The following is a 57,671-nucleotide window of genomic DNA, read 5'->3' as shown; positions in this document are numbered from 1 at the left end:
CGAGCTACAGAAATTGCGGAGGCAGAGAAAGAGAACCAACTAAAAGTGGCGGAGTATCGTCGTGAGCAGGATATTGCAAAAGCACGTGCGGACCAAGCTTATGAGCTAGAAACTGCTAGGTCTAAACAAGAAGTAACTGAACAAGAAATGCAAATTCGAATTATTGAGCGTCAAAAGCAAATTGAACTAGAAGAAAAAGAAATCTTACGTCGAGAAAAGCAATATGATTCCGAAGTAAAGAAAAAAGCGGATGCTGATCGATACGCTATTGAACAAAATGCGGCAGCTGCGAAGTCTCGTGAGATAGCAGAAGCAGATGCTGAAAAATATCGAATCGAAGCAAAAGCAAAAGCAGATGCAGAGAAAGTTCGTTTAGACGGGCTTGCAAAAGCGGATTCTCAAAGAGCGCAAGGGGAATCTGAGGCGGATGTTATTCGTTTAAAAGGTCTTGCAGAAGCAGAAGCAAAACGTAAAATAGCAGAGGCATTTGAAATGTATGGCCAAGCTGCAGTATTAGATATGATTGTTCATATGCTACCGGAATATGCGAAGCAAATCGCAAGTCCACTTTCAAACATCGACAAAATCACCGTTGTTGATACAGGAAGCGGAGATGGTGGAGGGGCAAACAAAGTGACCTCGTATGCAACAAATTTAATGTCTACTTTACAAGAATCATTAAAAGCATCTTCCGGAATAGATGTGAAGGAAATGCTTGAAAACTACTCTGGAAAAGGAAATATCCGTCCTAGTATTGAGCAATTAACGGAAGAAGTAAGGAAAGTAAACGAATAAGAATAGGATTTTCTTACTTCTGCGTGAAACTTTTGAAGGTGGCCTTTATAGTGATATAAAGGTCATCTTTTTTAATTTGCTAAATTTTCAGTACTCTTTAATTGTAGAAAAATGTATAATATAAGAATAAAATGTGTAATGCTGTCAAATGCATGGAGGATAAATGATACTTACAATAGAACAGATGAAGGACATAAAAATGAAAAAACATTTGTCTAGAGTAATTACGGATCAATCTGTAACTACTTATATTGGACATGCAAATAATATTTCATACTCCTTATACACCTTGCTTCCTGAAAGTACCTCATGGATTTATTATAATCCGAATGATTGTTCTGATTTTACAGAACGCTACACTATTCTTAGTGGTGAGTTAGAGGTTGAAAGAAATGGTGAAAACATCGTTTTGTATCCAGGCGATGTGATTGATACGACAAAAAACGATGCTATCTTTACCTGCTATACAAAAGAAGGAGTAGAAATATTATTAGAAATGACATCCTCCTATTTTGAAATGAGCTTTACGGAAAGAGAGATTATTCAGCTCGATGCAAAAAGAATTCAAGAAGTAGATGGTTATACGTATCACCATTGTGCCAGAATAAGAGATTACTCTATTGAACTTTGGAAAAGATTAAAGCCAAAATCAGAAGGTTTGTCTATTTTAAGTTTAGGCTCCTATTTTCACGATATAGGAAAATTAGCCGTCCCCATTGAAATATTAAATAAACTTGGAAATCTTACAGATGACGAATGGAAAATTATTAAAATGCACACTACAATAGGCGCAGAGATGATGCGAAATCATGAAATAGAAAGACTACGGCAAGCCGCTTTTATTGTAGAAGAACACCATGAGCGGTATGATGGAAAAGGATATCCTTTCGGGTTAAAGGGAGACGAAATTTCACTGGAGGCTTCGATCGTATCTGTCGTAGACGCCTTTGATGCTATGACTACCAATCGTGTGTATAGAGGTGCTATTACGATTGAAGAAGCAATTCAAGAAATGAAAAATGGCAGAGGAACTCAATTTAATCCAATTGTAATTGATGAATTTATAAAAATGCTAGAAGAAAAAAATAATGAATGGCAAAAAGATGTAATGCGTGTGAATACTAGTCACCTAATAAAAAGGAGTGGAGAAAATGTCTTATCGAATAGAGCATGATTCTATGGGAGAGATAAAAGTTCCGCAAGATAGTCTTTGGGGAGCTCAAACGCAAAGATCTAAAGAAAACTTTAAAATCGGTAATGAGAAAATGCCGATTGGTGTTGTTCATGGCCTTGCCCTTTTAAAAAAATCTGCAGCAATTGTGAGTCACTCTCTTGGCAATTTGTCAGAAGCTAAAAAGGATGCCATTTCCGCTGCATCTGACGAAATTCTAGCTGGTAAACTAGATGAGCACTTCCCACTGGTTGTATGGCAAACAGGTAGTGGTACACAATCCAACATGAACGTAAATGAAGTTATCGCGTTTAGAGGAAATCAAATTCTTGAAGAAAAAGGTGTCGAGGAGCGACTTCATCCAAACGACGATGTAAATAAATCGCAAAGTTCGAACGATACTTTTCCTACAGCTCTACATATTGCAGGCGTCATTGCAGTAGAACAACAACTTTTACCTGCAATCAATGTATTAAAAGAAACGCTCGGGAAAAAATCTGAGCAATTCATGGATATTGTGAAAATCGGACGAACGCATTTACAAGATGCAACACCATTATCGCTTGGTCAAGAGTTTAGTGGATGGCATCGCATGCTTGAAAAATCTGCGAAAATGATTACTCAAAGTGTCCAAGATATGAAAGAGCTTGCAATCGGTGGTACGGCAGTTGGAACGGGACTGAATGCACCAAAAGGTTTCGGTGATTTAGTTGCCGCGGAAATTTCAAAAGCTTTAGGCATTGAATTTACTTCTGCTAAAAACAAGTTCCATTCTTTAACAAGCTATGATGATGTTGTATATGTGCATGGTGCAGTAAAGGCACTTGCAGCAGATTTAATGAAAATCGCAAATGATGTACGTTTACTTGCAAGTGGCCCTCGTTCAGGTATTGGGGAAATTTCGATTCCAGAAAATGAGCCAGGAAGCTCAATTATGCCTGGTAAAGTAAATCCCACACAAAGTGAAGCTATGACTATGGTTGTGGCACAAGTTATGGGTAATGATACAACGATTAGTTTCGCAGCTAGCCAAGGGAATTATCAATTGAATGTTTTTAAACCAGTAATCATTCATAATTTCCTGCAATCGGTTGGATTACTAAGTGATGCAATTATGAGCTTTAATAACAATTGTGCAGTTGGAATTGAGCCGAATGTAGAAACTATCCAGCATCATGTGAACAATTCGCTTATGCTAGTAACAGCATTAAATCCATATATCGGCTATGAAAATGCAGCAAAAATTGCAAAGCATGCGCATAAAAATGGAACTACATTGAAGGAAGCAGCGGTAGCACTAGATTTACTAACTGCAGAAAAATTCGATGAGCTCGTTAGACCGGAAAAAATGATTTAAAATGAAAAGGATTCTGATAACATGAAAAAAATTCTATTTATACTGTTGATTTCTTTATTAGTGCTTTCTGCATGTGGTCAGAAAAATACACAAGAAAGTAAAGAAGAACACGAAGATCATATCGCACATTTAGAAAATGGCGATCTACAAGAGACAACTGCATCTACTGACGTATTACCTTCATTTTTAGATAATCAATCAGAAGATATGCAATTGGTTTATCAAGCAGCGGCAAAAGCACATGATGTATTAAAATGGATGCCTTGTTACTGTGGCTGTGGAGACAGTGCTGGACATTTAAATAACTTTAACTGTTTTGTTCATGAGATTAAAGAAAATGGAGAAGTTGTTTGGGATGATCATGGGACACGCTGTGCTGCATGTGTAGAAACTGCAATAGCTTCCATCAAAATGGTGCAAGAAGGCAAGTCTCTTACTGAAATTCGTAACGTAATCGACGAAGCTTATAAAGAAGGCTATGCAGCACCGACTAAAACACCAATGCCATCTTAAATAAAATCCCTAGCTTATTTTTTTTAAGCTAGGATTCAAATTGAAGGCAAAAGGTTTCGAGAATGTTGGATATTCTCGAAACCTTTTTATTTATCCATTTTTCCTACTAATCCCGTAGTTTTCTCCATGGGGTTGCTTATTAATCCAATACATAAGAAAATCGTTGAAACGTCTCCCTTTCCGTGGGCGTAGCCTCAGTCTCCTCGCTTCGCTGCGGGGTCTTCGACTAACGCTATTCCCGCAGGAGTGTCGCCTTTTTCAACGATTTTCTAGAAATGCAAAAGTATATACCTTAAAAAATATACAGTTCTTCAGTACCTTCGCTACGCTCCTGCATCCAGATGAGGTTGTCTAATATTCAAATAAAAAAGAAAATCGTTGAAACGTCTCCCTTTCCGCGGGCGTAGCCTCAGTCTCCTCGCTTCGCTGCGGGGTCTTCGACTAACGCTATTCCCGCAGGAGTGTCGCCTTTTTCAACGATTTTCTAGAAATGCAAAAGTATATACCTTAATAAATAGACGGTTTTTCAGTATGTTCTCCTTTATTTGATACGTAGAGGAAAAAGCTGCTCGACTCCTGCGGAAAAACGAAGCGTCCAAGACCCCACACGAGCGTGCGGGGCCACTGAAAAACTCAAAATTATTATTTTTATAGGAACTATTTGCTGTATATCATTTAAAGAATTTAGCGCGACGCATGAGACTCCTGCGGGAAAGCGAGACAGACGAGACCCCGCACGAAGCAGAGCGAAGGAGGAGGCTCGTCGCTCGCCCGCGGAAAGCGAATGCCAAAGCGCTAAATTCTCTTAGGACTATTTGATAGATAATTTATTTGAATGACACTTTTTCAGTGCCACAGCGTAGCGAGGAGGAGGCTTAGCGATTCGTCCGCAGAAAGCGAGTAGCTTTTTCCGTACTCAACTAGTCTTCATTCTATTGAAAAAAACTTAAAACAAACTCGATATTTATCGAGTTGATAAAAAGCCCTTTGACTAACCAAAGTCAAAGGGCAATTTTCTATTTAATATAGTAGTTACTTATCAAGTGTTCTGCTATCACTTCGGTTGGAATCTCAAATGTAACGACGCCCATATAACCAGGAGCGACCTCGTATTTATCAAAAGAAATTGTCAGCTTGTGATCTGCAGTTATGGAGAAAGTTTGATCCGGGCGAATAGCTTCGAATTCGAAACCTATTTCTTCCTTATCATCGATCCAATATGTTTTATCGGAATCATTTGCCATTTGTTTTGCCATTTCATCTTTTAAATAAGTAGAGATAGCCTCGATATACGCGTCATCTTTAAATAAGCTTGGTAATGTAATTAGTATCTGGTTTTTCTTATCAATCGTATCTGTACGCATTGTTGTAGAAGATGATCCAACTGTATTCACTTCATAACGACTAATAGAAAGAATATCCTCTGTATCCGTCACGACTTCATACGTAGATGCTACTCCAAGGTGGCCTCCACCTGCTTCCTTCAATGCTTCCATATCTTTTTGGAAATCTTCATAAAGTGCTTTGTTTTCAGCTGTATATTTTTCATTTAGCCTATTTTCTAATTCTTTGTTATCTAATCCTGTTACACTTGGTATTTTTAGATCTGCGTTATAACTGTCTTCTGCAATTTTAATCTCTTGTATTGTCACGACTTGAACAATTGAACCAAGTACCGGCACAGAAGAAAGTGATTGTGCTAGTGCAGGACTTACATTCACACTTGCGATGAATAGGGATGCTGCAGCTGCCACACCGATTCCCCATTTTTTAAATGGTGCATTTTTTATATGTTTTCTTCTTGCCTCTTGAATAGACTTTTCTACTACACTTTGTAACTCACTTGGAATTTCAATATCATCATACTGTTTTTTTGCGTTTTTTAACCTCTTCATGCCTCCACCTTCTCTTCCATTTTTATTCGCAATTTTCGAAGCGCTGCGTATAATCTCGTTTTGATTGTATTGGTGTTTTCGTTTTGAATTTCAGCAATTTCATCGATTTTTAAATCCTCGAAATAACGTAGGACGATTATGGTTTTATAAGGCTCTTTCAAATGATCGATTGCCTCATATAAGTCATAGTTTTTTTCAACATCTCTTTGTTCTGGCATGAACGAATGAAGTACATCATCGTCCATTGCTTGCATGCGTCCATGCTTTTTGATGAAATCTAATGAAGTATTAATGACTATTCGATAAAGCCAAGTTTTCAAATAACCGATTTCATTCAATTGATCAATGGACTTCAATGCTTTAAAAATACTCTCTTGTACAATATCGAGTGCGTTTTCTTTATTTTTCACATAGCTGTATGCAAGTCGATATAATGTATTTTGATTTTCAATTATATAGTTTTCAACAAGTTGATATTTTTCCTTTTTAGTCATGACATGGGTATGCTCCTTTTTTCTTTACCGTATCGCGATTACGTAACACTTATTTGACGGACAGTCTTCGTGGAAAGTTTGCATAAATAAAAATATTATTTTGCTATGTTAGTTTCTTAAGAAATTCTTCATTTTTATCCTTCCAAAATGTTAAGAAACAATGGTTACACTATGAAAGTAGCAAAACGGAAGGAGAAAATAAATGATACAAGTTCAGAACGTTAATCATACATTTCTAATAGGAAAAAAAGGGAAAGAAAAGAAGGTGCCTGTTTTAAAAGGATTATCCTTTGAAGTTGAAAAAGGTGAAATCGTTGCAATTGTAGGGAAAAGTGGATCAGGTAAGTCTACTTTACTTCATACAATAGCAGGCTTTATGAGTCCGGAACAAGGCTCTATTACAGTGAATGGCCAAGAAACTGCTTTTTTAAACGAAACCGAAAGAGCGAAGTTTAGACTAAATAATTTTGGGTTCATATTTCAAAATTTTCAACTCATGCCAGGTCTAACGGCATTTGAAAATGTAGAACTGCCATTGAAATTAAAGGGAGTATCTTCGAAGAAAAGAAAAACAAGTGTGAAACAATTATTGAAAAAAGTAGGACTAGAGGAAGTAGCGGACCATTATCCAAATGAATTATCAGGAGGACAACAGCAGCGTGTTAGTATTGCTCGAGCATTGATTACAAACCCTCCTATTTTATTTGCAGATGAGCCAACAGGTAGTTTAGATTCAGAAACGGAACAAGATATTTTGTTGTTAATACAAGATCTCAATCAAACGCTAGGCGTAACGTTCGTTATTATTACGCATGATGAAGAAGTCGCAAGCATTGCAGATCGTAAATTCAGAATGCGTGACGGGGAATTAGTGAAAGGAGATACGGGCTATGTTATTTAAAGATCAGGTCGATTTTGTGAGCCAGCATATAAAGAAGAACAAATTACGCGTATTTATGACCATACTTGCCGCCACGATGGGTTGTGCATTTTTAATCGTCCTTGCTTCGATTGGATTTGGCATACAGGACACGATGCGTAAAGAAATATTAGAAGATCAAGCTATTACGGAAGTGGAAGTGTATCCAAATGATGGAGAAGAACTCGATATTTCCAAAATTGGAGCAGTCGAGCATGTAAACGCAATTGTGCAAAGAACACGTATGGAAGCAATGGCAGTTTCTCAAATAGAGAATCGTTCGCTTGAAGGGAATATGCTACTTACTAACTTTGCACAAGAAGAAAAATCAAATCTTAAACTATCCGAAGGGCGTATGCCTACAAAGGATAATGAAATCGTTGTAGGCTACCAGTTTGCGGAAAACTTATTAACGGATGCGGAACGTAAAGAAATGGAGCAGAGTACGGAAGAAGATGCTGAACCTATTGGAGGTTACAAAGAGTCACTAATCGGGAAAACAGTTTCAATGTCTCTTCAATCTTACGAATCAGAAGAAGCTTTCTCAGAAACATGGGACTTTACAATTGTAGGGGTAACGGAGAAACCTGCAAAGGATTGGATTGTTGATACGAATATATTATTAGATGAATCATGGAAGGACAAGTTACAAGAAGTGTACGAGGTTAATATGGAAGAGGGGAATACTGACTTATTCTTCTCAAGCACGAAAATCTATACTTCTAGCTTAGAACATGTTAAATCGGTAACGGAAGAGTTAAAAGAAATGGGGTATAGCGTGTATTCCGTTTCAGAACAATTAGAGCAGCTAGATGTCTTTTTCATGGCATTCAAAATTGGACTTATCTTTGTTGGTACCATCGCAGTATTAATATCATCGATCGGTATTTTCAATACAATGACAATGGCTGTAACAGAACGAACTCGTGAAATAGGTGTCATGAAAGCGATTGGGGCTAGTCCAAAACTGATTCAGCGTTTGTTTTTAATGGAAAGTGCCTGGATTGGTATTATAGGTACAATATTGGCTGTTATCATTTCGTACGCAGTAAGTTTTTTGGCCAACTGGATATTGCCAATGGTAGTAGGATCAGCATTAGGGGAAGAGGAGTTCCAAGATTTATCGATGACGTTCTCCTTAATTCCTTGGCAGCTAGTTGTTATAGCATCTATCATCAGCATTGGGGTTGCGATGATTTCAGGGTGGAGACCGGCGAGAAAAGCAACAAAAATTGATGTAATTCAAGCATTAAGACAAGAATTATAAAAGGAAGGGGCTGTCCCGAAAATCATTGAAAAATGACTTTTGAGGATAACCCCTTCCTATGTTAGCAATCCTGTTGTTTCCGAAGCGATGATAAATACCTTTTCATTTCTAGAAAATCGTTGAAAAAGGCGACACTCCTGCGGGATAGCGTTAGCTGAAGACCCCGCAGCGCTAAGGAAACGCCCGCGGAAAGGGAGACGTTTCAACAATTTTCTTACTTATTGGACAGCCCCTTTATTGTGCTATAGAAAAATAAGCTATAAAAAGAACAAATACAACTAGTGCATTTAATAAATTGTATTTCGTTCTAGAAATTTTTTGATTGAATTTTTCGTTTCTGTTCACAAACATAATTCCTAAGTAAGTAATAAAAATGGCTAAAAGTAAAGTGAAAATAGGATGCATTGAGTAAACATGTACATCGATAAAATGAACAAGGATAATAGCAATGGCCATCGAAACACCATAAGCTACTTTTTTTAATGTTGGTTCTTTCATTAATTCAACTCCAGTAAAATATTGATTTTTACCAATGTCAGAAACAGTTCGAATACAATTCTGAATTGTTCTTATCATAGGGACATATTACATATACTCTTTTAGTTCATTTTCCAAAAACGGGTTTGCGTTTAGCATCTGTTTAAACTGTTGATAGCTTTTTAGTTGTTCAGCTGTTTGCTTTTTCCCAGTTTTATATGCGCGTATCAATATGTTTTTCGGCGTGTTTTCCATATCGATAAATTCGACTAGCTGTGCTTCATAGCCAACAATGGTTAAGATTTCTGCTCGGATAGAGTCCGTTGCAAGCGCTGCAAAACGTTCCTTTATTAGACCATGCTTTAACATAATATCAAGAGCTGGTGCTTGAAGCTGTCTATTCAACTCGTGCTGACAACAAGGAACACTTAATATTACACTTGCTCCCCATTTTACTGCACGTGCAAGGGCCATATCTGTTGCGACGTCACAAGCATGCAGAGTGACAACCATGTCTACAGCAGTTTCATCGTTGTAATCATTAATATCTCCAACTAAAAATTCAAGCTGATCATAGCCTAAATCTTCTGCAATTATTGCACATTCCTCAATGACTTCTTTTTTTAAATCAAGACCAGTTACTTTTATATCGAGACCTCTCTCAATTTTTAAGTAGTGATAAAGGGCAAACGTTAAATACGATTTTCCTGATCCAAAATCGAGAATGCGAACAGGTCGATCCTTTGGTAAGTGAACAAGCGCATCGTCGATAAACTCTACAAAACGATTAATTTGCTTGAATTTATCATACTTTTGCTTTTTTACTTTACCATCCGTAGATTGTACGCCTAAGCGGATAAGGAAAGGGTAAGGAGTATTTTCATCTAAAAGATAATTCTTTTTCCGATTATGTGATAGGTTCACTGTTTTTGCAGAGTCTGTTTTCTCCGATTTCCACATAACTTTGTTCTTTTTGGAAAGTTGAATTTGTACTTTTTCAGATGTAAAATCTGCATGAATTTGACGAAATTGCTCTAACAGCTCATCCAGTGAATTTGAAAGTTCATCTAATGTAATATTTTCATGCTTTAAAATTCGTTCGTATTGATACTCTAGTTGAATATGATATATCTTTTTTATTTCAATTGGTTTGAGTTTTACACGTTTTACTTCGTTAGATTTAGCACGTGGTTGACTAATCGTTGCTGCGATTAATTGTTTATTTAAAAGTTGATCTATCAAATATTCTTTCATTTCTTGAAATTCCATAAAATCCGCCTTCTTTTTCGTAAGATACTTGGAATTAGTGTATCACATCAACGACATTTAAGAGTAGAAGAAGGAGTTAAAGTATGATGTATGGAATGTTTGAATAAGTAGTAATTTCGTATGAAGGAGGGATATAGTGATTCAAAGAGTTAAACAACTATTGTATCTTTTCATATGCTTGTCGTTTCTCTTTATGGTATTTCCTAACACAGCAAAAGCATGCTCATGTGTGGAATCCCCCAGTCCAGAGAAAGCTTTGCTCCAAACAGAAGTTGTGTTTCGTGGTAAAGTGATGGAAATTCAAGAAAGTCAAGAAGATAACGGTTATGTAACCAAGGGCGTGTTATTTGAGGTTCTCGAAAGCTGGAAAGGAATCGATCAATCACAAGTGATTATTAGAACTGGCTCAGGAGGTGGAGATTGTGGATATCCTTTTGTAGAAAATGCAGAATACATTGTGTATGCGAATAATTCGGAGATGTATGGTGAAAGAACATTAACGGTTATTACTTGTAGCAGAACTACGGAGGTATCTACCGGTAATGCGGAAGAGGATCTAGCTTCATTAGGTGAAGGAGTATTGCCTACTGTACAAGTCAATTTAAAGATGGAACAACCGGCAGTCCAAGAAAACTTATTGGAAGAAAGTCGAAATGTTTTGGATATGAAATGGGTTTCAATTATTACAGTCATTATTGTAATAATAGTTGCTGTATTAATTAGAAGAAATCGAACTCCATAATGTACTTTTTTGATTGTCCTAAAACCCCAACGGAATAGAAAGTATAAAAGCCTCACTACTTAAACAAATAAGTAATGGGGCTTTAATTGTACAAATCATTATTTTTCTTCGATGTAAGTTAATGTTTTACCAGTCAGGCCAAATAGAATTGTAAGGATTGGACTAAGTAAGCAGAAGAACGCAAATGGTAAATAATCGATCGTTGATACGGTCAATACATTTGTTATAAAAATTCCGCATACACTCCAAGGAACAAGCGGGTTAACGACTGTACCTGCATCTTCCATTACTCGAGCTAAGTTCTTATTTGCTAAACCGACTTTTTGAAATTGAGCCTGAAATGATTCACCAGTAAGTAAAATGGATAAATACTGCTCTCCTATTAGCGTATTCACACCTATACCTGTAAATGCTGCGGCCATAATAACAGAACCAACACTCTTTAATACACTTTCTATTTTCATAAGTAAACTTTGCACTATGCCAAGTGTAAATAAAAGTCCACCCATGCTTAAAGCGAGTATAACTAGTCCTATTGTAAACATCATGCTATTAATACCGCCTCTAGTAAGCAGCGAGTCGATTGTCTCAATTCCTGTATTAGATGTATAGCCGTTAAATAATATATTCAGTACTTCTCCAAAAGAAATATATTGAAAGAAATAGGAAATACAAATTGCTGCTATCGAAGTCAAAGCTAGAGCAATAATAGCAGGAACTTTTTTTATAGAAAGTATAACAAGTAGAACAATTGGGAGTAATGTATACCAATGAATCATACCTGTTTGAAGTAGTCCTTCTTGGAAAACTTTTATTTGATCAAGCTCTTGTATTTCTTTATTGGGAGAAATGATTGCGTATCCAACGAGCGATATAAAAAATGCTGGAATCGTTGTCCATCCCATATTTCGAATATGTTCGAATAAATCAACTTGTAGGATACCGGATGCAAGATTGGTAGTATCAGATAACGGTGACATTTTATCTCCAAAAAAAGCACCTGAAACGACTGCACCAGCTGTAATAGCTAAAGAAATATCCATAGCACTTGCCATTCCAATAAAAGCAACACCAACCGTTGCGACTGTTGTTAAAGAGCTTCCGATGGAGAGACCAACGATACAAGTGATAAAAAACACAATCGCAAAGAAAAAATGTGGAGAAATAAATTGGAAACCTAAGAATATAAGTGTTGGAATCGTTCCACCCATCATCCAACTACTAATTAAGATACCAATAAAGAAAAAGATGAAGATAGCTCCTAGACCAGCTTTTGAACCTTCAATGAGCCCTTCCTCTAGTTGTTTGAAAGGGACTTTCTTAATCAGTCCGTAAGTCATGAGTAAAAGAATTGCCAATAAAATAGGCATATGTGGCACGGCATCAAATTTGATAATACAAACTGCCATGGAAATAACGATTATTGAAGTAATTAGAGCTGCCTCCAAAAATGAAGGCGATATTTTCGAGCGAATGCGAAACATTGTAAATCCTCCTAATTGTTTAGTTTTTAGGAATGAAAAAAATCCTTTCAATCCCTATAGCTAGGGACGAAGGAAAACTCCGCGGTACCACCCTATTTGTTGAACAATTCTTTTGTTCAACCACTTCATTAAACGAGCTTACTAGATTGCTGTAATTCATCCGTCATGCTACCTGAACTTCCACCAACCGTTCAGTCTCTTGGTTCTGTATGCGTGTAGATTACTAGGACAATCACTCGTATGTATTACTTTCGTAATTCAACGCTTTGAAGCGATGAAGTAATTAGAATTTTATCATGTTTTAGCGTTCTGTCAATCAGATAAGTAAAAGTCTATTTTATCTGAATTTTATGATAGTATAATAAAATAGGAAATAACATTCAAAGGGGAGATTTGTTTGTTAAATGAAAAAACAGTAGGAGCAATCGTCAAAGATGCCGCAAGAAAGTTTCCGGAAACAGAGGCTTATATATATCCAGAACATGGTATTCGTAAAACATATCAGGAGTTTGACAAAGAGACTGACGAACTAGCAAAAGCATTTATCGGCATGGGAATTCAAAAAGGAGAGCATGTTGCTATTTGGTCGGACAATAAAAGGGAATGGTTACTTAGCCAGTTTGCAACTGGGAAAATGGGTGCTGTTCTCATTACAGTAAACACGAACTATCAAGAAAAGGAATTAGAATACTTATTACAGCAATCTGACGCGACAACACTTATTTTATGTGAGTCATATAAAGGAACATCGTATATAGATATTCTAAAAGCTGTATGCAAAGAAATTGAAATCGCGGAAAAAGGTAAAATACAATCCGATAAACTTCCGCATTTTAAACGTGTCATTGTAATGAGTGAAAACGACTATCGAGGAATTTATACATGGTCAGAGTTAATAGCTCACGCAGAGGGTGTTTCCGATGAAGTTCTAAACAATGCTTTGGAATCATTATCGAATGATGAAGTAATAAATATTCAATATACATCTGGAACTACTGGCTTTCCAAAAGGGGTAATGCTGACGCATAAGAATGTTGTCAATAACGGTCAACTTGTAGGAGATTATATACATCTTTCAGACCGCGATCGACTATGCATACCTGTCCCATTCTTTCATTGCTTCGGTTGTGTAATGGGAACGATTGCTTCTGTAACTCATGGCACAACTATGGTCATTGTCGAGCAATTTGATGCAGGAAAAGTGTTGCAAATGGTGCAAGATGAAAAATGCACAGCATTACATGGTGTACCAACGATGTTTATCGCAGAGTTGAATCATCCTGATTTTATTAAGTTTGATTTGTCTTCTCTGCGAACTGGAATTATGGCTGGGTCAATTTGTCCAATCGAAGTGATGAAAAAGGTAATGGAAGATATGGGAGCATCCGAAATTACGATTGCCTATGGCCAAACAGAATCTTCTCCAGTTATTACGCAATCGAAAACAGATGACTCGATTGAGAAGCGAGTATCCACTGTTGGACAAGCACATCCTGGAGTTGAAGTGAAAATTATTGATCCAGTAACAGGGGAAGATACACCAGCCGGAGTACCAGGGGAATTATGTACAAGAGGTTACCTCGTTATGAAGGGCTATTACAAAAATGAGGAAGCTACAAATTCTACGATAGACTCCAATGGTTGGTTACACACTGGAGATATTGCTGTAATGGATGAAGATGGTTATATCGATATTACTGGACGTATTAAAGATATGGTCATTCGCGGAGGGGAAAATATATATCCAAAAGAAGTTGAAGAGTTTTTATATCAACATCCATCCATTCAGGATGTGCAAGTAGTTGGAGTGCCTGATCCAAAATTCGGAGAAGAACTAATGGCATGGGTTATTTTGAAGACTGGTGAACATCTAACTTCAGAACAATTAAAGGAGTATTGTAAAGGGAAAATATCATTTCATAAAATACCGAAATACGTTGAATTTACGGATACATATCCAATGACTGCTTCTGGTAAAATTCAAAAATTCCTACTTAGAGAAATGTCGAAGGAAAGGGTAGAGGTTTAAAAAGTATCTCGACATATTTCCCAGGAAATAGACAGATATAGACTGTTAAACATTTTAAAGGTAAAAAATCAATGCTTGGTCGACCAACTTGAGAATATAAATCTCAAACAGTAGTTGACTATTATGGACTTTTTCATTTCTAGAAAATCGTTGAAAAAGGCGACACTCCAGCGGGAATAGCGTTAGTCGAAGACCCCGCAGTACAGCGAGGAGGCTAAGGCAACGCCCGCGGAAAGGGAGGCCACTGAAAAAGTCACTTTTTTTCAAAAAATAAAAACGAAATCCCATAATTCCTTCACTTTTTAGGGTGTTTATGGGGACGTCATGCCAATTTTGATACAAATATACTTCTCAAGTGGTGACTTTATTTTCTGAATTTTTGTTTTTCAGTGGCCTCCGGAAAGGGAGCCGTTTCAACGACTTTCTTATTAATTGGCTATTGGACAATCTCATATAGCACAGTCGAATTAAAAGGACTTCTTCAATTCTAGAAAATCGTTGGAAAAGGCGACACTCCAGCGGGAATAGCGTTAGTCGAAGACCCCGCAGCGCAGCGAGGAGGCTAAGGCAACGCCCGCGGAAAGGGAGCCGTTTCAACGACTTTCTTATTAATTGGCTATTGAACAACCTCATATAGCATAGTCGAATTAAAAGGACTTCTTCAATTCTAAAAAATCGTTGAAAAAGGCGACACTCCAGCGGGAATAGCGTTAGTCGAAGACCCCGCAGCGCAGCGAGGAGGCTAAGGCAACGCCCACGGAAAGGGAGCCGTTTCAACGACTTTCTTATAATTGGCTATTGGACAACCCCATTTGGCAACGTCGAATTATTGGAACTGGAGGAAAACTGAAATTTCTTGAGTTCGTCCACGGTCCAAGCATTGATAATAAATCGATGCTTTTTTTCATTTGATGTATACTGATTAAAAGGAAAACTATAGAAATAAAATGGACTAGAGGTGCAATGATGTATTTAGATCATATTGTTCATCACGTTACAAAAAAACCAGAAGAAGTGGCAGAGGACTGGAACGCAAAAGGATTTCATGCAGTTGTTGGAGGACAACATACTCATTGGGGCACGTATAATGCACTTCTTTATACAAAAACTAGCTATATAGAATGGCTTGCAATTGAGCATGAGGAAATTGCAAAGAACGCTAATCATCCATTAGTAAATTTACTATTACATGATATCAAAAACAGTCCGGGATTCGGAACGATATGCATTCGTACTACGGAAATAAATGAATTATGTCAACAGCTTGAATTAAAATGTATAGAAACATCTGGAGTTTTACATGCTGAAAGAAAAACAGCGAGTGGTTTAGTACGTAAATGGAAAATGCTATTTGTAAAAGAAGAAGTAAGTGATGACTTGCCAACTCCATTTTTCATTGAATGGGAAGAGAGTGATCTTGAACGTTATCAACTACTTCAGGAAGATGGAACAATCAATGCAAGTAATGTGGAATTATCTATTTCTGCTTGTGAGTTTCATGTAAAGAGTCCAAGGGAAGTAATGAAAAAGTGGAAAAGATATTTTGATATAACTGAACAAGATGAACAAACATTGTTACTGTCAAATACAAAATTAGTATTTAAAAAGCTTGATAGTGGAGCAAAAGAAAGACTTGCAATGGTTCATATTGATGGATGTATTGAGCAAGATACATTTATTTACGAGCATGCACCTTATCTTTTCCGTTAAGAGGGGGAATCAGTTTGGAAGAATTAATAGAAAAAGCAATTGTTGTAGCAGTTAATTTACAACATGATGAACATTTTGAATATGGATTAGAAGAATTGCATAATTTAGCTGAAGCTTTGAATGTAGAAGTAGTCGGTGAAGTGACACAAAATCTAGAAAGGGTTACTTCTTCTCATTATGTTGGAACAGGTAAAGTGGAAGAGATTAAAAACTTTTATGATGAAGCTGGAGCAAACCTTGTAATATTTAATGATGAGCTGACTCCATCCCAAATTCGAAATTTAGAGAGAGATTTGGAATGCAAAGTAATCGACCGAACAATGCTTATTTTAGATATTTTTGCTCGTCGTGCAAAGTCGAACGAAGCGCAAATGCAAGTGGAGCTTGCACAACTGCAATATATGCTTCCACGATTAGTTGGACTTCGAGCTTCACTTGGTAGACAAGGTGGAGGAACTGGCGGTGGATTTAAAAACCGTGGTGCAGGGGAAACCAAACTAGAGCTTGATAGACGAAAAATAGAAGACCAAATCGCTAAACTAAAGCGTGAATTGGAACATGTTAAAGACCAACGAGAAACTCAAAGAAAGCAGCGTAAGAAAAATGCCATTCCAGTAGTCTCATTAGTTGGATACACAAATGCTGGAAAATCAACGATTATGAATCAATTTCTTCATAAAATTGGTCAAGTAGACTCAAAGCAGGTGTTTGAAAAGGATATGTTATTTGCGACGTTAGAGACTTCTGTACGTCAAATTAAGCTTCCTGATCAAAAAGAATTCTTATTAACAGACACGGTAGGTTTCGTTAGTAAGCTACCCCATCATCTTGTAAAGGCGTTTCGCTCTACTTTAGAGGAAGCTCGCGATGCGAATTTGTTGTTACATGTAGTCGATGTTTCCAATGACGAACACCGATATATGATGGATATTACGAACGAAACATTACTTGCTGTTGGTGTAAAAGATGTACCAACTATTTATGTATACAATAAATCGGATCTTGCAGAAATGAAGTATCCACATATTGCGGGAGATAATATATGGATTTCTGCGAAAGAAGGAGCAGGGCTTGATGAACTGCTAGACATTATTAAAAAACATATTTTCTCTGATTACGTTCAATGTACAATGCTGTTGCCGTTCGAAAGAGGGGATATCGTGTCCTATTTAAACGAGTTTGCATCCGTAAAAGATACCTCCTATGAAGAAGAAGGTACGGTTGTCAAAGTAGAATTGAAAAAGTCTGATTATAATCGGTTTCAAGAATTTATTTTCATACAGTAATATTTGGGAAATAGGATAGTGAAAACGTATAAAGTTAAGATTTGTTCATACAAAAAGGTTGTCTCCACCGTAGTTTAACACTACAAAGGAGCAACCTTTTCTTGTTTTGTGCGTTCGCATCCAAAGTTAGTAGGCTTATACTTCTTGGAATTGGATATTATGCAATCTTGCAAAAATTCCATCCTGCTCCACTAATTCACTGTAAGAACCATCTTCTGCTATACCATTTTCGGTTACAACAATAACTCGATCTGCATCACGTATGGTTGCCAAACGATGTGCAATAATAAGAGTTGTCCGATTTTCTGCAAGCTCCATTAAGGACTTTTGGATAATCTTTTCTGTTTCTGTATCAAGTGCAGAAGTCGCCTCATCCAGTATAAGGATAGGAGGATTTTTCAAAAACATACGTGCAATTGCAAGACGTTGCTTTTGTCCTCCAGATAATTTAAGTCCTCGCTCACCAATCTGCGTATCATATCCTTCTGGAAGAGATGAAATGAAATCCTCCAAATGAGCTTTATTTGCTGCATCTTGAATTTCCTGCTCTGTTGCATCCTTCTTACCATAAGCAATATTTTCTCGAATCGTACCTGTAAATAAAAATACATCTTGTTGGACTATTCCAATTTGAGAGCGCAATGAATTCATCGTTATATCTTGAATGTTTAACCCATCAATCGATATAGCACCTTCATTGACATCGTAAAATCGGGGAATCAATGAGCAGATGGTTGTTTTCCCTGCACCGGACGGACCAACAAATGCAACGGTTTCTCCCGCTTTTATCGATAAGTTTATATCTTCTAACACAGATTTATGCTCATCATAACGGAAGCTGACATTCTCGAATGTAATATCTCCATTCAAATGAGAGACACTAATTGCATCTGGACGATCTTTAATTTCAGGCTCTTGTTCAATTAGCTCAAGGAATCGTTTAAATCCTGCCATTCCCTTTGGATACAATTCTAAAAGTGCCGTAATTTTATCAACAGGTTTGATCAGTACATTGACAAACAGTATGAAACTTACAAACTCTCCATAAGAAAGTTTATCGTTAAAAGAAAACCATGCACCTACAACTAGTACAACTAATGTTACTAGTCTTGTCATCATGTAAATGCTCGAATGTGTTCCGGCCATTACTTTATAAGCAGCAAGTTTTGCTAAACGGAATTGTCCATTATCCTCTTGAAAGCGAGCAATTTCAAATTTTTCGTTTGTAAATGACTGTACGACACGAACTCCGGATACACTATCTTCGACTCGAGCATTGACATCTGCAATTTTTCCGTACATGTTTTTCCATGCTCTGTTCATCATAATATTTCCGTATGTTGCAACGATGGACAAGAACGGAACCATGATGATAGCAATTATCGCAAGTTCAGGGTTAATGTTGAACATAATCGTAAACGCGCCGATGATCGTCATAATCGCAATAAATAAATCTTCTGGCCCATGGTGAGCGAGTTCTCCGATATCGAATAAATCATTCGTAATACGACTCATAATATGCCCTGTTTTAGTATTGTCAAAAAAACGGAAGGACTGCCGTTGAACATGGTTAAATAATTGCTGTCTCATATCTGTCTCGATATTAATCCCCAGTTTATGTCCTAAATAACTGACAACATAATTGAGAAACGTACTTAACATATATACGAGTAAAAGCAGAATGCTTATTTTAACAATCATATTCCAATCGCCTGTAGGTAGCAATCCGTCGATAAACCATTGAACTGCTACTGGAAAAGCAAGCTCTAAAATTGCAACGATTACAGCACTTGAAAAGTCGATGACAAATAATCGTTTATGTGGTTTGTAAAATGAAAAAAACTTTTTTAGCACAAAATCTACTCCTTCCCTTGTCATAAAATATATTATAACGAAAAATTTCAGAAGTCGAAATATTTGGATGTTTTTTGACAAAAAAAAGAGGGTAAGAGTATAATATGTTTTCATTGAGAAAAGAGGTTGAAGCATGATATCAAAACAAGATGTTGTCCAATCCGTACCACAAAAAGGATTTTTTGGGCATCCAAAAGGTTTATTGTCACTATTTTTCACGGAGTTTTGGGAGCGCTTTTCTTATTATGGAATGCGTGCAATCCTAATTTATTATATGTATTACGAAGTAACACAAGGTGGATTAGGCATGGATCGAACGATGGCCAACTCCATTATGGCTGTTTACGGTTCTCTTGTGTATATGTCCGGAATTATTGGTGGTTGGATAGCCGATCGCTTACTTGGAACTACTAAAACCGTATTTTACGGTGGAGTGCTTATTATGTTCGGTCATATTGTGCTGGCATTCCCAAGCGGTATAACGACATTATTTATTTCGATGGCTTTAATCATTATTGGGACAGGTTTATTAAAACCTAATATTTCAAGCATTGTCGGAGATTTATACTCGGAGACGGATGTTCGTCGTGATTCCGGTTTCAGTATTTTCTATATGGGTATTAATATGGGAGCGTTTATATCTCCTTTAATCGTTGGTACTGTGGGTCTTGAGTATAATTTCCATTTAGGATTTGGTATAGCAGCGGTTGGGATGGCTTTAGGTTTAATTGTATTTTTAATAACTAAGAAAAAATATCTTGGTTTAGCAGGCTCGTATGTGCCAAACCCAATGACAAAAGAAGAACGTAAAAAAGTTTTTACACGAATTGGTATTATGTTAGTTGCAGTGCTTGTAGTTGGATTTATATTAGTCCAACAAGGTATTTTGACAATTGAACTATTTACGATGACAGTCTCTATTTTAGGTATTGTTATACCGACAATTTATTTTATAGTTATGTACCGTAGTTCTAAATCTACAGCAGATGAGAAGTCAAGATTGCTTGCTTATATTCCGTTATTTGTTGCTGCCATGATGTTCTGGGCGATTCAAGAACAAGGATCGAATATTTTAGCGCAATATGCAGATGAACGAGTAGACTTAATGATTGGATCATTTGAAATTTCACCTGCTTGGTTTCAATCGTTGAATCCTCTTTTCATCATTACATTGGCTCCTGTATTTGCTTGGATATGGGTAAAACTTGGAGATAGACAGCCTTCCACACCTAGAAAATTTGCGTATGGATTATTTTTTGCTGGACTATCCTTTATTGTCATGATTATTCCTGCTTACATGAACGGAACAGATACGCTAGTTAGTCCGTTTTGGCTTGTATTAAGTTTCTTTTTAGTTGTTATAGGTGAGTTATTGCTATCGCCAGTCGGATTATCTGCAACAACAAAACTGGCCCCTGCTGCTTTTGCTGCCCAAACAATGAGTTTATGGTTTTTAACGAATGCATCTGCACAAGCAATCAATGCACAAGTAGTAAAACTGTATAAGCCAGAAACTGAAATAGTGTATTTTGGTGTTATTGGTGTAATTGCACTAGGAATAGGATTATTACTTTATGTATTAAACCCACTGATTCAAAAACAAATGCGTGGAATCCATTAATAAAATAATTGAAACTTTTCCATTTCTTGTTTCGTATAGTTATTATATGAAAAAGAAGGGAAGATGACTGATATGAAGAAATGGACAACACTTTTAGCTGTAGCCACGTTATCATTAGGTTTAGCTGCATGTAATGAGACAGCTACCCCAACAAAAGAAACAGATGTAACACAAACAAGTAAGCTAACACTAAAGGAAGTATATGATAAGTCTATAAAAGTATCGGAAGAGCTAAAAAGTGTTAAAGCTGTCGTAGATATGAAACAAACTATGCATTTACCTGATCAAGATTTGAATTTAGACTTTAGCTCAATAATGGACATGGAATACATTATCGAGCCAATGCAAATTTATCAAAAGGGAACTACTACAATGCTTGGCGCTGATGAAATGGAAGATCAAGTCATGGATATAGAAAGTTACATAACAAAAGATGCTTTCTATATGTACGAGGGAACAACGAAACAATGGATGAAGTTTCCTCAAGAAATGATGGAGCAACTGATGAGTGCTACAGATCAATCCAATCCAGTTGCTCAATTGAAAACAATTGAAAGCTATCTCGAAGACTTTACATTTGAACAAGATAAAAAGAATTACATTCTAACGCTTGAAGCCTCTGGAGAAAAATTCACGAAGCTAGTACAAGCGCAAGTGAATGAAACACTCCAAAACATGGTTGGAGATCAAGAGGAAATGAATATGGACATGACGATTAATTCCTTAAATTACTTAATCCACATCGACAAAGATTCTTTCCAAACGAACAAAGTAGATTTAGTACTTGATATGGATATGATGATAGATGGAGAAAAAGTGAATATGAAACAAAACGTCAAATCTGATTTCTCCAATTTCAATAAAATAGATGAAATTGTCATTCCACAAGAAGTGATTGATAGCGCAGTAGAAATCTAAAAAGTGAAGACTGCTCCAATTGTTGCGAAAAAGCGACAATTGGAGCAGTCTTTTATATTTTACGATTATTTATAGTAAGTTGAATGATCGAATTAAAATAAGATAAAGTGGCATAAAAACTTTATGTGTTAAACCCACTTATTCAAAAATAAATGCGCGGGATCCATTAACAAAATAATTGAATCTCTTCCATTTATCATTATGCATAGTTATAATATGGTAAATAAGGGGAGATAACTGATATGAAGAAATGGACAACATTTTTAGCTATACCTGCGTTATCTTTAGGTTTAGTTGCTTGTAATGAGACAACTACCCCAACAAAAGAAACAAATGTAACAGAAACAAGTAAGTTAACACTAAAGGAAGTATATGATAAGTCTATAAAAGTATCGGAAGAGCTAGAAAGCGTAAAAGTGGTAGTAGATATGAAACAAACAATGCAAATGCCTAAGCAAAATGCGAATTTAGACTATAGCTCTTTAATGGACATGAAATATATTATAGAGCCAATGCAAATTTATCAAACTACCACAGTGCATGGCAAAAACCAAGTTGTGGATATAGAAAGTTACATAACAAAAGATGCTTCCTATATGTATGAGGGGACATCGAAACAATGGATGAAGCTTCCTCAAGAAATGATGGAGCAACTAACGGGTGCTGTAGATCAATACACTCCAGTTTCTCAATTGACAACAATTGAAAGTTATCTCGAAGACTTTACATTTGAACAAGATAAAAAGAAATACATTCTAACGCTTGAAGAATCTGGAGAAAAATTTAAGAAGCTAGTACAAGAACAAGTGAATGAAGCGATTCTCCAAAACATGGTTGGAGATCAAAAGGTACTGACTATGGATATGACAATTAATTCTTTTTCTTTAAATTACTTAATTCACATCGACAAAGATTCTTTCCAAATGAACAAACTAGATTTTATTCTTGATGTGGATATGATGATAGTTGGGGAAAAAGCGAATATGAAACAAAATGTCAAATTTGACTTCTCTAATTTCAATAAGATTGATGAAATTGTCATTCCACAAGAAGTGATTGATAGCGCAGTAGAAATCTAAAAAGTGAAGACTGCTCCAATTGTTGCGAAAAAGCGACAATTGGAGCAGTTTTTTATATTTTACGATTATTTATAGTAAGATGAATGATGGAATTAAAATAAGCTAAAGTGGCATGTAGGTGTATTATCAATTGAAAATCATTTTCATTTAACCGTTGACTTGTATTAGTATAATGCTATAATTAAATTTGCGAGTAAATGATAATGATTTTCACTATCACCACCTTACAAAAAAGATTGTTGAGGATAGTTATGAAAAAAAGATATCTTGTAATTGTGCTAGTCGTACTTTCTCTTTTATCTCTCTTTGTAGGTGTAACGAGAATTTCACCACGTGATTTGTTCGATTTCACTTCAGAAGAGACACAAATATTTCTTATTAGTCGAGTACCAAGACTAATTGCCATAATACTTGCTGGTGCAGGGATGAGCATTGCAGGTTTAATTATGCAAAGTCTTAGTAGAAACAAATTCGTATCGCCTACTACAGCAGGTACGCTTGATGCGACTCGTCTGGGGATTTTAATTTCGATGTTAGTATTTACAAATGCTACATATATGCAGAAGTTATCCTTTGCATTTATCTTTGCATTAGCAGGCACACTATTATTTATGCAAATACTAAATCGTATTAAATTTAAAGATGCGATATTTATTCCACTAGTTGGACTAATGTTTGGGAATATTTTATCTTCTATTACGACGTTTTTTGCTTACAAATCGAATATTATTCAAAACATAACTGCTTGGCTACAAGGGGATTTCTCCTTAATTTTAAAAGGCAGATATGAACTGCTTTACATAAGTATACCGGTCCTTATCATTGCTTACTTCTATGCAAATCGATTCACTGTTGCAGGAATGGGTGAAGATTTTGCAAAAAACCTTGGTCTATCTTACAAGAAAGTGATGAATTTAGGTTTGGTGCTAGTTGCATTAATTTCTACTACTGTTGTATTAACAGTAGGTATGATCCCGTTTTTAGGATTAATCATCCCGAATATTGTATCCATTTTTAAAGGGGACCATTTAGAAAAAACGCTTCCACATACAGCACTGCTTGGAGTCATCTTCTTGTTAGCATGTGACATTTTAGGTAGAGTTCTAATTTTTCCATACGAAATCCCGATTAGCATGACGGTTGGTGTTATCGGAAGTGCAATCTTCCTATTCTTGTTGTTTAGGGGGAAAGCATATGCGTAACAGAACAAAAATGCTCATTCTATTAGTTATAGCAATCATCTTTACCGCATTGTATTTATTTCAGGGGTTGAATGGAAGCTATGATTACGCGTTGCCACGTCGAGCGATTAAAGTATTGGCGATGGCATTAACAGGAGTCGCAATTGCATATTCAACAGTAATTTTCCAAACAATTACACATAACCGAATTTTAACGCCAAGCGTAATGGGTCTCGACTCGTTATACATGTTAGTTCAAACAGTTATTTATTACTTTTTCGGTTCAATGTCGATCTTAGTTATTAACAAAAATTATAATTTCTTTATTTCTGTTATAGCGATGATTGTATTTGCACTTTTACTTTATCGTTTCTTGTTTAATGCAGGAAAACGTCCAATTTATTTCTTACTTCTTGTTGGTATTATAATTGGAACATTTTTAGGAAGTATAACGACTTTTATGCAAGTGCTTATTGATCCGAATGAATTTACTAGTTTACAAAATAAGATGTTCGCAAGTTTTAATAATGTGAATGGAGATTTGGTATGGCTAGCGATGGTCATTATTGTCTTAACGATTATATATGGCTGGCGAGTAATTCGAGAATTAGATGTGCTGTCACTAGGTCGTGATAATGCGATTAACCTAGGTGTGAACTACGATAAAATTGTGAAAAGTATGCTTGTACTATCAGCAATTCTAATAGCTACTTCAACAGCACTTGTAGGACCTATTACATTCTTTGGGTTGATAGTTGCGAATTTATCTTACCAATACTTTAATACGTATAAGCATTCTGTGCTCATTGTTGGTGCTAGTCTAATGAGTTTAGTAGCTTTAATCGGCGGACAGTGGATTGTTGAACGTATTTTTACATTCGATACAACGCTTAGCGTAATTATTAACTTTATCGGTGGGATTTACTTCATTTATTTATTACTAAAGGAGAGTCGAGCTTCAGTATGATCCAAGTAAAAGAGATAACTAAGTACTTTGGTAAAAAGCCAGTTGTAGACAATGTAAGTGTAAACATTCAGCCGGGTAAAATTACTTCGTTTATTGGACCAAATGGTGCAGGAAAATCAACACTTTTGTCAATGGTGAGTCGATTATTGGATGCAGACACAGGCGAGGTTTTATTAGATAAATCAGATGTTCGTAAATGGAAATCCGATGAGTTCTCAAAACGCATTTCAATATTAAAACAATCGAATTATATGAATGTACGTTTAACAATTCGAGAATTAGTGTCATTTGGTCGTTTTCCTTATTCCAAGGGACGATTGAATGCGGAAGATATAAAAATGGTGGACCAAGCAATTGAGTATATGAATTTAAAAGACTTAGAAAATAACTATTTAGATGAGCTTTCTGGTGGGCAACGCCAACGTGCTTTTATCGCAATGGTTATTGCACAAGACACAGAATATATACTGTTAGATGAACCTTTAAATAATTTAGATATGAAGCATTCTGTTCAAATTATGAAGATTTTACGTAAGCTTGTAACAGAGCTTGGTAAAACAGTTGTGATTGTGCTGCACGACATCAACTTTGCATCTGTATACTCTGATTATATTGTTGCATTGAAAAATGGACGTGTAGTAAAGGACGGTCCAACACATGAAATCATTAATTCGAATGCGTTAAAAGAGATTTATGACATGGATATTCCGATCCAAGAAATGAATAGCTGCCGCATTTGTGTATATTTTAATTCATAAGAAAAGGGAGTAGTTTATAAATGAAGAACTGGAAATTTTTATCTGTAATTTTTGCTGTGCTTGTATTAATGCTAGCTGCATGTGGTACTAAGGATGAAAAAACGACAGAAGATAAATCAACTGGAAGCAAAGATTCTAAGGAAGAAGTAAAAGAAGAGGCATCTGTTTACCCATTAACAATTGCACAACCAGAGGGATACGCTGAAGTAACACTTGATGCTCAGCCGGAAACAGTTGTCGTATTTGACTATGGTTTCCTAGATACATTAGATGCACTTGGTGTGGATGTAGCTGCGGTTTCTCAAAAAAGTTTGCCAAAATATTTAAGCAAATATGCGGATGAAGCTTCTTATAAAAATGCTGGTGCATTAAAAGAACCTGATTTCGAAGCAATTCATGCGATGAAACCAGATGTAATTTTCATCTCTGGACGTCAAGCAGATGCTTATGAAGAATTAAGTAAAATTGCTCCGACTGTTTATGTTGGATTAGACACAAATGACTATGTAAATTCTTTCAAATCTAACACAGAATTAGCTGGTAAAATTTTCGGTAAAGAAGATAAGGCTGCTGCAGCTTTAGAAGAAATTGATACAAAAATTGAAGAAATCAAAACGAAAACTGCAGACATAGATGAAAAAGCGTTAGTTGTGCTTGCATCTGAAGGCGAATTAAGTGCTTACGGTCCAGGTTCACGTTTCGGTGTAATCCATGATGTATATGGTATTAAACCAGTTGATGAGAACTTAGAAGTATCTACACATGGACAAAACGTTTCATTTGAATACGTACTTGAGAAAAACCCTGATATGCTGTTCGTTGTAGATCGCGATGCAGTAGCGTCTGAAGGAGAATCTGGTACAAAAGCGGCAATTGAAAACGAAATCGTTAGTAAAACAAATGCTGTAAAAAATGGTAAAGTATTTTATTTAGATCCAGAAGCTTGGTACTTATCAGGTGGAGGTATTGAATCTGAGAAGGCAAAACTGGATGCAGTATTAGAGGCAGTGAAATAATATGTTCTATCAAATTAAACGTATGGTCGTAAAAGAAGGATTTTCCTCAACTGTTGTGGAACGTTTTCAAGGAGAAGGACTAATTGAAAAGCAACCTGGCTTTGAACAATTAGAAGTTCTAGTGAAAAAAGTTCGCCGCGGTGAAGAAGAGGTTCTTGTCGTAGTGCGTTGGACTTCTGAAGAAGACTGGAAAAACTGGGAGAAGAGCCCCGAGCATATTGCTGGTCACAAAGCGAATGCTGGCAAGCCAAAACCAGATCATATCATTGAATCCAGTCAAAATGTATATGAAGTAAAAGTGAGTAAATAATTTAGATCCACGAGGAATATCCTCGTGGATTTTTTTAATTGGGCACAATCGATCAATTACATATGAAAATCGATCAATCTGGTTAAATAATCGATCAATCTTCACACAAAATCGATCAATCACTCACAGTAATCGATCAATCTCCATTCAGAATCGCGCAATCGGATAAAGGATTCCATTTTGATTGTATTTAATTCATAAACTAGCTTATACTTTTTGTAATAGATAGAAATAGAAGGGGAGGGATACGATGAAGAAATGGTTTTATCCACTTGGACTCGTTTCGCTGCTAGGATTCGCAGCATTGTTCGTATCGTTTACTCAAGATGAAATAGTACAACTCGATCGTAAAATGGCAGAACTATTAGGTGGTAATTCTTTCGTTACAGCTTTTCATCATTTAGGTGAAACAGCATTTATTATGGTTGTCGTCCTCCTATTATTAGCAATTATGTGGATTCGTACGAAAAATTACCGGGGGATGCTTTTTGTACTGTTCACAGTAGGAGTAGGGAATGTTATTAATAAATTATTAAAAAACTGGGTACAAAGAGAGCGACCTAATATTCCAAATCAATTAGAAAGTTTTAGTTTTCCATCTGGGCATGCTATGGTTGGGCTGTTATATGTATTTACAATTGCTTATTTTCTAACAGAGCATCAGTCGAACAAAATGGTGCGAATATCCATTTGGATAGGGGCTGTGCTCCTAGCGATGATGATTGGTTTATCTCGTATTGCGGGTTCACGTCATTATGCTTCGGATGTTTTGGCAGGATGGATGGCAGGGTATACATGGTTTGTCCTAATTGCATTATTGTATGAATATCGAGCAAAAAGGCTTATAAAGAAGAAATATTAAAATCCTTTCCTTTAATGGATAGGATTTTTTAAAAGATAAGAAAGTATATAAAATTGAAGTACTTTGAACCCCGTGTTTATAGTAATTTTACTAGGATTAGTAAAGACTTGTAATGGCGCTGAAAGAGTGTCATTACAATAATTATTTATCAAATAGCGCTACGAGAATTTAGCGGTTTGGCATTCGCTTTCCGCGGGCGAGCGACGAGCCTCCTCCTTCGCTTCGCTCAAGGGAACTGAAAAACTTTTTTATTTCTAGAAAATTGTTGAAAAAGGCGACACTCCTGCGGGAATAGCGTTAGTCGAAGACCCCGGAGCGAAGCGAGGAGGCTGAGGCAGCGCCCGCGGAAAGGGAGCCATTTCAACGATTTTCTTATTAATTGGAATATTGGACAACCCCATCTGGCAAAGTCGAATTATAGGGACTTTTTCAGTGCCTTCGCTTCGCTCAGTGTGGTCTCGTCTGTCTCGCTTTCCCGTAGGAGTCTCATAATCTTCGGGCGCCGCTCTCCAGGTTGATAGTATTCTTTCATTAACCTAAAGCAAAAGTCATCTGACTCCAACCGTTTCAAGCGGGCGATGGATAAACGACAGCCATAGGATTACCTAAAAAGAGGGACGGGAAGTTGGCTTGCCACTTCCCGTCCCTCTTAAACTTATCCGGTAATAAGATGACCGACATGCTGTCCTAAGCATGCTAGAAACGATGAAGACAAGATGTAAAAGGGCGCTCTGCGCTTTTCTTAACCTTTATCCTCTAAAAATATTTTCTGTAACTAGATTTTCTAAAATCAAATGTGAATGTAAATACGCCATAAAGGAGTAAAAGCTATGTTCGAACTACCTGAAGATTTAGTAGTACTTGGAATGAAGAGAATAGAAGGGCATCCAGTAGAAGGCTTCGTTAAAGGGAAAGGCAAGAAAAATCCAATCATCATGCTTATTGGAGAGGCGCCTGGAGAAAAAGAAAGTGTGCAAGGTGTACCCTTCATTGGTCGAGCGGGGGACGAATTAGCAAAATCACTTGCAAGTATTGGGCTTTCTAGAGATGACGTTTATATGACGAGCGCGGTTAGAAGTCGACCATATGTGTGGAAAGAGAAAAAAACAAGAAATGGTGAAACGACTAAAAGAAAATATAACCGAGCTCCTACGACGCATGAAATAAATGCGCATGCTCCATTACTTGATTACGAACTAAAAAATATCTCTCCAATGGTCATCGTTACATTAGGAAACGTAGGACTACAGCGTTTACTCGGTAAAGATGCAAAAGTTTCTAATTTGCATGGGCAAGTGCTCAATACAAGGGTAAGGCATTTAGCGTCACTCAAAGAGAATGAGTATATATGGTCTGACGAAAAATATATTATTATTCCAACGTTTCACCCAGCTGCTGTCTTCTATCGTCCTTCCAATCGGGATTTTCTAAATGAGGATTGGTCCAAGATTGGAAACTATTTAAACGTATTTAAACTTTAATTTTCATTGATTAAAAAAAGTTGTACAAAAGCAACGTATTGCGTAAAATAAATTATTATTGATGATTAGAAAGAAGTTGGTCCAATGGATGGAAATGTTGTTTTTGCATTATTACTTACGTTATTTGCAGGTCTAGCAACAGGTATAGGAAGTTTACTATCTTTGTTGACTTCAAGAACTAATACTAAGTTTCTATCTGTCGCATTGGGATTTTCGGCAGGGGTAATGATATATGTATCTTTGGTTGAAATATTTGTGAAAGCAAAGGTTTCATTAGTAGCAGAGCTAGGAGAGAGAAATGGCTATTGGATGACAATTGTTGGGTTTTTCGGTGGGATGATTTTTATAGCACTAGTGGATCGTTTATTGCCTTCCCTTGGAAATCCACATGAAGTGAAGAGTGTTGAGGATATGGATAACTCCCCTAGTAATGAAGAATATACAAAATTGATGAAGATGGGCGTTTTCACTGCACTTGCAATCGGAATTCATAACTTTCCAGAAGGTATTGCTACATTTGCATCAGCATTACAGGATCCCAATTTAGGAATAGCGATTGCAATCGCAGTTGCCATTCATAATATTCCAGAAGGAATTGCTGTTGCAGTCCCGATTTATTACGCTACTGGGAATCGTAAAAAGGCATTTAAGTTGTCGTTTCTTTCTGGACTTGCAGAACCGGTCGGTGCCTTTGTTGCTTATTTAATATTAATGCCATTTTTAAATGGAGTTGTATTTGGAGTTGTCTTTGCAGCGGTTGCAGGGATTATGGTCTTTATTTCATTAGATGAACTTTTACCGGCAGCTAAAAAGTATGATGAGACACATTCATCTATTTACGGCGTTGTAGCAGGAATGCTAGTTATGGCTTTAAGTTTAGTATTATTATCTTAAAGAAAGGCAGTACAGATCTCAATTAGTGAGAACTGCACTGCCTTTTTTATTTGAAAAAAGTATAAATTGTTTTACGCAGTATCGATCCAGCTCCAGCGCCTGGCCCCTTGAGGTCAAATAACCTTCCCAAATGAAGTCAAAGAACGACTTCTTTGTGGAAGAACATTTGCTCGTCGGGGCTAATCAAGTCGCTTGCGTTTTTCTTTTTTGAAACGACAATTCCTGTTCGATTCATTTTTACTGGAACTAGTTCGAAATTTGGGAAGAGTTCATTTAAATTAGAAATAAACACTTCTTCAGTTCCTTTTTGTATAAGAGATAGTAACGTAGGGCCAGCTCCGCTTATGCAAGTACCAAATGCTCCGGCTTTTTTTGCAGCTATTTTTATATCTCTACTTTCAGGAATCAAGTCTAAACGATAAGGTTCATGGAATAGATCTTGCTCCATGTACGTTCCAGCTTGCTCGAATGATTGAGATAAAAATGCAGCTATTAATAAATTGGAAGTAGCGCTTGCTTGTGCAGCCACTTTACGTGTATAACTTTCGGGCAAAACGTTTCGAGCTTTTTCTGTTTTCAATTCAAAGTTTGGAATGAATAAAACAAAAGAAGCGTCAATCTGGTACGTATGAAAAATATGAATTTCCCCATCTTCTCCACCTGAAGAAATAGTGAAACCACCGAATATAGAGGCAGCTGCGTTATCGGGATGTCCCTCCATAATGGTTGCTACTTTTAACTTATCATGTGAAGTAAGTTGAAGATTAAGCACTTGGTTCGCTAACTCTACACCAGCAACAATTGCAGATGCACTACTACCCATTCCTCGAGCAAGTGGAATTTCACTTTTTACTTCCAGATGGCAAGGGGGTAAGGACATCCCGTACATTTGTGCAGTTTTTTGTGCTGCTTGAACAATTAAATGATCTTGTGGATTTGGTACATCGGGTAGATTATTGGATAAGTTATCGATTTGCCACTCAGTAGCAATCTCCACGTCCACTTCTAAGTACTTATCTAAAGCAATTCCGATCGAATCAAATCCAGGACCTAAATTAGCTGTACTTGCAGGTATCGAAATGGCCCATACCATTATGCAAGCACCTCCTCAATAAATGCATTTAGTGCAGATGCATTACTTTCAATATTATGTGGTGGAACAACTTTAACGTCCATTGCTGTCTGTGGATCTTTTAAACCGTTGCCAGTTAAAACAGCAACGACTTTACTTCCAGACTTAATTTTTCCTTCTTTCACAGAACGAATTACTCCCGCGATAGATGCACAAGATGCTGGCTCAGCAAAAATACCTTCTTTTCTAGCAATTAGCTGATAGGTATGAATCATTTCATCGTCTGAAACAGCTTCAATGACACCGTTTGACTCGTCTCTTGCAGCAACTGCACTATCCCAGCTTGCTGGATTCCCTATTCGGATAGCTGTAGCTATTGTTTCTGGGTTATCAATTGGTTTCCCTTGTACGATCGCTGCTGCACCTTCTGCTTCGAATCCAAAAATTTGAGGAAGGCCAGTTTGTTTCTTATCATTATATTCTTTAAAGCCCTTCCAGTAAGCAGTAATATTTCCTGCGTTACCTACTGGAATTGCTAAAATATCTGGTGCTTCCCCTAGTACGTCACAAATTTCAAAAGAAGCCGTTTTTTGTCCTTCAATACGATATGGATTTACAGAGTTTACTAGAGTAACAGGTGAAGTTTCACTAATGGAACGTACCATTTCAAGTGCATTGTCAAAGTTTCCTTCGATTTGAATTACTTCTGCCCCATACATATATGCTTGTGCTAGTTTTCCAGCAGCGACTTTTCCTTCTGGAATAACGATGATGGCTTTCATCCCAGCACGCGCTGCATAAGCCGCAGCAGCTGCAGAAGTATTTCCTGTAGAAGCACAAATAACTGCTTTGCTTCCTTCTTCTTTTGCTTTTGCCACAGCAAAAACCATTCCTCTATCTTTAAATGAACCAGTTGGATTTGCACCTTCTACTTTTACGAATAATTCAATTCCTAATTCTTCGGACAAGTTTTCTAGTTTAATAAGAGGCGTATTTCCCTCGAGTAGTGATAATTTAGGTGTTTTATCTGTTACAGGTAAAAATTCTTTGTATTGTTCAATTAAACCTTGCCATGCCATGGTGTAATCCGCCCCTCTGTTCTTCTTATGTAAACATATGTGTTTCTATAAAGGACATTCTACTCTACTAAAGCTTAAAAAACAAGAATAATTTTCTATTGTAAGTTTACTATTCAATGCGTATACTAATCATGTAAAGAAAAAACATTACACGTGTAAAGACAGGGGTAAAACATGAGTAAATATAAAAATCAAAAACCTTTATCTAAAAACAAATTGCTAGGTATTGCGGGCCTTGCATGGATGTTCGATGCAATGGATGTAGGGATTTTATCATTCGTTATTGCTGCTCTTGCAGCTGAGTGGAGTCTATCACCAACCGAAATGGGTTGGATTGGAAGCGTGAACTCTATTGGTATGGCAGTAGGAGCATTAGTTTTCGGTGTTTTTGCAGATAAAGTAGGACGTAAAAAAATCTTTATGATCACATTATTATTGTTCTCCATTGCAAGTGGATTATCAGCGTTTACTTCCACTTTAGCAGTTTTCATGCTTTTACGATTTTTTGTAGGTATGGGACTTGGGGGAGAGCTACCAGTTGCTTCTACACTAGTATCTGAAAGTGTTGAGGCGAAAGAACGTGGACGAGTTGTCGTATTACTAGAAAGCTTCTGGGCGGCAGGTTGGCTAATTTCAGCGCTTATTGCTTACTTTATCATTCCAGATTACGGCTGGAGAATTGCACTTCTTATTACGGCATTACCAGCATTTTACGCAATTTATTTACGTATAAAACTACCGGATTCTCCACGATTTACGGAGAAGAAAGAAGAGCAAAGATCCATTATCCAAAATATGAAGGAAGTATGGTCAAAAAAATACGCCAAAAGAACACTGATGCTTTGGATAGTTTGGTTTACAGTCGTATTTTCATACTATGGAATGTTTTTATGGTTGCCAAGTGTTATGGTGATGAAAGGGTTTAGTTTGATTAAGAGTTTTGAGTATGTACTAATCATGACTCTTGCGCAATTGCCAGGGTACTTCTCAGCAGCATGGCTAATTGAGAAAGTTGGAAGAAAATTTGTGTTAGTAACCTATTTACTTGGTACTGCTGGTAGCGCATTTGTTTTCGGTACTGCAGAAACAACTTCTGTATTAATCATTTCTGGTATGTTACTTTCATTCTTTAACTTGGGAGCTTGGGGAGCTTTATATGCTTATTCACCAGAACAATATCCAACAGTTATTCGAGCAACAGGGTCTGGTATGTCTGCATCAGTAGGTCGTATTGGAGGTATTTTAGGACCGTTATTAGTTGGTTCTCTTGTTACAGCAGGGTATGAAATCGGATGGATATTCGGTATATTCTGTATTGCTATCGTCATTGGAGTGTTAGCAGTTTTATTCCTTGGCACCGAGACAAAGCAAGTCGAATTAGAATAGAGCAAAGCCTGTTTCCTATAATAAAGGGAACAGGTTTTTGTTTTGTTTGGTGGACAAAACATAGTAGAATGAAGTGATAGTGCAGGGGGTGTAGTTGTTTGGAGAAACTTCGACATAAACGAGTATTGATCATCGGGTCTAGTGGTGCAGGAAAGTCTACTTTTTCAACAAAACTTGCGGAAAAGTGGAAATTGCCACTTATACATTTAGATGCCCTTTTTTGGAATGAAGGTTGGGTTCCCACTCCAAAGCCAGCATTTCGGGAAAAAGTACAGCAAAAATTAATAGAAGATGAGTGGATTATGGACGGTAATTTTAACTCAACATTAGCATTAAGAGCTAAGTATGCAGATTTAATTATTTTCTTAGATTTTCCAAGATTGCTTTGTACGTATCGGATTTTAAAAAGAGCTTGGGTGCATAGAGGAACAACTCGTCCAGATATGGCCCAGGGTTGTAATGAAAAAATAGACATGGAATTTGCACAATGGGTATGGCGTTTTCCAAAGGATATAAGACCAGGTATACTGGATATTTTAAGAGAAACGGATAATGTGGATATTTGTATATTGAGAAATCCGAAAGAAGTGAAAGTTTTTCTCGAAACAGTTCCAATTGTATAATTACGGACTAAACAAGCGTAAAGTAGGAGTAGATATTAATGACAACTAAGAAACTAACAGATAGGCAAATCATTGATTTAATCGAGAAGAATGCGGATATTATTCTTCCTTTAACAAATGGAGAACCACATAAATTACTCGATATTTTAGAAGAAAATGCTGATGAGTTAACGAACGTAAAAATTCATCAGTTACTTTCACTACAACAACGTAAATACATGGAAGGTGCTTTTCCTGGAAAGCTTTCGCATGTCTCATACTTTTTAAGTGGAGTCACAAGAAATTTGTTCCATCAAGGAATGTTAGATCTAGTACCAAATCACTTCCATGAAATGCCGAGAATCTTAAAACAATGCACTAACCTTTCCATGGTTATGGCAGTTGCATCACCTATGGATGAATATGGATATTTCTCTTTAGGAACACAAGCAGATATCGTAAGTGAATTTATAGGTACAATACCGTTTATACTAGAGGTAAATAAAAATATGCCTCGTACATTCGGAGAAAATCAAATTCATATTAGTCAAATTGTAGGGTATATAGAAAATGATCGTCCCTTGTTTGAAGCTATTTCCCCTCCTGTTGGAGAAAAAGATATGAAGATTGCATCTTATGTGGCGGAAAGTATTCAAAATGGAGACACTTTGCAGATTGGGATAGGCTCTATTCCAAATGCAGTCGTTAGTTTACTAAAGGATCATCGTCATTTAGGCATTCATACTGAAATGTTTGTGGATGGTATCGTAGATCTAGTGGAAGCAGGTGCAATTGACGGAACACAAAAGTTTACGAATAGAGGAAAAATCATCGCAACATTTGCGCATGGATCTAACAAACTTTATCACTTCTTGCATAATAATCCTTCAGTTGAATTCTTGCCCGTAAGTATTGTCAATGACCCTAGAGAGATTGCAAAAGAGGAGCGTATTGTATCTATCAATGCTACAACAGAAGTGGACTTATTTGGACAATGTGCTTCTGAAACAGTTGCAGGAAAGTATTATTCCTCTACTGGTGGACAATCAGACTTTGCAAGAGGAGTAAGGTTTGCCAAAGAAGGAAAAGGTTTCGTGTGTATGACATCGACAGCTAAAAATGATGAACTTTCCAGAATAAAGTTAAGCCTAACACCTGGTTCTGTCGTAACAACCTCTAAAAATGATATAGATATAATTGTAACGGAATATGGTGTGGCAAAAATGTTCGGAAAACCAATTTCAGAAAGAGCTAAGCAGCTAATATCGATTGCTCATCCAAAATTCAGAGATGAACTGACATTTGAAGCAAAAAAAATGGGGTTTTTATAAGTGAAACCAATTGATCCAATGTTTTTTCATCAACCAACATTAGAACTTGCAGGCAATTTACTAGGAAAATATATAGTACATGAGCATAATAGAGGTCTTATTGTTGGTAAAATTGTGGAAACGGAAGCGTATATGGGTGCTGATGATAGAGCAGCACATAGCTTTGGAAATAGAAGAACAAAACGAACAGAGGTTATGTTTGGGAAACCAGGACTTATTTACACATATCAAATGCATACGCATACACTGATAAATGTCGTAGCTGGCGCTCTCGACACACCAAATGCCATCCTAATACGTGCTGTAGAACCAATGGAAGGCTTGGACCTAATGAGAAAGCAGTGGACAAATGGACCTGGTAAACTCACAAAAGCATTGGCAATAACGATGGAGTATTATGGAAAGAATTGGTCAGACAAGCCATTGTATATAGCAGAAGGTGAGCAAGTGATATCCGTTTCAACTGGGCCAAGAATAGGTATTGAAAACAGCGGAGAAGCTGTACATTACCCGTATAGATATTGGGAAACAAACAATCCCTTTGTTTCGAAAGCGAGATAGCAGGAAGAGCTCAAACATTTACTTATACTTTTTGCTTAACGAAATCCTTAGCGAAAATTCACCAAAAAAGATCGACCAAATTAATTTTGGTCGATCTTTTTTTAAATGAGTTTCCCCATAAAGAACTCATCTACAAACTCTTCATTAATAATAAGTGCATTTTTCCTTGTACCTTCGTTTTCAAAGCCAAGCTTTTCATAAAGCTTTTGAGCATTTAAATTCTCTTTAATTACGGTCAGTTCAAGTTTTGATATTCCTACTTCTTTTGCCCACTTTTCTCCATGCAGCATTAGGGAAGAGGCGATACCTTTTTTAGAAAACATTTGTTTAACACCGATTACTACGGTTGCTCTATGTAATGCACGAGGAGCTGGGCCACCTGTGAATAAAACGTAGCCAGCAAACTGACCATTCATGATGGCTAACAGTAAAATCGAGTTGGTCGAGTTTTTCCAGAAATTCATTTCCTTTCGAACAGCTTGAACAGTCATTTGTATATCTGATTTCCCATATAACATAAAGTCTGTCTCTGAAAAAATACTTTCCTGTAAGCTAATAAACGAACGAGCATCTTCAAGCTCTGCTTCTCGAATAATAAGAATATCCTGTTTATTGTTTTCATCTAGAAGTCGTTCATCTTTTTCATGTACAACATTATGGAAAAGAACGGATTTCCCCAAATTAACTGATTTTACAGAATACCCATGATCTGTCCAGGCAAAAAAATGTAGTGCAGGGGGCTTTGTTTTCTTCCACCAACTACTGCTTAAATAGGCGGCGTTCGGTAGAACTTGGCCTATGATAGCTTCAATTTCGTCATAAGTTAAAGAAAGTTCTCTTTGAGTCGACTGTTTAAAAAAAGTTGCAAGCGGAATATATTTGCTCTCAGAAAGTTTGGGCATTATTTCTATCATTCCTTTATTAATAGGTTCATAGGATAATTATAACACTAACGACAGTATATGCATAATACTAAAAGCATATTTATGCGTTAATTAATTCCTAGAATCATATATATGAACGTACTTTTATTGTCTGTCACAGCGTTTAGATATAAATTCGTATGTAAAAATACCTATCACTATTTTGGGGTAAACAATAAAGAGTGTTACTTCTAATTCGAAGTAACACTCTTCTTATTCAACTTAGGAAAGTTATGCTTGTACCAACTCAAGTTGAAGAGCAGGGCCAAAGAATTCGTAATGAATTTGTTCATTTGTGTATCCGAGTTCTAGTAGATGATTAATCATTGCTTCCATAAATCCAACTGGTCCACAAATGTATACATCACCACTTTGAATGGCATGTGTAGCTAAAAGCTCTTTTGTAATAAATCCATCTCCTTCATCTGAGTAAAGGGAAACATACTCTGCATCTTCCATCGTTTCCATTAATGAACGAATATCTTTATCAAATGGATGTAGATTTTCGTTACGCGCACTATAGATGAAAGAAACTTTTCGAGATGGTTGATTTTTAGCAATTGTTTCGAACATACTCATCATAGGAGTGATTCCAACTCCACCACTTATGAGTGTTACAGGTGTTGTTTTCTCTACATCTAAAGAGAATTCTCCAGCAGGTGCACTAAGTTCTAACGTATCCCCGACGTTCACATTATTGTGTAAATGAACGGAAACTTTACCCGCAGGATCATGTTCATCTTCTTTTTTTACTGAAATGCGGAATGTTTCCACATCTGAAGCTTTAGATAAGCTATATTGTCTATTTAGTAAATATTTTTCCCCAGGAACGCTTACTCGAATTGTAATGAATTGACCAGGTTCATAAGTAGGTAGCATGTTTCCATCTGCAGGTTTTAAGTAGAAAGAAGTAATATTCTCACTTTCTTTTTCTTTATGGACAACAATGAAATCTTTAAAGAATCTCCAGCCTCCTTGTTTAGACTCAGATGCTACATACATTTCTTCTTCAATACCGATAAAGGCATCTGCTATTACCCCATAGGCTTCTGCCCATGCATTGATAATATCGTCTGTTGCTGCATCCCCAAGTACTTCTTTAATAGCTCCAAGTAAGTGTTCACCAACGATAGGATAGTGTTCAGGTTTAATACCAAGGCTTACGTGTTTTTGGCCGATTTGTTTTACAGCTGGAATAATTGCTGCTAAGTTGTCGATGTGCACTGCAGCTGAATATACAGCATTTGCAAGAGCAGTTTGTTGACGGCCTTTTGATTGGTTTGCATGGTTAAATATATTAAGTAGTTCTGGATGTGCTTCAAATAGATTTTTATAAAAAACGGTCGTAATTGCGACTCCGTGTACTTCTAAAACTGGAGCTGTAGATTTTACGATATCAATTGTTTGTTGAGATAACATATTATTACACGTCCTTTTTTCGTATTGTTGTTTACACTTTGTACGATACTCCTCTAAATTCTTTAAAGCAATATTTTAAATACATCTTTAAACAAGCTTTAATAAATCAGACACATTTCTTTCACGAGTTTGTCAAAATTCGCTATAATGAGGTAGAGGATTGGTGGTGGCAATATGAGATTAACTATGTATACAGATTTCTCACTTAGAGTGTTAATATACCTGGGAACAAAAGAAAAAAGTGACCTTTCAACGATCCAAGCTATTTCGGATGCATACGACATTTCCAAAAATCATTTGATGAAAGTAACGCATGAGTTAGGTAAACTAGGTTATATTGAAACGATCCGTGGACGAGGTGGAGGAATTCGTTTAGCGATGGAACCTGAAGACATTAATATAGGACAAGTAGTTAGGCATACAGAAGATGATTTCCATTTAGTTGAATGCTTTGATTGTCAAACAAATTCATGTGTTATTACGCCAGTTTGCGGATTGAAAGGTGCGCTGAATCGCGCTTTATTTGCATATCTCAAAGTGTTGGATGAATACACGCTTGCAGACTTTTTACATCAAAAGCATAAATTAGCGAATTTACTTTTCAATGATAAGCAGGATATATGATAAAATAAGTTCGGAAATTGTTTAACTTTTTTCAGCGGAAGTCTTCCACTTCTACAAGTGTCAAGATGGATGCCAAAATGTTGATTATTTCAAACCCAGGCTAAAAAAAGTTAAAGCCTCCGGCGGATGTCACAGATTTTGAAAGGAGTATTAGAATGATGTTAGCCTAAAATCGTCGCATCCATGCGACAAAGGCTAACTGACACCTGCATCACGCAGGCCTAAGCTTAATTCAAAATCTGGACGCAATTACGCCGAGGCATAATTGATTAGGAGGATTATTCATGGAAAAAGTATTAGTTTTTGGACATAAAAACCCGGATACAGACACAATTACATCAGCGATTGTATATGCACACTTAAAAAATGCTATCGGAGTAGAAGCTGAAGCGGTTCGTTTAGGCGAAGTAAATAATGAAACAAAATTCGCATTAGAAAAATTCGGTTTCGAAGCACCAAGATTAATTGAAAACGTTGCAAATGAAGCGAAAAAAGTAATCTTGGTCGACCACAATGAAAAACAACAAAGTGCTGATGGCATTGAAGAAGTACAAGTAACGGAAGTAATTGACCATCACCGTATTGCAAACTTCGAAACGGCAGAGCCTTTATACTATCGTGCAGAACCAGTAGGTTGTACGGCAACTATTTTAAATAAAATCTATAAAGAAAAAGGAATTGAAATTCCAGCAAATATTGCAGGATTAATGCTTTCTGCAATTGTTTCAGATTCTTTATTATTTAAATCACCAACATGTACTGAAGAGGACGTAGCTGCTGCTCGTGAACTTGAAAAAATTGCTGGTGTCAATGCAGAAGAGTACGGACTAGCTATGTTAAAAGCAGGAGCAGATTTAAGCGATAAAAGCTTAGAAGACCTTCTTTCACTAGACGCAAAAGAATTCGGCATGGGCGAATACAAAGTAGTTATCGCACAAGTTAATGCAGTAGACGTAAACGACGTAATGGGTCGTCAAGCAGAACTTGAAGAACTAATTAATCGTGAAATCCAAGAAAAAGAGCTGGACCTATTCTTTTTTGTCGTAACAGATATTTTAAATAACGACTCGGTAGCACTTGCACTAGGAAAAGTAGCACTAAAAGCGGAAGCAGCATTTAGTGTGAAATTCGAAAACAATACTGCTCTCCTAAAAGGTGTTGTATCTCGTAAAAAACAAGTAGTGCCAGCTCTAACTGAAGCATTATCATAAGAAACATTAAAAGCTTCTCAGCCATATTGGTTGAGAAGCTTTTGTTTTGAGCAGTAAAATTGCTGTATGTTATATATACAAATAAAATGAAGTGGAGGTGATTAATATGAAAATTGAAGTATGGTCAGATTTTGTTTGTCCGTTTTGTTATATTGGAAAAAGAAGATTAGAGGAAGCATTACAGCAAGCGGGTTTTAGTAGTCAAGCAGAGGTTGAATTTAAAAGCTTTGAGCTAGACCCGAATACACCGAAAGTGTCGGATAAGAGTATATACGAAGAACTTGCTGGAAAATACGGAACAACTGTAGAAGCTGCAAAGCAAATGACAGAAGGTGTAGCAGAACAAGCACGAACAGTTGGACTGGAGTATAATTTTGATACAATGAAACCTGCGAATACGCTAGATGCTCATCGTTTAGTAAAATGGGCATCTGACCAAGGTAAAGCGAAAGAAGCAAACGAATTATTGCTTCATTCCTATTTTATTGAATCAAAAGAAATTGGAAAACATGATATCCTTTTAGATTTAATCGAGTCTATTGGATTATCTAGAGAAGAAGCGGATAAAGTGTTAAATTCAGATGCTTATTTAACAGAAGTTCAAGCGGATATTGCAAGAGCTGGACAAATAGGTGTTCGTGGAGTTCCATTTTTTGTGTTAAATGATAAGTATGCTATTTCTGGTGCACAGCCACTGGAATCATTCGTAGGCGCTTTGAATAAAGTAGCGGAAGAAGAAGGTATCTCACCAACTAAATAAATTGATGAAAGCCAGCAAGGGAAGGATCCCAGCTGGCTTTTCTTAATGTTTTCTCTCAAATGTAAGGAATCTAGTCCCCTGAAAAGTCAGAATGCCAAGATCATCTTCTGCTAGCATACCATATTCCTGTCCATTCAACTGAAGCTCCATTCGATCTCCACTTTCTACTTGAAACGTTACATAATAGGAAGTAGACGCCGAACTATTACCTGATCCTCCCCACGTATTCGTACGTTTCGCTACTATTTGAGCGGGTACTGAAAGTTTAGGAGAATTATCGTTTTTATTTCGTTGTTTAATGCTACTACCAATTATAAAAATGAATCCACCGATAACTATAATAAAAACAACAGCAATAAATAAAGGACCTAATATATTCATGATACTAAAGAAATCCATCGTTTCACTCCTTTGCTTCTTTCAATTTATACGCTTCGAGTTGAATAAAGTTTCACCAATAGATAGAGAATAGGAGAAACAGGAGGGAATCATAAATGACTCAAAAAATTTTACCGAGCGAATCGCAATCATATTGGCGAGCAAATAAAGATTTTCCGCTTTTTCCTAAACTAAGTGAAGATATAGAAGTTGATGTTGCAATTATTGGAGCAGGTCTCACTGGAATTACGGCAGCTTATTTGCTGAGTAAAAGTGGATTAAAAGTAATAGTTGTAGAAGGAAGTAGAATATTAAAGGGTACAACAGGTTTCACAACGGCAAAAGTTACAGCACAACATGGACCTATTTATCAAAAGCTAATTGAAACTTTCGGAGAAGAGAAAGCAAGATTATATTATGAAGCAAATACTGAGGCAAAGGACTTTATTGAACAAACTGCTTCGGAGTTAGGTATCAATTGTGACTTTGAAAAAGTAGATGCCTTTTTGTATACAGATACAGAAGATGGAGTGGAAATATTAAAAAATGAAATGGATGCTTATAACAAGCTTGGAATCGAGGGAGCTACCTTAACAAAAGAAACAGGACTTCCATTTACAGTGAAAGAAGCTCTCAAAATGGAAAACCAAGGACAGTTTCATCCGTTAAAATATGCAACTGCATTAATGGAGAAGGCAATAGAAAATGGGGTTCAGTTTTTCGAAGAGTCGCGTGCAAAATCCATTCATTCAACCAATCTTGTGCAAATGCTCGATGGGAATGAAATAAGAGCGAAGAAAATACTCGTTTGTAGTCATTTTCCTTTCAATGATGAAGACGGACTTTATTTTACTCGAATGTACTCAGAGAGATCTTATGCACTTGCTTCACTCGTAGAAGCTAATTATCCAAAAGGAATATACATTAATGTAGAAAAGCCTACAAGATCCATTCGAACTTCGTTAGGTTCGGATGGAAGACGATATTTACTAATTGGTGGGGAAGGGCATATAACCGGAAGATTTCAAGGTGATACGATGGCGAACTATGAGGCTTTAGCGGCATTTGGTAGAGAGCAGTTCAAAGTGAAGCAATATGCTTATCGTTGGTCCGCACAGGATTTAGTAACACTTGACCAACTGCCATACGTTGGTTCAATGACCACCGGACTTCAGGATGTATTGGTTGCAACGGGATATGCAAAATGGGGAATGACCAATAGTACGGTTGCAGCAACAATTATGGCAGACAATGTCCTCGAAAAAGACAATCGCTTTGCGGAGTTTTACAATCCAATAAGGTCTAAAATGAAAAAAGAAGATATTACGAGCTTCGCCAAAATAAATGCGAACGTCGCTAAAGAACTAATCAAAGGAAAAACAGAGAAAATTGATGTCTTATTTAAAGATTTAGAACTAGGTAAAGGAGACATTGTTAAGTTAGATGGTAAAAAGGTTGGTGCATTTAAAGACGTGACAGGTAAAGTATATTTAGTAAAACCTGTTTGCACGCATATGGGGTGTGACGTTGTATTCAACGATGCGGAATGTTCGTGGGACTGTCCATGTCACGGTTCAAGATTTACGTTTACTGGAGACGTAATTGAAGGGCCTGCTTATGAGCCACTAGAGAAAATAGAACTAGGAGAATGAAAGTTAAACCGAAAAGGGCTTAGAGAAAAAACTCTAAGCTCTTTTACTATTGTTTTTAATCGATATATCGATTAAAGGAGAGGATTTAGGTGAAAAAGCGGAGAGGGTTTATACAAATGGCTATCTAGCATTTGCGCAGGGAAGATTCAATGTATGGTTATCAAATGATGAAAGAATTAGAAAATCATTCGGGAGGACTATACTTGGCCACGATTTACAGCACGAAAGTAGCTGTAAATTTTGCGGCGGATATACACAGGGATGTCTTTCAAAACTATTACGAGCTATACGAAAGCCAGTTAAATATTTAATGGAAAAAACTTATCGTGCTTTTTCTAGCAGGTAATGCAGATTTTTAACCAATTAGAATTTTAATTGGGTAATTTTACCTATTAATTAAAAATAATATAAGAGTAAAAAATACACTATGTTAAATCAATTGATTAGTATGAAAGTATGAATAAATTTCTCTGATTAAGCCTCATTTTCTTAAGGGAATTTCTCAACTAAAAGATATGGATTTTTCCAGTCAATTAAAGAATAATAAAGAGAAGAGAAAAATAGGGAATAGAGGTGTTCTTTTTGGAGAATATTTATTCAGTAAAACTATTATTTGAACATATTTCTTCACCAGAGTCTATGCCTAATAAAACATTTGAGGAAACGATTAATATCGTTAGAGCCGCTAAAATCGAAGATGTCGATGGATTAGTAAAAGAACATTTTAAAGACGTGACATATACGAACGCTTTTGGAGAGATAACTACTATAAAGTTAGTTATGATTCTCGATATTTTTGAATTGGTTGATAGTCTAGAAAAGTCATTAGAATTTGTAGAAGTGTATAGTCATCATATCATACTGGATGATGAAGTTTTCATTGAAAAAGGATATTGAAAAAGGATATTGAAAATATATTAAAGGGTACAAGATTCAGTTATAGAATCTTGTACCCTTTAATGTTAATTGATAGATATATAATTTAAATAGATTTACCAACGCCAATAGAAGTGATTTCAGGTTTATCATTCACTGCAAGTTCAGTACTACTTACAATGGTCACTATTAATAAACCTACACAACAAAGTACACCTACTAAAAATTTTTTCATGATAATTCCTCCCAATTAGATACTTTTGATTGTTTTATATGATAATTAAATCCTTGTTCATAATAAATAGTAGCTTGTTTGTATTGCTTATCTTCGGCTAATTTTTTCGCTAGGACGTAGCAATAAATAGAGCAATACTTATACTCTTGCTTGCTTTCGAAATAATCCAAAGATTTTTTGAAAATCGAAATAAGATCCTTTTCCTTAAAAAGAATTGATCTATATATAGCAAAATGATTTGTATAAAAGATTCTATTCTTTTTTGTTAAAAGGTCTAACAATTTATACCCTTTTTCCAACCAAATTTTTGCGTTTATAACATCACTATTTTTATGATATTCCTTTACTATAGATAAAATTGTAACTATTTTATCGTCGGGCTTAGATTTTGCATCTAAACTATTTTGAAAATGGAAAAGTGCTTTTTGGGGATTTTTTAGTAGAGAATAACTTGCTCCTAAATTATGCTCAATCATTCCATTGAATTTAGAAGACTCAATCTTAGTGCTTATTTCTTTTGCCTTTTCATAGATAGCTACAGATTCTTTTAACACTCCATTATCTTTTTGAGCAATACCTAAAATAATCAAGCATTCAATGGAGCGTTCTATTAAGATTTCTTGATTAAAATAAGAAAGAGCCGATTTCACATAATCAATTGCGAGTATGTATCGTGATTCCGATAATAGGGATAAGCTCGAAATATAGTAAAGTTCAGCCATTTCCCAATCTTCCATACGATAACTTTTGATTAATGTAAATACTTGTGAGAAAATCTCAGATGCTTCTCGGAATTGATTGTTCAAATACGCTATAATACCTTGAATCGTATAAAGATAAAATAATTGTTCCGTATTCATTTCCTTTTTGAACTCTTCTAATATAGTCACATTAGTTTGGACTTCGTTTGTATAGTCAGGCAGCATAAGCATCAGCCTTGTTTCCATTAAAAGAAGGGTGAGTCTATTAGGGTCAATTGGATGTTCCACTATATAGATGTGAATATCTTGTAGAAGATTTGCTGCCTTTTGTTTATCTCGAGAGTTGAGTACAGTTTTGAAGAGCAATTTAAAATGAATTGACTTTTCAGGGTTTATATCACTCTTTAGTGAATCCAGAGGGATATTTAACCGCGTTAAAATATGCTGCTGTATATTTTCACTTGGTGTTACTAAGCCATTTTCTATTCTACTTAAGTAAGAGGGAACACAAATACCAGAAGCTAAAGACTCTTGCTTCATATTTTGTCTTTGTCGTTCTAATTTAATCAGCTGCCCTATATTCACCCAATTACAACCCCCCTCGATAGGATCAAAATAGGAAAATAAAATCCAGTTCTATAATTAAGATAACATAAAAATAAAGGAAAAACATAGAAATAATTGATTAGGAAAGCAGTAATATAAAATGCTAAAAAAACTCATTTTTTAGACTCCGCTTTCTCAATTGAAAGTTAAAGAGGTTACTGCTTCACTATTAAAAAATACAATGTGCCAAGTCTAATTACTCCACTCATTGGACTTTCTTTTTCACGACAATCCTTGCCCCTGTGTAAATTCTTTATAAAGTTCGTGATGAGCAATGAGTTGTTCATGTGTGCCACTTCCTGTGATTTTCCCTTGCTCTAAAAAGAATATTTGATCGGCATGAGTAATCGTTGCGAGTCTGTGTGCAATAATTAGAGTAGTACGGCCTTTCATTAGACGTTCTAACGCTTCTTGTACGATAGCTTCCGAACCACTATCTAGGTTGGAGGTTGCTTCGTCTAAAATTAATATTTTCGGGTCGTGCAAGAGTGCACGTGCAATTGCAATACGTTGACGTTGTCCTCCAGAAAGCTTGATGCCACGTTCTCCAACGAGCGTATCGTATTTGTCTGGAAGCTCATCTATAAATGCAGAGGCATTTGCTGCAGTTGCTGCTTCAATAATTTTCTCCATTGGTGGAATAGTAATCATTCCATATGTCATATTGGATAAAATGGTGCCGCTCATTAAAGGGCTTTCCTGTGAGACGTACCCAATTTTAGAACGCCATGCACGTAAAGAGAGATCAGTAATTGATGTTTGATTAAACAAGATTTTCCCAGAATCAGGGTCGTAAAATCTTTCCAACAATGAAAATATGGTTGTTTTGCCACCGCCACTTGGACCGACAAATGCTGTTACAGTCCCAGGACGAGCTTCAAATGAAATCCCATCAATCACTTTTTTGTCCAGACCATATGAAAAATGGACATCTTCGAAAGCAACTACACCATCTTCTAATAGTTGTTTCGATTCCACTTCAACTGTTTCACTATCCATATGGAATATTTCTTGAATACGCTCGGTCGCTCCTACAGCTTTTTGGAAAGAAGCAAAAAACGTTGCCATTTGGGCAAAAGGAACAATTATTTGTACTAAGTAAAAGATGATGGCAACAAGTTCGCCAGCAGTCAAGATTCCTTTTGATACTTGTAAACCACCATAGCCTAAAATTGCGACTAAAATCACCATCATAGTAAGCGTCATAAAAGGTGCTATGAACGCTTGTATTTTAGCTTCTTTAAGTCCAAATTTATATAAGCTTTGAATTGCTTCGTTGCCACTTGCAGTTTCCGTTTTCTCAGCTCGATAAGATTTTACTAAACGAATTTCAGATAGCACACGTCCTAAAAGACCCGAAAACGAAGCCATTTCTTTTTGTGTAGATTTCGAAACTTTATGCATCATATTGCCGAGTGGAATCATAATTGCTACGCTCAACGGGACACTAATAAGCATGATTAACGTCATTTTCCAATCAATAAAAAATAATATAATGACAGACCCTATGATTGTGATTATTCCAGTAATAAAATTCACCAAGTGATCAGTAATGAGTGATTTCAAAGTGGAAGTGTCTTGTGTAATGCGGCTCATTGTTTCGCCGCTTTCATTCTGATCATAGTAGGTTACAGGAAGATGAAGCACTTTGCTCCATAGCTTTTTGCGAAGATCCGCAACTATATATTCTCCTATATAAGATAATAGATAGAAAGAAAACCCACCGGAAATAGCTTGTAATAAAAATACAACAAGCAATAGCATAATCATTTTCCAATTAAATGCAGTGCTTGTTAACGTATCGACTAAATCTTTTGTAACAAGGGGTACTACTAATCCAATAACTGTGCTTAAGAGAGATAAGACTAGTGCAATAATTGTCATTTTGACAGGCCATCGAAGGCTTCTGAGTAATTGGAAAAATCCTTTTGTAGATTTTTGCATTGTTAAACTCCTATCTTTGTGTATGCACTTTTAAAAACAATCGTGCGGAAATTTTTCTGCACGATTGTTTTTAAAAGGATGTAATCTTTGTTTCACTTAGTGCTTTTCTTTGTAAATCTAAAACAAGAGGATCAGAGCTTTCTAACAAATTTGCTTGTTTTTGTTGTAAATCTAATCGCATATTTTCAGTCTCTAATAAAAAATTGTTATACTTTAGTTTTTCTAATTCAATCTCATCTTTTACAATTTGTGCTTTCACTTTTTGGGACTTCCGTAAATGGGTTGTCCATATCGCAGTTAGTGGTATAGAGAAAATCATCACAACTGCTACAAAACCGATTCCCAGTCCAATTAAATCTTCCATCAATATCCCTCCAATAGTTATTTCTTACATATATACGAAAATCCTAGAATATAGTTTCAAAATTAAATTAATTAATCCAAAATCCATTCCTTTGTTCGTTTGATTAGAAAGTTAGTTAGAAAAATGGAGCAGTTAGTTGGAATAAATGAAGTCTTAGTTGGAAAAAACGTCACTTTAGTTGGAAAAACATTTTAAATGTAAAAAGGCTACCCCTAACAATTTCGGGGTAGTTCAGCTTGTCGACAAATGCATCTTTATGAATCAAAATATATTAAGAACATAGTGATTATTGTGCTTTTCCTGTAGCAATCGCTTCAGGCGGACGCTTTCCGCGGGCTCGCGCCAAGCCTCCTCGGCTTTGCCTGCGGGGTCTTGGACTGTCTCGCTGTCCCGCAGGAGTCGCCGCCTTCCGCTTATTTTTAACTTCAATAAACAGAAAAGTGGACAATTAAAGCCTTTTCACTTGATGATACGGGATAGTCAATCCGTTATTTTTATCAGATATTCCGAGAATATTAATTGATCACAGCATCTTCAGATTTACACTTTCCACTTTCAACTTTCGATAGGCAGGGCTCGCCACGGAGACTCCTGTGGGAATAGCTTGAGCTGAAGACCCCGCAGGAAAGACACTGGCCGAACTTTATTTGGCCAGTGTCTTTGCAGTGACGAGGAGGCTGAAGCCAAGCCCGCGGAAAGCGAAGTGGCGGGCCCTGCTGATTCTCTTATACATCTCTACTCATTGTAAAAAGAATTTGTCTACAGTCTGAGCTACCCCGAACAATTTCGGAGTAGCTAACAGTCTGAATTTATTTATTCAAATATGCCCATGCATATTGTGCATAAAGCTCGGCTCCCGTAGCAAGCGCATCTTCATCAATATCAAAATTTCCATGATGATGAGACCACTCTGTATCTTTTTCAGCATTGCCACTACCTACTAATGCAAAGCTACCCGGTGCTTTCGCTAGGAAAGCAGAGAAGTCCTCTGCGCCCATTGTTGGTTTTTCGTTAAATAGAACATCTGAACCGAATGCTTCGGCAGCAACTTGTTGAACGAGTTTTGCGCTTTCTTCATCATTATCAACTGTATCTGTTCCGCGAATATATTCCACTTCAGCTGTAGCTCCATAAATTGCAGCAACACTCTCAGCGTATTGTGTAATGCTTTTTTCGATATGATCTCTCGTATCAGGATTGAAAGTACGAACCGTTCCTTCGATTTCTGCATTTTCTGCAATGACATTAAATCTTGTTCCGACAACCATTTTTCCAACAGTAAGGACAGCAGGACTTTGTGGATCAATCGTTCTAGAAACAACTGTTTGAACATTCATGACAAATGAAGAAGCAACGATTGCCGCATCAATACAAGCTTCTGGAATAGCACCATGTCCACCTTTTCCTTTAAATTTCACTTTGAAAATATCGGCAGCCGCAAACGATGGTCCTGGAGTACAGGAAACTTTATGTGTCGGCATTTGTGACCAAATGTGAATACCGAATACGTTGTCTACTCCATCCATGGCACCTTGATCTACCATGGATTGGGCTCCTAGTGCAATTTCTTCTGCAGGTTGGAAGAGGAAGCGAACATTACCTGGGAGTTCTTCTTTTACTTCAAATAATGCTTTTGCAGCGATAAGAAGCATAGATGTATGCGCGTCGTGACCGCATGCATGCATTTTGCCATCTATTTTAGATGCATATGGTACATGTTTATTGAGTTGCTCGACTGCTAGTGCATCCATATCTCCACGGAGAGCTACCGTTTTACCGCCAGGCACTGCTATAATCTCAGCGATAACTCCTGTTGGCTCTGTTTTGCGGTAGGAAATTCCAAGCTTATCTAGATATTCACAAACAAAAGCAGTTGTTTTGAATTCTTCAAAAGATAACTCTGGTTCACTATGCAATTTTCGACGCAGTGCAGTTAATTCTTCACTATTATTTGTAATAGATTTTTTTATTTTTTGGTTAATCATATTCCATTTCCCTCCGTTAATTGTAATGCTGTCTGAAACAAAATGTCCGTGCCATCCGCAATATGTCGAGCATCTGACCATTCTTCTGGGCAGTGACTAAGTCCATTTTTACTTGGAATGAATACCATTCCACAAGCAGTAAAATCGGATAATACCATAGCATCATGACCTGCACCGCTATTAATAGAGCAGTAGGGGATGTCTAGTTTCTCACTCTTTTCTTTTAAAATGGTTCGAATATTGTTATCCATTTCTTTTGGAGAGATGTAAAGTAATTGTTCTGTTGAAGTGTAGATGCGATTTTCATTTTTGGAAGAAACTAATTCCTTTACTTTTCGAATAACATTTTGTACATGTACTTCCATACCAGAACGTATATCTACGGAGAAAACTACTTTGTCAGGAATGACATTTGCACCGTTTGGGAATACATTTAACTGCCCAGTTGTGATAACCGTCCCATTACCCTCCTCAACGGCAATTTGAGGAATGGCAGAGATGATTTCTGCAGCAGTAACAAGTGCATCGGAGCGATGACCCATTGGTGTTGTGCCAGCATGTCCCGCTTGGCCACGCACTGTAACTTCAAGCTGTGTCAATCCAACGATGGCTTCCACTACACCTACAGGGATAGATTTTTCTTCTAAAATTGGACCTTGCTCTATATGAAGCTCTAGAAAAGCTTTAATTGATTTTGGATGACGGAGCTTTTCTTTTGTAAAATCTAGTCCGATCTGAGCCATGGCATCTTTTGCAAGTATTCCATCCTTATCAGCAAGTGTATGGAATTCTTCATTTGTAAGTAAACCCATCATTCCTCTCGAGCCTAACAAGCCCCCGCCAAATCGAGAGCCTTCCTCTTCAACAAGAGCGATAATTTCAAGAGGGTAAGCTGGTTTACAATTATTCTCTTGAAATAGAGCAGCAATCTCCAAACCTACTACAACACCTGCAGTTCCATCATATGCACCACCATTAGGAACGGAGTCAAAATGAGAACCAATTATTACAGACGGGGCATCTAGGATAGTACCTTCTAACTTTCCGAAAATATTACCAAGTCCATCTTCTGTTACTGTTAATCCGTATTCTAACATTCTCTCTTTGATGTAATTTCTAGCACTTAAATCTTCTTTAGAATATGTAAGTCTCGTTACCCCTACTCCAGGTGTAGATGTAAATTGGCTTAATAATTCGATATGCTTTTCAATTCTTTTGTGATTTGCATACATACTATCTCTCCTAATCTTATAAGACAAAAGGAATAAACTTGTTTATCTATTAAGTGACTAGCTTTTTTACAAGAATCCTACGAAAATACCAGCAAGAATAACAGAAACAATCGTTACACTGATAAATCCTCCGACGAGCATAGGTGGAAGCATATGATCAGTAAGAACTTTTCGCTCCTTTTCATCTTGTGTCAATGAATTAATCACTTCATTTGTAATAATGTAGTCAGCAGGGAAACCATATAATGCAGTTAGAGAAATAGCGAAAGCCATATTTTTGCTGACCTTTAAAACCTTCCCTATGATAAATGAGAAAATATACATTCCGATAACTCCTAATACAATTGTTCCAACAAGAGGGTAAATAATTTGAACAATCATAGATGGTGTCGCCGCTTTTAAACCATCAAATACGAAGAGCATAAGAACCATAATACATAAGCCGAAACCATTTGCTTTTTGTAATGCATGACGTTCTAAAAAGCCAACGCTTGCAGCAATAATACCGAACAATAAACAAAGAACGTACGGACTAACAGTTAAAATTGGAGCCAATAATGTAGAAACTAGATACGCAAGAAAACCTACGAAGGCTAGTCGGAAAAATTTAAAATAATCGGTATTGTACTTTTTAGGAAGTTTACGGAACAATTTCGGTTCTTCTTTCGATTCCTCTGATGAAGAGCTTGCTTGTCCTGTCGCAGCTAATTCCCCTTTGTGAAACCTTTCAAGTAGCATTTTCCCTTCTTTTTTAAGAACAATCGATGTAAGTGGATAGCCAGCAAAACCTTGCATAACATAAATAACAATTGCAAATACAGATAAAGTTGTGAGCCCAGCATTTGCAGCTCCTTCAGACATGATTAAGGCAGATACGATTCCTCCTACTAGAGGTGGAATGGCAACAATTACAGTTTCAACGCCAAATATAAAAGTTCCAATTCCAAAAAGAGCAGCGATAATTCCAAAAATTCCTGCAAGGGAAATGACAATAGTTTTCCACTGTTCTTTTAATTGTTGTATAGAAAGCAAAGTACCCATATTCGTAATAAGTAAGTAAATCATCATCGTTGCAACAACAGGTGGTACACCTGCAACGGAAACTATATCTTTTGGAAAGAAAGTCCAATAACCAATAAGAAAAAGAACTGCAGAAACAAAAACAGAAGGAATCCATGCTTTTGTGCGAGTGGAGACAAGGTCTCCGATGAATAGAATTGCAATAACGATAACTAAAGCGAGCATTTGAGACATAATAGTCTCTCCTTTCAGACAATATTGAATTCTCTATACAATATCACATAATTTAATAGATATGAAGTATATAATATATTTCAGAGTATTTAATTTTTTTTAAATGGAAATGTAAGTGTTTTATTTTATTAAAGAATAGAGTTTGGTGGATTTTGGAGCTTGAGTTTTTTGCAAATAAAATTGTTTTATTAGAAGAAAGTTGGGGAAGTCGTAATTTCATACAAAAAAGCTACTTTGGGTATACCAAAGTAGCTTAGTCTTATAAAGATTATTGAGCTGGGTTTAATTCAAGTTCAACAGAGATTTTAATATCTTCTCCAACTAGTACGCCACCAGTTTCAAGAGCTTGGTTCCAAACTAGACCAAACTCTTTACGATTTAGTTTAGTATCCGCAGAGAATGCTACTACTTCTTGACCCCATGGATTAGTACCTTTACCGCCGTATTCTACTTCAAAAGTTACAGGTTTTGTTACATCTTTAATAGTCATATCGCCTGTTACATCGTATTCGCCATCATCTGTTTTTTTGATGTCCGTTGCTACGAATTTGATGCTTGGGAAGCTTTCCGTGTCAAAGAAGTCAGCTGAACGTAAATGGTTATCACGATCTTCATTGTTTGTATTTATAGATTTTACATCAATTTCAAAGCTAATAGTTGCACCGTGTAAATCTTCTGCATTACCTTCTAGCTCAGCAGTGAAGTTAGTGAAAGAACCCTTTACTTTTGAAACCATCATGTGTTTTACAGAAAAATCGATACTAGAATGTGCAGCGTCAAGATTAAATTTTGTCATTTTTAATTTCCTCCTAAAATGTTTGTTATTTTTTTTTAGTATAAAACACATTTCTCTTGAAATCAAGATATTTTATTTCAAAATAAATGAAAATAAACTAAGCATAATTCTTTACCCATTTATAAAGTATGCAAACATAAGTTACTTTATGTAACTTACTTTAAAATAATAGTATACTTACGTCAAGTAATTAAATTACTTTTGTTTTACAAAAAAATAATATAAGGATATAATAGTACGTAATAGAGGTGAATCAGATGAAAGAAGCGTTATTATGTCCACGTTTAGCGAAGGCAATGGAATTGCTTGGGAAAAGATGGACTACTTTAATTATTTATCAATTAATTGATGGGTCAAAAAGATTTAATGAGATTGAGTCTTCTCTTCCTATAAGTGGTCGATTACTTTCCGAACGTTTAAAAGAGCTTGAAAAAGAAGGATTAGTAGAAAGAACTGTCTTTTCCGAAGTCCCAGTTCGTGTCGAATACAATTTAACTGACAAAGGTCTTGCTCTAAAAGATGTAGTTGGTGGGATCGAATCTTGGTCTAAAGAATGGTTATAACAATTTTGCTTGAAAAAATAGGTGTGAGAACGCATACTATGTAAGGGTGAAAGGTTCTCCTTATTCAGTAATGTGTACAAATGTCAGTTGAATAAGGTTAAAGCCTCAGGTAGATGTCACATTACTATTATGCCGAGGCGTATTTGATTGAAGAAAGGATTGTCTCTTTTTGAGTAAACAAAAATGGTTTCAAGATTTGGTTACACAGTTAGATACTAAAAATGTAAAAATAGATGAATCACTAAATTTGCATACAATGACACGCATGGGTGGAGTTGCAGATTTGTTTGTAACACCAGAAACGGAAGATCAAACTGCATTCGTTGTCCAATATGCGTATAACAATGATATTCCTTTATTACTCCTAGGAAACGGCTCCAATATGGTCGTTCGAGATGGTGGCGTTCGTGGTATCGTACTTCGTTTAGAAAACTTAAATAAAGTTACGATAAATGGAAATCAGGTAATTGCAGAAAGTGGAGCAGATATAATAGATGTTTCGAGAGCAGTGGCAAAGGAGTCTCTTACTGGCTTAGAATTTGCTTGTGGAATTCCTGGATCTATCGGTGGCGCAATGGCAATGAATGCTGGAGCATATGGTGGAGAGGTGCAAGATGTCATTGTTCAATGCACTGTACTTACGCCAAGCGGAGAAAAACTTATTCTTTCGAAAGAAAAGTTAGAATTAGGTTATCGAAAAAGCATTATCTCCAAAGAAGGTTACTACGTTTTATCAGCAGAATTTGAATTACATCTTGGAGACCCAGCAGAAATTAATGCGAAAATCGCGGACTTAACTTTTCAACGTGAATCAAAGCAACCGTTAGAATATCCTTCTGCAGGAAGTGTGTTCAAACGCCCCCCTGGCCATTTTGCGGGGAAACTTATTCAGGACAGTGGCATGCAAGGAAAAGGTTTTGGTGGAGCGGAAGTTTCTACGAAGCATGCAGGATTTATAGTGAATAAAGATAATGCAACTGCTACTGACTATATTAGTACAATTGAAATGGTTAAGGAAGCAGTGAAAGAAAACTTTGGTATTGAACTAGAGCTAGAAGTAAAAATTGTTGGTGAGAATAAAAAATAATACAAACGTAGACCTATGAATATATTGATATTCATAGGTCTTTTTTTGCAGTAATCCTGGTGTAGAGTCACTCAGATAGAGAACTGAAGTAGGGAAATAGAAAGGAGTGTGACATTGAAAAAACGATGGAAAATAGTTGTGTGGATATTGGGGTGCATTCTTACAATATGTGTTGTAGCAGTTGTTGGATTGAATATGTACTTATCTAATTCAATTCCAATAGTTGAAGGTATGCTTACATTAGCTGCACTAGAAGAGGAAGTCAAGGTCGTGCGGGATGATAACGGAGTTCCACATATACATGCTAAAACTGATGCTGATTTATACCGTGCACAAGGATTCATACAAGCACAGGATAGGCTATTTCAAATGGACTTAGCGAGAAGACAAGCTAGTGGTCAATTGTCAGAAGTGGTGGGAGAAGCTGCGATAAATACGGATAAATTTTTCCTCACTTTTAGCTTGAGAGATGCTGCTGAGCAGTCCTATGAAGGGTATGAGGCAGAGGCAAAAAATGTGCTGAAATGGTATGCAGAAGGCGTAAATGAATTTATTAATTTTGCCAAAAAAGAAAAGAAACTAAGTTATGAATTTAAGCTACTTGGATACGAGCCGGAAGAATGGACTCCAATCGACTCATTATCGATTGGAAAATTCATGGCATACGATCTTGGAGGAAACTGGTCTACATTAGCATTTAGGCACTGGGCGATAAATAAGCTAGGAGAAGAAAAGGCTAAGGAATTATTTATCACATATCCGAAAGATGCTCATTCTATTATTGAAGCAAATAGGGCTAATCCTGTGAATGTAAGTGGTTACTTTGATGCATCCGTGCTTCCGAATGAGTTTAATGGTAGCAATAATTGGGTTGTAAGTGGAGATAGAACTGCAAGTGGGATGCCGATACTCGCAGATGACCCCCATCTAGTGTTAAGTACCCCATCTATTTGGTATCAAATGCATTTAAATTCCCCAGAACAAAATGTAAGTGGTGTTATTTTTGCTGGAGTTCCGGGAATTATTTTAGGCCATAACGAGAACGTGGCATGGGGTGTAACAAACGTTGGACCTGATGTGCAAGATTTGTATATTGAAACACCAAGCCCAGAAGATCGCACGCAGTTCTTATATGAAGGTAAATGGGAGCAAGCGGAAGTGCGAAATATACCGATTAAAGTAAAAGGAGAAGAGGACGTCCCATTTGAGGTTGTTGTAACACGTCACGGGCCAATCATTTCAGATATTCTATTTAAAGAAGAGAAGGCTTCAGCATTATTTTCAATGCAGTGGACTGCACTGGAGCCCACCCTCGAACTACAAGCCATCTTGAAAATGAATAAGTCGTCCAACTGGGATGAATTTGAAACCGCATTAGAAGATTTTCATGCACCTGCGCAAAACTTTGTGTTTGCTTCAAAGGATGGAACGATTGCATATAAAGCGAACGGTCGAATACCAATTCGTAAGTCTGGGGAGGGCCAATTACCGGTCCCAGGAGATTCTGACGAATACGGTTGGAATGGATACGTTCCCTATGATGAATTGCCTACAGTAGTGAATCCCACGGAAGGATTCATTGCGACCGCGAACAATGAAGTGATTGATGATTCATATTCATACCATATTACGGATTTTTGGGCACAATCCTATCGGTATGACCGAATTGCAGAAATTCTGGAGAGCAAATCAGACTTTACGAAAGAAGACATGATGGATTTACAAATGGATCAAACTAACTTATACGCAAGAGAGTTTTTGAAACAGATGCTTAGTTCAATAGAAAAGCTAGATGTAAATGGAGAGTATGAAAAAATTGTTACTTTATTGACCAAATGGAATCAGGTAGATGATAAGGATCAGGCAGCTCCGCTTGTATTCCATAAGTGGATGAAAGAACTACCAAAGACTTTATTACAAAGTGAAATGCCAGAAGACGTGTATGGAATGCTGCCAGGGAAAGGGAACATAACCGATCAGTTTTTAAGAAAGGGATATGAAAAAGAACAAAGTGTTTGGCTAGAAGAGTACGGTGGAATAGATAAATGGGTGTATGATTCGTTTGTAAAAGCAGTGACAGATATAAAACATGAGTATGGAGGCAATGAAGAAAAATGGAATTGGGGAGACTATCATCAACTTACATTTGATCATCCCCTTTCAGGAGCATCACCGATTCTTGCTTATTTGTTAAATCCAAAGTCTGTTCCAATCGGCGGTTCGAATATTACAGTCCAAGCAGCTGCATTTGATGAGAATGGAAATGTAGATCATGGTGCGTCTTGGCGCTTTGTCGCAGATCTATCAGATTTAAAACAGGCGTATCATATTGTGGGACCTGGTCAAAGTGGTCATATGCAGTCAAGATGGTATCAGGACCAAGTTATGGACTGGGCAAATGGAAAGTATCATATAACAGTCATTGATGGAAGTGAAAGTGGTAGTACACTCATTCTAAAAGCTGAATAATCATTAAACTGCGACCATTTTTAGAAGGAGTGGTCGCTTTTATATGATAATCGAATGATACTGAGACTGAATGATAACATTCAAATATTTATTTGAATGTCTTTGCATTTTGAAAATTCTAAGCATATAATGAAATTAACAATCAAATGCCCATTTGAATGAGGTGAGAAAGTGCAAACAAAAGATATATGTGAAGTAACGAAAGTACACGA

Annotated in this window: 53 protein-coding genes (2 of these 53 only partly in view); 34 read left to right on the top strand and 19 right to left on the bottom strand. The window is 36.6% G+C overall.

All coding sequences use genetic code 11. From position 1 onward, the window contains the following. From FG384_RS00915 to FG384_RS00900, 4 genes are all read left to right on the top strand, one after another. Window positions 1-795: the 3' portion of a flotillin family protein gene (locus tag FG384_RS00915; RefSeq protein WP_142640676.1), read on the top strand. Its footprint begins 723 nt before the window's first position; the window shows 795 of its 1,518 coding nt (coding positions 724-1,518); its start codon lies off the left edge, out of view; the stop codon is at window positions 793-795. A gap of 163 nt (window positions 796-958) precedes the next feature. Beyond that, window positions 959-1,969, top strand: coding sequence for an HD-GYP domain-containing protein (locus FG384_RS00910; protein ID WP_142640675.1), 1,011 nt, complete (start codon window positions 959-961; stop codon window positions 1,967-1,969). Next, window positions 1,947-3,323, top strand: coding sequence for a class II fumarate hydratase (fumC, locus tag FG384_RS00905; protein WP_142640674.1), 1,377 nt, complete (start codon window positions 1,947-1,949; stop codon window positions 3,321-3,323). The genes FG384_RS00910 and fumC overlap by 23 nt, the downstream gene beginning before the upstream one ends. A 21-nt stretch (window positions 3,324-3,344) precedes the next feature. Beyond that, window positions 3,345-3,836 carry a PCYCGC motif-containing (lipo)protein gene (locus FG384_RS00900; protein ID WP_142640673.1) on the top strand — a complete coding sequence of 164 codons (492 nt, stop codon included), beginning with the start codon at window positions 3,345-3,347 and terminating at the stop codon, window positions 3,834-3,836. 1,016 nt (window positions 3,837-4,852) lie between these two features. Here the strand turns inward: FG384_RS00900 and rsiV are convergent. Together rsiV and FG384_RS00890 are read right to left on the bottom strand one after the other, a co-directional pair. Then, entirely contained in the window at window positions 4,853-5,731 is an 879-nt protein-coding gene (gene rsiV / locus FG384_RS00895; protein ID WP_142640672.1) for an anti-sigma-V factor RsiV, read from the bottom strand. Further along, complete coding sequence (locus FG384_RS00890) at window positions 5,728-6,225, bottom strand: RNA polymerase sigma factor (RefSeq protein WP_142640671.1); 498 nt, start codon at window positions 6,223-6,225, stop codon at window positions 5,728-5,730. The genes rsiV and FG384_RS00890 overlap by 4 nt, the downstream gene beginning before the upstream one ends. Window positions 6,226-6,427: 202 nt before the next feature. On the opposite strand from FG384_RS00890, the gene FG384_RS00885 reads away from it, so the two are divergent. After that, window positions 6,428-7,126: an ABC transporter ATP-binding protein gene (locus FG384_RS00885; RefSeq protein WP_142640670.1), complete on the top strand. Its 699-nt coding sequence runs from the start codon at window positions 6,428-6,430 to the stop codon at window positions 7,124-7,126. Further along, window positions 7,116-8,411: an ABC transporter permease gene (locus FG384_RS00880; RefSeq protein ID WP_142640669.1), complete on the top strand. Its 1,296-nt coding sequence runs from the start codon at window positions 7,116-7,118 to the stop codon at window positions 8,409-8,411. The genes FG384_RS00885 and FG384_RS00880 overlap by 11 nt, the downstream gene beginning before the upstream one ends. Before the next feature lie 234 nt (window positions 8,412-8,645). Here FG384_RS00880 and FG384_RS00875 read toward each other — a convergent pair whose 3' ends face one another. Both FG384_RS00875 and FG384_RS00870 read right to left on the bottom strand, forming a co-directional pair. Then, on the bottom strand, window positions 8,646-8,909 hold the full coding sequence (locus tag FG384_RS00875) for a hypothetical protein (protein WP_142640668.1): 264 nt from the start codon (window positions 8,907-8,909) through the stop codon (window positions 8,646-8,648). An 87-nt stretch (window positions 8,910-8,996) separates the two neighbouring features. Beyond that, window positions 8,997-10,157, bottom strand: coding sequence for a class I SAM-dependent methyltransferase (locus FG384_RS00870; RefSeq protein WP_142640667.1), 1,161 nt, complete (start codon window positions 10,155-10,157; stop codon window positions 8,997-8,999). 136 nt (window positions 10,158-10,293) lie between these two features. Between FG384_RS00870 and FG384_RS00865 the strand changes: the two genes are divergently transcribed. Further along, the gene (locus FG384_RS00865; RefSeq protein ID WP_142640666.1) at window positions 10,294-10,899 is read left to right on the top strand and encodes a hypothetical protein; all 606 of its coding nucleotides are present in this window, start codon (window positions 10,294-10,296) and stop codon (window positions 10,897-10,899) included. Between the two features lie 98 nt (window positions 10,900-10,997). Here FG384_RS00865 and nhaC read toward each other — a convergent pair whose 3' ends face one another. Continuing rightward, window positions 10,998-12,383, bottom strand: a complete 1,386-nt coding sequence (nhaC, locus tag FG384_RS00860) for a Na+/H+ antiporter NhaC (RefSeq protein WP_142640665.1) — start codon at window positions 12,381-12,383, stop codon at window positions 10,998-11,000. A gap of 397 nt (window positions 12,384-12,780) precedes the next feature. Between nhaC and FG384_RS00855 the strand changes: the two genes are divergently transcribed. The 3 genes from FG384_RS00855 to hflX all read left to right on the top strand — a co-directional run bounded on the left by FG384_RS00855 (window position 12,781) and on the right by hflX (window position 17,408). After that, on the top strand, window positions 12,781-14,412 hold the full coding sequence (locus FG384_RS00855; protein ID WP_142640664.1) for an AMP-binding protein: 1,632 nt from the start codon (window positions 12,781-12,783) through the stop codon (window positions 14,410-14,412). Between the two features lie 966 nt (window positions 14,413-15,378). Then, the gene (locus FG384_RS00850; protein ID WP_240793306.1) at window positions 15,379-16,122 is read left to right on the top strand and encodes a VOC family protein; all 744 of its coding nucleotides are present in this window, start codon (window positions 15,379-15,381) and stop codon (window positions 16,120-16,122) included. A 14-nt stretch (window positions 16,123-16,136) separates the two neighbouring features. Continuing rightward, the gene (gene hflX, locus FG384_RS00845) at window positions 16,137-17,408 is read left to right on the top strand and encodes a GTPase HflX (protein ID WP_142640662.1); all 1,272 of its coding nucleotides are present in this window, start codon (window positions 16,137-16,139) and stop codon (window positions 17,406-17,408) included. Between the two features lie 135 nt (window positions 17,409-17,543). Here the strand turns inward: hflX and FG384_RS00840 are convergent, their stop codons facing one another. Beyond that, window positions 17,544-19,262 (bottom strand): ABC transporter ATP-binding protein, encoded by a 1,719-nt coding sequence (locus tag FG384_RS00840; protein WP_142640661.1) that lies wholly within the window; start codon window positions 19,260-19,262, stop codon window positions 17,544-17,546. A 133-nt stretch (window positions 19,263-19,395) separates the two neighbouring features. Here FG384_RS00840 and FG384_RS00835 point away from each other — a divergent pair, with 133 nt between their 5' ends. The 11 genes from FG384_RS00835 (at window position 19,396) to zupT (ending at window position 30,349) form a co-directional block, all read left to right on the top strand. Next, window positions 19,396-20,883, top strand: coding sequence for a peptide MFS transporter (locus tag FG384_RS00835; protein ID WP_142640660.1), 1,488 nt, complete (start codon window positions 19,396-19,398; stop codon window positions 20,881-20,883). A gap of 72 nt (window positions 20,884-20,955) precedes the next feature. Then, window positions 20,956-21,801 (top strand): DUF6612 family protein, encoded by an 846-nt coding sequence (locus FG384_RS00830; RefSeq protein WP_142640659.1) that lies wholly within the window; start codon window positions 20,956-20,958, stop codon window positions 21,799-21,801. A gap of 242 nt (window positions 21,802-22,043) precedes the next feature. Further along, window positions 22,044-22,880 carry a DUF6612 family protein gene (locus tag FG384_RS00825; RefSeq protein WP_142640658.1) on the top strand — a complete coding sequence of 279 codons (837 nt, stop codon included), beginning with the start codon at window positions 22,044-22,046 and terminating at the stop codon, window positions 22,878-22,880. Window positions 22,881-23,131: 251 nt separating this feature from the next. Then, window positions 23,132-24,082 carry an ABC transporter permease gene (locus tag FG384_RS00820; protein ID WP_142640657.1) on the top strand — a complete coding sequence of 317 codons (951 nt, stop codon included), beginning with the start codon at window positions 23,132-23,134 and terminating at the stop codon, window positions 24,080-24,082. Beyond that, entirely contained in the window at window positions 24,075-25,028 is a 954-nt protein-coding gene (locus tag FG384_RS00815) for an iron chelate uptake ABC transporter family permease subunit (RefSeq protein WP_142640656.1), read from the top strand. The genes FG384_RS00820 and FG384_RS00815 overlap by 8 nt, the downstream gene beginning before the upstream one ends. Then, window positions 25,025-25,786 carry an iron ABC transporter ATP-binding protein gene (locus FG384_RS00810; protein WP_142640655.1) on the top strand — a complete coding sequence of 254 codons (762 nt, stop codon included), beginning with the start codon at window positions 25,025-25,027 and terminating at the stop codon, window positions 25,784-25,786. Before FG384_RS00815 ends, FG384_RS00810 begins: the two co-directional genes overlap by 4 nt. 20 nt (window positions 25,787-25,806) lie before the next feature. Then, window positions 25,807-26,802: a siderophore ABC transporter substrate-binding protein gene (locus tag FG384_RS00805; protein ID WP_142640654.1), complete on the top strand. Its 996-nt coding sequence runs from the start codon at window positions 25,807-25,809 to the stop codon at window positions 26,800-26,802. Between the two features lies 1 nt (window position 26,803). Then, window positions 26,804-27,112: an antibiotic biosynthesis monooxygenase family protein gene (locus tag FG384_RS00800; RefSeq protein ID WP_142640653.1), complete on the top strand. Its 309-nt coding sequence runs from the start codon at window positions 26,804-26,806 to the stop codon at window positions 27,110-27,112. A 250-nt stretch (window positions 27,113-27,362) separates the two neighbouring features. Continuing rightward, complete coding sequence (locus tag FG384_RS00795) at window positions 27,363-27,974, top strand: phosphatase PAP2 family protein (protein WP_142640652.1); 612 nt, start codon at window positions 27,363-27,365, stop codon at window positions 27,972-27,974. Window positions 27,975-28,804: 830 nt separating this feature from the next. Next, a complete protein-coding gene (locus FG384_RS00790; protein ID WP_142640651.1) occupies window positions 28,805-29,455 on the top strand; it encodes a uracil-DNA glycosylase in 651 nt (216 codons plus the stop codon). An 84-nt stretch (window positions 29,456-29,539) separates the two neighbouring features. Beyond that, entirely contained in the window at window positions 29,540-30,349 is an 810-nt protein-coding gene (gene zupT, locus FG384_RS00785; RefSeq protein WP_142640650.1) for a zinc transporter ZupT, read from the top strand. 136 nt (window positions 30,350-30,485) lie between these two features. On the opposite strand, the gene thrB is transcribed toward zupT, so the two are convergent. Next, window positions 30,486-31,442 (bottom strand): homoserine kinase, encoded by a 957-nt coding sequence (gene thrB, locus FG384_RS00780; protein WP_142640649.1) that lies wholly within the window; start codon window positions 31,440-31,442, stop codon window positions 30,486-30,488. Continuing rightward, the gene (thrC, locus tag FG384_RS00775; protein ID WP_142640648.1) at window positions 31,442-32,500 is read right to left on the bottom strand and encodes a threonine synthase; all 1,059 of its coding nucleotides are present in this window, start codon (window positions 32,498-32,500) and stop codon (window positions 31,442-31,444) included. Before thrC ends, thrB begins: the two co-directional genes overlap by 1 nt. A gap of 174 nt (window positions 32,501-32,674) precedes the next feature. On the opposite strand from thrC, the gene FG384_RS00770 reads away from it, so the two are divergent. The 4 genes from FG384_RS00770 to FG384_RS19965 all read left to right on the top strand — a co-directional run bounded on the left by FG384_RS00770 (window position 32,675) and on the right by FG384_RS19965 (window position 36,380). Continuing rightward, window positions 32,675-33,886 (top strand): MFS transporter, encoded by a 1,212-nt coding sequence (locus FG384_RS00770; RefSeq protein WP_142640647.1) that lies wholly within the window; start codon window positions 32,675-32,677, stop codon window positions 33,884-33,886. A 98-nt stretch (window positions 33,887-33,984) separates the two neighbouring features. Next, window positions 33,985-34,509: a P-loop NTPase family protein gene (locus FG384_RS00765; RefSeq protein WP_142640646.1), complete on the top strand. Its 525-nt coding sequence runs from the start codon at window positions 33,985-33,987 to the stop codon at window positions 34,507-34,509. 38 nt (window positions 34,510-34,547) lie between these two features. Further along, the gene (locus FG384_RS00760) at window positions 34,548-35,819 is read left to right on the top strand and encodes an acetyl-CoA hydrolase/transferase family protein (protein WP_205961722.1); all 1,272 of its coding nucleotides are present in this window, start codon (window positions 34,548-34,550) and stop codon (window positions 35,817-35,819) included. 18 nt (window positions 35,820-35,837) lie between these two features. Next, window positions 35,838-36,380 (top strand): DNA-3-methyladenine glycosylase, encoded by a 543-nt coding sequence (locus FG384_RS19965; protein WP_205961731.1) that lies wholly within the window; start codon window positions 35,838-35,840, stop codon window positions 36,378-36,380. A 101-nt stretch (window positions 36,381-36,481) separates the two neighbouring features. Here FG384_RS19965 and FG384_RS00755 read toward each other — a convergent pair whose 3' ends face one another. Both FG384_RS00755 and hmpA read right to left on the bottom strand, forming a co-directional pair. Continuing rightward, window positions 36,482-37,282: a GNAT family N-acetyltransferase gene (locus FG384_RS00755; protein WP_142640645.1), complete on the bottom strand. Its 801-nt coding sequence runs from the start codon at window positions 37,280-37,282 to the stop codon at window positions 36,482-36,484. 252 nt (window positions 37,283-37,534) lie between these two features. Then, on the bottom strand, window positions 37,535-38,722 hold the full coding sequence (hmpA, locus tag FG384_RS00750; RefSeq protein ID WP_142640644.1) for an NO-inducible flavohemoprotein: 1,188 nt from the start codon (window positions 38,720-38,722) through the stop codon (window positions 37,535-37,537). Between the two features lie 174 nt (window positions 38,723-38,896). On the opposite strand from hmpA, the gene FG384_RS00745 reads away from it, so the two are divergent. The 3 genes from FG384_RS00745 (at window position 38,897) to FG384_RS00735 (ending at window position 41,317) form a co-directional block, all read left to right on the top strand. After that, window positions 38,897-39,346 (top strand): Rrf2 family transcriptional regulator, encoded by a 450-nt coding sequence (locus tag FG384_RS00745; protein ID WP_142640643.1) that lies wholly within the window; start codon window positions 38,897-38,899, stop codon window positions 39,344-39,346. Between the two features lie 284 nt (window positions 39,347-39,630). Then, window positions 39,631-40,557, top strand: coding sequence for a manganese-dependent inorganic pyrophosphatase (locus tag FG384_RS00740; RefSeq protein WP_142640642.1), 927 nt, complete (start codon window positions 39,631-39,633; stop codon window positions 40,555-40,557). Between the two features lie 106 nt (window positions 40,558-40,663). Continuing rightward, window positions 40,664-41,317, top strand: coding sequence for a DsbA family oxidoreductase (locus tag FG384_RS00735; RefSeq protein WP_142640641.1), 654 nt, complete (start codon window positions 40,664-40,666; stop codon window positions 41,315-41,317). 42 nt (window positions 41,318-41,359) lie between these two features. On the opposite strand, the gene FG384_RS00730 is transcribed toward FG384_RS00735, so the two are convergent. Further along, entirely contained in the window at window positions 41,360-41,716 is a 357-nt protein-coding gene (locus FG384_RS00730) for a DUF2500 domain-containing protein (RefSeq protein WP_142640640.1), read from the bottom strand. A 95-nt stretch (window positions 41,717-41,811) separates the two neighbouring features. Between FG384_RS00730 and FG384_RS00725 the strand changes: the two genes are divergently transcribed. Together FG384_RS00725 and FG384_RS00720 are read left to right on the top strand one after the other, a co-directional pair. Further along, window positions 41,812-43,347 carry an FAD-dependent oxidoreductase gene (locus FG384_RS00725; RefSeq protein WP_142640639.1) on the top strand — a complete coding sequence of 512 codons (1,536 nt, stop codon included), beginning with the start codon at window positions 41,812-41,814 and terminating at the stop codon, window positions 43,345-43,347. A gap of 582 nt (window positions 43,348-43,929) precedes the next feature. Further along, window positions 43,930-44,244, top strand: coding sequence for a DUF4288 domain-containing protein (locus FG384_RS00720; protein ID WP_142640638.1), 315 nt, complete (start codon window positions 43,930-43,932; stop codon window positions 44,242-44,244). An 85-nt stretch (window positions 44,245-44,329) separates the two neighbouring features. Here the strand turns inward: FG384_RS00720 and FG384_RS20275 are convergent, their stop codons facing one another. From FG384_RS20275 to FG384_RS00685, 8 genes are all read right to left on the bottom strand, one after another. After that, on the bottom strand, window positions 44,330-44,458 hold the full coding sequence (locus tag FG384_RS20275; protein WP_276612725.1) for a hypothetical protein: 129 nt from the start codon (window positions 44,456-44,458) through the stop codon (window positions 44,330-44,332). Beyond that, window positions 44,455-45,744: a helix-turn-helix domain-containing protein gene (locus FG384_RS00715; RefSeq protein ID WP_142640637.1), complete on the bottom strand. Its 1,290-nt coding sequence runs from the start codon at window positions 45,742-45,744 to the stop codon at window positions 44,455-44,457. Before FG384_RS00715 ends, FG384_RS20275 begins: the two co-directional genes overlap by 4 nt. A gap of 243 nt (window positions 45,745-45,987) precedes the next feature. Further along, window positions 45,988-47,709, bottom strand: a complete 1,722-nt coding sequence (locus FG384_RS00710; RefSeq protein ID WP_205961721.1) for an ABC transporter ATP-binding protein — start codon at window positions 47,707-47,709, stop codon at window positions 45,988-45,990. A gap of 70 nt (window positions 47,710-47,779) precedes the next feature. After that, entirely contained in the window at window positions 47,780-48,073 is a 294-nt protein-coding gene (locus FG384_RS00705) for a hypothetical protein (RefSeq protein WP_142640635.1), read from the bottom strand. Between the two features lie 809 nt (window positions 48,074-48,882). Further along, window positions 48,883-50,058 (bottom strand): M20 metallopeptidase family protein, encoded by a 1,176-nt coding sequence (locus FG384_RS00700; RefSeq protein WP_142640634.1) that lies wholly within the window; start codon window positions 50,056-50,058, stop codon window positions 48,883-48,885. After that, window positions 50,055-51,290, bottom strand: coding sequence for a Zn-dependent hydrolase (locus FG384_RS00695; RefSeq protein WP_142640633.1), 1,236 nt, complete (start codon window positions 51,288-51,290; stop codon window positions 50,055-50,057). Before FG384_RS00695 ends, FG384_RS00700 begins: the two co-directional genes overlap by 4 nt. Before the next feature lie 66 nt (window positions 51,291-51,356). Beyond that, window positions 51,357-52,544, bottom strand: a complete 1,188-nt coding sequence (locus FG384_RS00690) for a hypothetical protein (RefSeq protein WP_142640632.1) — start codon at window positions 52,542-52,544, stop codon at window positions 51,357-51,359. 268 nt (window positions 52,545-52,812) lie between these two features. After that, window positions 52,813-53,340, bottom strand: coding sequence for a YceI family protein (locus FG384_RS00685; RefSeq protein WP_142640631.1), 528 nt, complete (start codon window positions 53,338-53,340; stop codon window positions 52,813-52,815). A gap of 257 nt (window positions 53,341-53,597) precedes the next feature. Between FG384_RS00685 and FG384_RS00680 the strand changes: the two genes are divergently transcribed. The 4 genes from FG384_RS00680 to FG384_RS00665 form a co-directional block, all read left to right on the top strand. Next, window positions 53,598-53,903: a winged helix-turn-helix transcriptional regulator gene (locus FG384_RS00680; protein WP_142640630.1), complete on the top strand. Its 306-nt coding sequence runs from the start codon at window positions 53,598-53,600 to the stop codon at window positions 53,901-53,903. A 169-nt stretch (window positions 53,904-54,072) separates the two neighbouring features. After that, complete coding sequence (murB, locus tag FG384_RS00675) at window positions 54,073-54,990, top strand: UDP-N-acetylmuramate dehydrogenase (protein ID WP_142640629.1); 918 nt, start codon at window positions 54,073-54,075, stop codon at window positions 54,988-54,990. 114 nt (window positions 54,991-55,104) lie between these two features. Then, on the top strand, window positions 55,105-57,459 hold the full coding sequence (locus tag FG384_RS00670) for a penicillin acylase family protein (protein WP_240793305.1): 2,355 nt from the start codon (window positions 55,105-55,107) through the stop codon (window positions 57,457-57,459). 171 nt (window positions 57,460-57,630) lie between these two features. Then, window positions 57,631-57,671, top strand: partial view of an ArsR/SmtB family transcription factor gene (locus FG384_RS00665; protein WP_142640628.1) — the 5' end (the start) only. It continues 334 nt past the right edge of the window; the window shows 41 of its 375 coding nt (coding positions 1-41); its start codon is at window positions 57,631-57,633; its stop codon lies beyond the right edge, outside the window.

This window comes from Psychrobacillus vulpis (assembly GCF_006861825.1).
GTDB classification, from domain to species: Bacteria; Bacillota; Bacilli; order Bacillales_A; family Planococcaceae; genus Psychrobacillus; species Psychrobacillus vulpis.
The sequence above is the reverse complement of the archived record's forward strand: the minus strand, read 5'-3'. Positions and strand labels throughout refer to the sequence as shown.

What these genes read in the sequence shown, in the direction of transcription:
- FG384_RS00910 (WP_142640675.1), top strand. Translation starts at nt 959, where the DNA reads ATGATACTTACAATAGAACAGATGAAGGACATAAAAATGAAAAAACAT.
- fumC (WP_142640674.1), top strand. Translation starts at nt 1,947, where the DNA reads ATGTCTTATCGAATAGAGCATGATTCTATGGGAGAGATAAAAGTTCCG.
- FG384_RS00900 (WP_142640673.1), top strand. Translation starts at nt 3,345, where the DNA reads ATGAAAAAAATTCTATTTATACTGTTGATTTCTTTATTAGTGCTTTCT.
- rsiV (WP_142640672.1), bottom strand. Translation starts at nt 5,731, where the DNA reads ATGAAGAGGTTAAAAAACGCAAAAAAACAGTATGATGATATTGAAATT.
- FG384_RS00890 (WP_142640671.1), bottom strand. Translation starts at nt 6,225, where the DNA reads ATGACTAAAAAGGAAAAATATCAACTTGTTGAAAACTATATAATTGAA.
- FG384_RS00885 (WP_142640670.1), top strand. Translation starts at nt 6,428, where the DNA reads ATGATACAAGTTCAGAACGTTAATCATACATTTCTAATAGGAAAAAAA.
- FG384_RS00880 (WP_142640669.1), top strand. Translation starts at nt 7,116, where the DNA reads ATGTTATTTAAAGATCAGGTCGATTTTGTGAGCCAGCATATAAAGAAG.
- FG384_RS00875 (WP_142640668.1), bottom strand. Translation starts at nt 8,909, where the DNA reads ATGAAAGAACCAACATTAAAAAAAGTAGCTTATGGTGTTTCGATGGCC.
- FG384_RS00870 (WP_142640667.1), bottom strand. Translation starts at nt 10,157, where the DNA reads ATGGAATTTCAAGAAATGAAAGAATATTTGATAGATCAACTTTTAAAT.
- nhaC (WP_142640665.1), bottom strand. Translation starts at nt 12,383, where the DNA reads ATGTTTCGCATTCGCTCGAAAATATCGCCTTCATTTTTGGAGGCAGCT.
- FG384_RS00850 (WP_240793306.1), top strand. Translation starts at nt 15,379, where the DNA reads ATGTATTTAGATCATATTGTTCATCACGTTACAAAAAAACCAGAAGAA.
- FG384_RS00835 (WP_142640660.1), top strand. Translation starts at nt 19,396, where the DNA reads ATGATATCAAAACAAGATGTTGTCCAATCCGTACCACAAAAAGGATTT.
- FG384_RS00830 (WP_142640659.1), top strand. Translation starts at nt 20,956, where the DNA reads ATGAAGAAATGGACAACACTTTTAGCTGTAGCCACGTTATCATTAGGT.
- FG384_RS00825 (WP_142640658.1), top strand. Translation starts at nt 22,044, where the DNA reads ATGAAGAAATGGACAACATTTTTAGCTATACCTGCGTTATCTTTAGGT.
- FG384_RS00820 (WP_142640657.1), top strand. Translation starts at nt 23,132, where the DNA reads ATGAAAAAAAGATATCTTGTAATTGTGCTAGTCGTACTTTCTCTTTTA.
- FG384_RS00815 (WP_142640656.1), top strand. Translation starts at nt 24,075, where the DNA reads ATGCGTAACAGAACAAAAATGCTCATTCTATTAGTTATAGCAATCATC.
- FG384_RS00810 (WP_142640655.1), top strand. Translation starts at nt 25,025, where the DNA reads ATGATCCAAGTAAAAGAGATAACTAAGTACTTTGGTAAAAAGCCAGTT.
- FG384_RS00805 (WP_142640654.1), top strand. Translation starts at nt 25,807, where the DNA reads ATGAAGAACTGGAAATTTTTATCTGTAATTTTTGCTGTGCTTGTATTA.
- FG384_RS00800 (WP_142640653.1), top strand. Translation starts at nt 26,804, where the DNA reads ATGTTCTATCAAATTAAACGTATGGTCGTAAAAGAAGGATTTTCCTCA.
- FG384_RS00795 (WP_142640652.1), top strand. Translation starts at nt 27,363, where the DNA reads ATGAAGAAATGGTTTTATCCACTTGGACTCGTTTCGCTGCTAGGATTC.
- FG384_RS00790 (WP_142640651.1), top strand. Translation starts at nt 28,805, where the DNA reads ATGTTCGAACTACCTGAAGATTTAGTAGTACTTGGAATGAAGAGAATA.
- zupT (WP_142640650.1), top strand. Translation starts at nt 29,540, where the DNA reads ATGGATGGAAATGTTGTTTTTGCATTATTACTTACGTTATTTGCAGGT.
- thrB (WP_142640649.1), bottom strand. Translation starts at nt 31,442, where the DNA reads ATGGTATGGGCCATTTCGATACCTGCAAGTACAGCTAATTTAGGTCCT.
- thrC (WP_142640648.1), bottom strand. Translation starts at nt 32,500, where the DNA reads ATGGCATGGCAAGGTTTAATTGAACAATACAAAGAATTTTTACCTGTA.
- FG384_RS00770 (WP_142640647.1), top strand. Translation starts at nt 32,675, where the DNA reads ATGAGTAAATATAAAAATCAAAAACCTTTATCTAAAAACAAATTGCTA.
- FG384_RS00760 (WP_205961722.1), top strand. Translation starts at nt 34,548, where the DNA reads ATGACAACTAAGAAACTAACAGATAGGCAAATCATTGATTTAATCGAG.
- FG384_RS19965 (WP_205961731.1), top strand. Translation starts at nt 35,838, where the DNA reads ATGTTTTTTCATCAACCAACATTAGAACTTGCAGGCAATTTACTAGGA.
- FG384_RS00755 (WP_142640645.1), bottom strand. Translation starts at nt 37,282, where the DNA reads ATGCCCAAACTTTCTGAGAGCAAATATATTCCGCTTGCAACTTTTTTT.
- hmpA (WP_142640644.1), bottom strand. Translation starts at nt 38,722, where the DNA reads ATGTTATCTCAACAAACAATTGATATCGTAAAATCTACAGCTCCAGTT.
- FG384_RS00745 (WP_142640643.1), top strand. Translation starts at nt 38,897, where the DNA reads ATGAGATTAACTATGTATACAGATTTCTCACTTAGAGTGTTAATATAC.
- FG384_RS00740 (WP_142640642.1), top strand. Translation starts at nt 39,631, where the DNA reads ATGGAAAAAGTATTAGTTTTTGGACATAAAAACCCGGATACAGACACA.
- FG384_RS00735 (WP_142640641.1), top strand. Translation starts at nt 40,664, where the DNA reads ATGAAAATTGAAGTATGGTCAGATTTTGTTTGTCCGTTTTGTTATATT.
- FG384_RS00730 (WP_142640640.1), bottom strand. Translation starts at nt 41,716, where the DNA reads ATGGATTTCTTTAGTATCATGAATATATTAGGTCCTTTATTTATTGCT.
- FG384_RS00725 (WP_142640639.1), top strand. Translation starts at nt 41,812, where the DNA reads ATGACTCAAAAAATTTTACCGAGCGAATCGCAATCATATTGGCGAGCA.
- FG384_RS20275 (WP_276612725.1), bottom strand. Translation starts at nt 44,458, where the DNA reads ATGAAAAAATTTTTAGTAGGTGTACTTTGTTGTGTAGGTTTATTAATA.
- FG384_RS00710 (WP_205961721.1), bottom strand. Translation starts at nt 47,709, where the DNA reads ATGCAAAAATCTACAAAAGGATTTTTCCAATTACTCAGAAGCCTTCGA.
- FG384_RS00705 (WP_142640635.1), bottom strand. Translation starts at nt 48,073, where the DNA reads ATGGAAGATTTAATTGGACTGGGAATCGGTTTTGTAGCAGTTGTGATG.
- FG384_RS00700 (WP_142640634.1), bottom strand. Translation starts at nt 50,058, where the DNA reads ATGATTAACCAAAAAATAAAAAAATCTATTACAAATAATAGTGAAGAA.
- FG384_RS00695 (WP_142640633.1), bottom strand. Translation starts at nt 51,290, where the DNA reads ATGTATGCAAATCACAAAAGAATTGAAAAGCATATCGAATTATTAAGC.
- FG384_RS00690 (WP_142640632.1), bottom strand. Translation starts at nt 52,544, where the DNA reads ATGTCTCAAATGCTCGCTTTAGTTATCGTTATTGCAATTCTATTCATC.
- FG384_RS00685 (WP_142640631.1), bottom strand. Translation starts at nt 53,340, where the DNA reads ATGACAAAATTTAATCTTGACGCTGCACATTCTAGTATCGATTTTTCT.
- FG384_RS00680 (WP_142640630.1), top strand. Translation starts at nt 53,598, where the DNA reads ATGAAAGAAGCGTTATTATGTCCACGTTTAGCGAAGGCAATGGAATTG.